At 71.5% G+C, this 57,460-nt stretch carries 51 protein-coding genes and 1 pseudogene (2 of these 52 only partly in view); 26 read left to right on the forward strand and 26 right to left on the reverse strand.

The features are described from left to right. From ACH35V_RS23885 to ACH35V_RS23900, 4 genes are all read right to left on the reverse strand, one after another. On the reverse strand, positions 1-1,425 hold the 5' portion of the coding sequence (locus tag ACH35V_RS23885) for a hypothetical protein (protein WP_395975189.1). The gene continues 114 nt to the left of window position 1, outside the view; the window shows 1,425 of its 1,539 coding nt (coding positions 1-1,425); the start codon lies at positions 1,423-1,425; its stop codon lies beyond the left edge, outside the window. Positions 1,426-1,604: 179 nt separating this feature from the next. Further along, on the reverse strand, positions 1,605-1,853 hold the full coding sequence (locus tag ACH35V_RS23890) for a hypothetical protein (protein ID WP_131964860.1): 249 nt from the start codon (positions 1,851-1,853) through the stop codon (positions 1,605-1,607). A 63-nt stretch (positions 1,854-1,916) separates the two neighbouring features. Next, complete coding sequence (locus tag ACH35V_RS23895) at positions 1,917-2,633, reverse strand: cytochrome b/b6 domain-containing protein (protein WP_395975190.1); 717 nt, start codon at positions 2,631-2,633, stop codon at positions 1,917-1,919. Then, entirely contained in the window at positions 2,620-3,324 is a 705-nt protein-coding gene (locus tag ACH35V_RS23900; RefSeq protein WP_395975191.1) for a molybdopterin-dependent oxidoreductase, read from the reverse strand. The genes ACH35V_RS23895 and ACH35V_RS23900 overlap by 14 nt, the downstream gene beginning before the upstream one ends. Before the next feature lie 94 nt (positions 3,325-3,418). Between ACH35V_RS23900 and ACH35V_RS23905 the strand changes: the two genes are divergently transcribed. The 3 genes from ACH35V_RS23905 (at position 3,419) to ACH35V_RS23915 (ending at position 8,450) form a co-directional block, all read left to right on the forward strand. Next, on the forward strand, positions 3,419-4,000 hold the full coding sequence (locus ACH35V_RS23905; protein ID WP_395975192.1) for an HhH-GPD-type base excision DNA repair protein: 582 nt from the start codon (positions 3,419-3,421) through the stop codon (positions 3,998-4,000). Between the two features lie 338 nt (positions 4,001-4,338). Then, the gene (locus ACH35V_RS23910) at positions 4,339-6,519 is read left to right on the forward strand and encodes a SpoIIE family protein phosphatase (protein WP_395975193.1); all 2,181 of its coding nucleotides are present in this window, start codon (positions 4,339-4,341) and stop codon (positions 6,517-6,519) included. A 254-nt stretch (positions 6,520-6,773) separates the two neighbouring features. After that, the gene (locus ACH35V_RS23915; protein ID WP_395975194.1) at positions 6,774-8,450 is read left to right on the forward strand and encodes an RNA polymerase sigma factor; all 1,677 of its coding nucleotides are present in this window, start codon (positions 6,774-6,776) and stop codon (positions 8,448-8,450) included. A gap of 96 nt (positions 8,451-8,546) precedes the next feature. On the opposite strand, the gene ACH35V_RS23920 is transcribed toward ACH35V_RS23915, so the two are convergent. Continuing rightward, positions 8,547-9,290: a YaaA family protein gene (locus tag ACH35V_RS23920; protein ID WP_395975195.1), complete on the reverse strand. Its 744-nt coding sequence runs from the start codon at positions 9,288-9,290 to the stop codon at positions 8,547-8,549. Positions 9,291-9,313: 23 nt separating this feature from the next. Between ACH35V_RS23920 and ACH35V_RS23925 the strand changes: the two genes are divergently transcribed. Next, complete coding sequence (locus tag ACH35V_RS23925) at positions 9,314-10,039, forward strand: GNAT family N-acetyltransferase (protein ID WP_395975196.1); 726 nt, start codon at positions 9,314-9,316, stop codon at positions 10,037-10,039. Positions 10,040-10,219: 180 nt separating this feature from the next. Here the strand turns inward: ACH35V_RS23925 and ACH35V_RS23930 are convergent, their stop codons facing one another. Continuing rightward, positions 10,220-10,450, reverse strand: coding sequence for a hypothetical protein (locus ACH35V_RS23930; protein WP_395975197.1), 231 nt, complete (start codon positions 10,448-10,450; stop codon positions 10,220-10,222). Between the two features lie 357 nt (positions 10,451-10,807). On the opposite strand from ACH35V_RS23930, the gene ACH35V_RS23935 reads away from it, so the two are divergent. The 4 genes from ACH35V_RS23935 to ACH35V_RS23950 all read left to right on the forward strand — a co-directional run bounded on the left by ACH35V_RS23935 (position 10,808) and on the right by ACH35V_RS23950 (position 15,373). Beyond that, on the forward strand, positions 10,808-12,898 hold the full coding sequence (locus tag ACH35V_RS23935) for a type IIA DNA topoisomerase subunit B (RefSeq protein WP_395975198.1): 2,091 nt from the start codon (positions 10,808-10,810) through the stop codon (positions 12,896-12,898). A 134-nt stretch (positions 12,899-13,032) separates the two neighbouring features. After that, positions 13,033-14,205 carry a histidine kinase gene (locus ACH35V_RS23940; RefSeq protein WP_395975199.1) on the forward strand — a complete coding sequence of 391 codons (1,173 nt, stop codon included), beginning with the start codon at positions 13,033-13,035 and terminating at the stop codon, positions 14,203-14,205. A gap of 52 nt (positions 14,206-14,257) precedes the next feature. After that, positions 14,258-14,917 (forward strand): response regulator, encoded by a 660-nt coding sequence (locus ACH35V_RS23945; RefSeq protein ID WP_395975200.1) that lies wholly within the window; start codon positions 14,258-14,260, stop codon positions 14,915-14,917. A gap of 66 nt (positions 14,918-14,983) precedes the next feature. After that, on the forward strand, positions 14,984-15,373 hold the full coding sequence (locus tag ACH35V_RS23950) for a hypothetical protein (protein ID WP_395975201.1): 390 nt from the start codon (positions 14,984-14,986) through the stop codon (positions 15,371-15,373). A gap of 28 nt (positions 15,374-15,401) precedes the next feature. Here ACH35V_RS23950 and ACH35V_RS23955 read toward each other — a convergent pair whose 3' ends face one another. Together ACH35V_RS23955 and ACH35V_RS23960 are read right to left on the reverse strand one after the other, a co-directional pair. After that, positions 15,402-15,968 carry a thioredoxin family protein gene (locus ACH35V_RS23955; RefSeq protein WP_395975202.1) on the reverse strand — a complete coding sequence of 189 codons (567 nt, stop codon included), beginning with the start codon at positions 15,966-15,968 and terminating at the stop codon, positions 15,402-15,404. A 56-nt stretch (positions 15,969-16,024) separates the two neighbouring features. Continuing rightward, complete coding sequence (locus ACH35V_RS23960; RefSeq protein ID WP_395975203.1) at positions 16,025-18,514, reverse strand: DNA topoisomerase (ATP-hydrolyzing) subunit A; 2,490 nt, start codon at positions 18,512-18,514, stop codon at positions 16,025-16,027. A 147-nt stretch (positions 18,515-18,661) separates the two neighbouring features. On the opposite strand from ACH35V_RS23960, the gene ACH35V_RS23965 reads away from it, so the two are divergent. Both ACH35V_RS23965 and ACH35V_RS23970 read left to right on the forward strand, forming a co-directional pair. Further along, the gene (locus ACH35V_RS23965; protein ID WP_395975204.1) at positions 18,662-19,825 is read left to right on the forward strand and encodes a lactate 2-monooxygenase; all 1,164 of its coding nucleotides are present in this window, start codon (positions 18,662-18,664) and stop codon (positions 19,823-19,825) included. 95 nt (positions 19,826-19,920) lie between these two features. Further along, complete coding sequence (locus ACH35V_RS23970) at positions 19,921-21,195, forward strand: alpha-amylase family protein (RefSeq protein ID WP_395975205.1); 1,275 nt, start codon at positions 19,921-19,923, stop codon at positions 21,193-21,195. A 21-nt stretch (positions 21,196-21,216) separates the two neighbouring features. On the opposite strand, the gene ACH35V_RS23975 is transcribed toward ACH35V_RS23970, so the two are convergent. The 4 genes from ACH35V_RS23975 to ACH35V_RS23990 form a co-directional block, all read right to left on the reverse strand. Continuing rightward, positions 21,217-21,909, reverse strand: coding sequence for a class I SAM-dependent methyltransferase (locus tag ACH35V_RS23975; protein ID WP_395975206.1), 693 nt, complete (start codon positions 21,907-21,909; stop codon positions 21,217-21,219). Between the two features lie 110 nt (positions 21,910-22,019). Further along, positions 22,020-22,766 (reverse strand): SDR family NAD(P)-dependent oxidoreductase, encoded by a 747-nt coding sequence (locus tag ACH35V_RS23980; RefSeq protein WP_395975207.1) that lies wholly within the window; start codon positions 22,764-22,766, stop codon positions 22,020-22,022. Between the two features lie 80 nt (positions 22,767-22,846). After that, positions 22,847-23,428 (reverse strand): TetR/AcrR family transcriptional regulator, encoded by a 582-nt coding sequence (locus ACH35V_RS23985; protein ID WP_395975208.1) that lies wholly within the window; start codon positions 23,426-23,428, stop codon positions 22,847-22,849. A gap of 40 nt (positions 23,429-23,468) precedes the next feature. Then, the gene (locus ACH35V_RS23990) at positions 23,469-24,038 is read right to left on the reverse strand and encodes a hypothetical protein (RefSeq protein WP_395975209.1); all 570 of its coding nucleotides are present in this window, start codon (positions 24,036-24,038) and stop codon (positions 23,469-23,471) included. Between the two features lie 659 nt (positions 24,039-24,697). Here ACH35V_RS23990 and ACH35V_RS23995 point away from each other — a divergent pair. The 9 genes and pseudogenes from ACH35V_RS23995 to ACH35V_RS24035 form a co-directional block, all read left to right on the forward strand. Further along, positions 24,698-25,672, forward strand: a pseudogene (locus ACH35V_RS23995) (methionine ABC transporter ATP-binding protein); the annotation flags it as partial. A 206-nt stretch (positions 25,673-25,878) separates the two neighbouring features. Next, positions 25,879-26,535: a methionine ABC transporter permease gene (locus ACH35V_RS24000; RefSeq protein ID WP_395975210.1), complete on the forward strand. Its 657-nt coding sequence runs from the start codon at positions 25,879-25,881 to the stop codon at positions 26,533-26,535. A 20-nt stretch (positions 26,536-26,555) separates the two neighbouring features. Further along, entirely contained in the window at positions 26,556-27,371 is an 816-nt protein-coding gene (locus ACH35V_RS24005; protein ID WP_395975211.1) for a MetQ/NlpA family ABC transporter substrate-binding protein, read from the forward strand. Between the two features lie 97 nt (positions 27,372-27,468). Then, the gene (locus ACH35V_RS24010; RefSeq protein ID WP_395975212.1) at positions 27,469-28,443 is read left to right on the forward strand and encodes an STM4015 family protein; all 975 of its coding nucleotides are present in this window, start codon (positions 27,469-27,471) and stop codon (positions 28,441-28,443) included. 43 nt (positions 28,444-28,486) lie between these two features. Further along, complete coding sequence (locus ACH35V_RS24015; RefSeq protein WP_395975213.1) at positions 28,487-29,587, forward strand: STM4014 family protein; 1,101 nt, start codon at positions 28,487-28,489, stop codon at positions 29,585-29,587. Further along, positions 29,575-30,375 carry an STM4013/SEN3800 family hydrolase gene (locus tag ACH35V_RS24020; protein WP_395975214.1) on the forward strand — a complete coding sequence of 267 codons (801 nt, stop codon included), beginning with the start codon at positions 29,575-29,577 and terminating at the stop codon, positions 30,373-30,375. Before ACH35V_RS24015 ends, ACH35V_RS24020 begins: the two co-directional genes overlap by 13 nt. Positions 30,376-30,392: 17 nt before the next feature. Then, a complete protein-coding gene (locus ACH35V_RS24025; RefSeq protein WP_395975215.1) occupies positions 30,393-31,655 on the forward strand; it encodes an STM4012 family radical SAM protein in 1,263 nt (420 codons plus the stop codon). Beyond that, entirely contained in the window at positions 31,655-32,509 is an 855-nt protein-coding gene (locus ACH35V_RS24030) for an STM4011 family radical SAM protein (RefSeq protein WP_395975216.1), read from the forward strand. Before ACH35V_RS24025 ends, ACH35V_RS24030 begins: the two co-directional genes overlap by 1 nt. A 175-nt stretch (positions 32,510-32,684) precedes the next feature. After that, positions 32,685-33,071, forward strand: coding sequence for an ATP-binding protein (locus ACH35V_RS24035; protein WP_395975217.1), 387 nt, complete (start codon positions 32,685-32,687; stop codon positions 33,069-33,071). 93 nt (positions 33,072-33,164) lie between these two features. On the opposite strand, the gene ACH35V_RS24040 is transcribed toward ACH35V_RS24035, so the two are convergent. The 3 genes from ACH35V_RS24040 to ACH35V_RS24050 form a co-directional block, all read right to left on the reverse strand. Further along, on the reverse strand, positions 33,165-34,295 hold the full coding sequence (locus ACH35V_RS24040; protein WP_395975218.1) for a DUF6745 domain-containing protein: 1,131 nt from the start codon (positions 34,293-34,295) through the stop codon (positions 33,165-33,167). Positions 34,296-34,306: 11 nt separating this feature from the next. Continuing rightward, positions 34,307-34,633 carry a hypothetical protein gene (locus tag ACH35V_RS24045; protein ID WP_395975219.1) on the reverse strand — a complete coding sequence of 109 codons (327 nt, stop codon included), beginning with the start codon at positions 34,631-34,633 and terminating at the stop codon, positions 34,307-34,309. A gap of 64 nt (positions 34,634-34,697) precedes the next feature. Continuing rightward, positions 34,698-36,026, reverse strand: a complete 1,329-nt coding sequence (locus ACH35V_RS24050) for a threonine/serine exporter ThrE family protein (protein WP_395975220.1) — start codon at positions 36,024-36,026, stop codon at positions 34,698-34,700. A gap of 186 nt (positions 36,027-36,212) precedes the next feature. On the opposite strand from ACH35V_RS24050, the gene ACH35V_RS24055 reads away from it, so the two are divergent. Next, positions 36,213-38,300 carry a RecQ family ATP-dependent DNA helicase gene (locus ACH35V_RS24055; protein WP_395975221.1) on the forward strand — a complete coding sequence of 696 codons (2,088 nt, stop codon included), beginning with the start codon at positions 36,213-36,215 and terminating at the stop codon, positions 38,298-38,300. 455 nt (positions 38,301-38,755) lie between these two features. Next, on the forward strand, positions 38,756-39,715 hold the full coding sequence (locus tag ACH35V_RS24060) for a LysR family transcriptional regulator (protein WP_395975222.1): 960 nt from the start codon (positions 38,756-38,758) through the stop codon (positions 39,713-39,715). A gap of 42 nt (positions 39,716-39,757) precedes the next feature. On the opposite strand, the gene ACH35V_RS24065 is transcribed toward ACH35V_RS24060, so the two are convergent. Next, positions 39,758-39,922 carry a hypothetical protein gene (locus ACH35V_RS24065; RefSeq protein ID WP_395975223.1) on the reverse strand — a complete coding sequence of 55 codons (165 nt, stop codon included), beginning with the start codon at positions 39,920-39,922 and terminating at the stop codon, positions 39,758-39,760. A 221-nt stretch (positions 39,923-40,143) separates the two neighbouring features. Beyond that, positions 40,144-41,067, reverse strand: a complete 924-nt coding sequence (locus ACH35V_RS24070) for a carbohydrate kinase family protein (protein ID WP_395975224.1) — start codon at positions 41,065-41,067, stop codon at positions 40,144-40,146. 167 nt (positions 41,068-41,234) lie between these two features. Between ACH35V_RS24070 and ACH35V_RS24075 the strand changes: the two genes are divergently transcribed. The 4 genes from ACH35V_RS24075 (at position 41,235) to ACH35V_RS24090 (ending at position 47,348) form a co-directional block, all read left to right on the forward strand. Beyond that, positions 41,235-43,793 carry a GNAT family N-acetyltransferase gene (locus ACH35V_RS24075; protein WP_395975225.1) on the forward strand — a complete coding sequence of 853 codons (2,559 nt, stop codon included), beginning with the start codon at positions 41,235-41,237 and terminating at the stop codon, positions 43,791-43,793. 853 nt (positions 43,794-44,646) lie between these two features. Further along, positions 44,647-45,228, forward strand: coding sequence for a DUF5998 family protein (locus ACH35V_RS24080; RefSeq protein ID WP_207934416.1), 582 nt, complete (start codon positions 44,647-44,649; stop codon positions 45,226-45,228). Further along, on the forward strand, positions 45,225-46,412 hold the full coding sequence (locus ACH35V_RS24085; RefSeq protein ID WP_395975226.1) for an alkaline phosphatase family protein: 1,188 nt from the start codon (positions 45,225-45,227) through the stop codon (positions 46,410-46,412). Before ACH35V_RS24080 ends, ACH35V_RS24085 begins: the two co-directional genes overlap by 4 nt. A gap of 105 nt (positions 46,413-46,517) precedes the next feature. Then, positions 46,518-47,348: a sulfurtransferase gene (locus ACH35V_RS24090; RefSeq protein ID WP_395975227.1), complete on the forward strand. Its 831-nt coding sequence runs from the start codon at positions 46,518-46,520 to the stop codon at positions 47,346-47,348. Positions 47,349-47,405: 57 nt separating this feature from the next. Here the strand turns inward: ACH35V_RS24090 and ACH35V_RS24095 are convergent, their stop codons facing one another. The 4 genes from ACH35V_RS24095 to ACH35V_RS24110 are packed head-to-tail and all read right to left on the reverse strand — an operon-like array spanning position 47,406 to position 52,218. Next, positions 47,406-49,970 carry a CHAT domain-containing protein gene (locus tag ACH35V_RS24095; RefSeq protein ID WP_395975228.1) on the reverse strand — a complete coding sequence of 855 codons (2,565 nt, stop codon included), beginning with the start codon at positions 49,968-49,970 and terminating at the stop codon, positions 47,406-47,408. Next, positions 49,967-50,419 (reverse strand): hypothetical protein, encoded by a 453-nt coding sequence (locus tag ACH35V_RS24100; RefSeq protein WP_395975229.1) that lies wholly within the window; start codon positions 50,417-50,419, stop codon positions 49,967-49,969. Before ACH35V_RS24100 ends, ACH35V_RS24095 begins: the two co-directional genes overlap by 4 nt. Further along, positions 50,416-50,943: an RNA polymerase sigma factor gene (locus ACH35V_RS24105; protein WP_395975230.1), complete on the reverse strand. Its 528-nt coding sequence runs from the start codon at positions 50,941-50,943 to the stop codon at positions 50,416-50,418. The genes ACH35V_RS24100 and ACH35V_RS24105 overlap by 4 nt, the downstream gene beginning before the upstream one ends. Before the next feature lie 33 nt (positions 50,944-50,976). Next, positions 50,977-52,218, reverse strand: coding sequence for a S8 family peptidase (locus ACH35V_RS24110; protein WP_395975231.1), 1,242 nt, complete (start codon positions 52,216-52,218; stop codon positions 50,977-50,979). Between the two features lie 324 nt (positions 52,219-52,542). On the opposite strand from ACH35V_RS24110, the gene ACH35V_RS24115 reads away from it, so the two are divergent. After that, positions 52,543-53,037, forward strand: a complete 495-nt coding sequence (locus ACH35V_RS24115; protein WP_131967322.1) for a DUF3145 domain-containing protein — start codon at positions 52,543-52,545, stop codon at positions 53,035-53,037. Between the two features lie 64 nt (positions 53,038-53,101). Here ACH35V_RS24115 and ACH35V_RS24120 read toward each other — a convergent pair whose 3' ends face one another. The 5 genes from ACH35V_RS24120 to ACH35V_RS24140 all read right to left on the reverse strand — a co-directional run. Continuing rightward, positions 53,102-54,409 carry a beta-ketoacyl-[acyl-carrier-protein] synthase family protein gene (locus ACH35V_RS24120; protein WP_395975232.1) on the reverse strand — a complete coding sequence of 436 codons (1,308 nt, stop codon included), beginning with the start codon at positions 54,407-54,409 and terminating at the stop codon, positions 53,102-53,104. Between the two features lie 87 nt (positions 54,410-54,496). Next, positions 54,497-54,763 carry an acyl carrier protein gene (locus tag ACH35V_RS24125; RefSeq protein WP_131967320.1) on the reverse strand — a complete coding sequence of 89 codons (267 nt, stop codon included), beginning with the start codon at positions 54,761-54,763 and terminating at the stop codon, positions 54,497-54,499. 56 nt (positions 54,764-54,819) lie between these two features. Then, positions 54,820-55,788: a beta-ketoacyl-ACP synthase III gene (locus tag ACH35V_RS24130; protein WP_395975233.1), complete on the reverse strand. Its 969-nt coding sequence runs from the start codon at positions 55,786-55,788 to the stop codon at positions 54,820-54,822. After that, positions 55,785-56,705 carry an ACP S-malonyltransferase gene (locus ACH35V_RS24135; RefSeq protein ID WP_395975234.1) on the reverse strand — a complete coding sequence of 307 codons (921 nt, stop codon included), beginning with the start codon at positions 56,703-56,705 and terminating at the stop codon, positions 55,785-55,787. The genes ACH35V_RS24130 and ACH35V_RS24135 overlap by 4 nt, the downstream gene beginning before the upstream one ends. A gap of 92 nt (positions 56,706-56,797) precedes the next feature. Then, on the reverse strand, positions 56,798-57,460 hold the 3' portion of the coding sequence (locus ACH35V_RS24140; RefSeq protein WP_395975235.1) for a PucR family transcriptional regulator. It continues 510 nt past the right edge of the window; 663 of the gene's 1,173 nt are visible here — the last part of the coding sequence; the start codon falls outside the window, past its right edge; the stop codon is at positions 56,798-56,800.

Consider the following 57,460-nt stretch of genomic DNA (forward strand, 5'->3'; position numbering starts at 1 on the left):
GTAACCGATGTCGAGCAGTGATTGTGCGGTATCCCACAACTGCGGGGGGTCGCCGTCCCACAGACGTTCGGCAAGGCGTTCGTGCGCGTTCAGGTGTTCTTCGTCCGCGCCTGGGTGCTCGAACTCCAGGATGATGCGGCGGTCGTCGTGGTCGGCCGGATCCAGGGTCGACAGGTTGATGAAACCGTGCCGCCCTGAGCGCCTGTGGGTGCCGGACAGGAACGGCAGCGCGAACGCCCGCCGCGGCAGTGCCTCGAGGTCGCCGTCGGGTAGCAGCCGGCCGACCAGCTCACGGTCGAGACCGAATGCGGACGGGTCGCGGTAAGCCTCGGCGAACTTCGCGGTGGCGTCCCATAGGGCGTCCAGCGTCGCCCTGATGCCCTCCTCGGGCAGCCCCGTGCGTTTGCCCGCCCACCGCACCCACGCCGCCAGCACGTGCGGGACGGCCTCCTGTTCGGTCGGGGACAGCAGAACCTTCCGCGGCAACCAGTCGAGCAGGAACATCTCGCACTTGATTGGGCTCACCCGCAACGGCCGCCCGAAGTCGTGGGTGCAGCCGTAGTCGATGATTCGGTCGACGCACCGGCTCGCAGCGGAGCGGTCGGACAGGTCCTCGGCCTCGTCCGACGCAAGGAATCGCGCCGCGATCGTTGCCCGCCTGTCGCGTCCGTACACCGGAGGCTGGGGGAGCCGCCCGCCGGGCGGCAGGATGTCCACGCGCGCGCGGACGAAGGCGTGGTAGGAGCCGAAGTTCTCGTTCACCGGCGGATCGTCTGTGTCGTCAGTGAGGTCCAGCGCGCTCTGCAGCAGTGCCCTTGCGTCCCGCGAGTCGACGGGCTCGAACCGCATCAGCGGGTTGTCGCGACCCTCACGGCGGCAGTGCTCCAAAAGCGTGTCGACCTTGGACGAGACCCAGGCGTCCCTGACCATCCCGGGCATCGGCGGCCGTCCAGCACGCGCGGCCCGGGCGAATGGGTCGCCGGCGGGCGGGACGGCCCCGGCCTTGTTGCGATCGACCAGGATGACCAGTGCGTGCCGTTCCGTGCCCCCGTAGGTGTAGGTGCAGACGATGGAGTCCTGGTCGCCGTAGACGTCCCTGGACACGAAGCACTCCTCGGGAGCCACCATCCCCACCCGGTCGGCCCATCCCGGCCTGGCGACGCCGTTGCCCATCAGCTCCAGCGCCGCGCGTTCGGCCTTGGCTGCCTGGCGGGGGGTGCCCATGTAGGCCATTCCGATGAGCAATGCAAGCGCGGCCGGGGTTCCCGCCGTTCCCGCGTAGTCGACCAGTGCTTCGCCGATGACCTCCTCGACGTCGCCGTCCGGCACCCGCTTTCCCCACCACGCGCCGAGGATCTCGCTGACGATGAGTTCGGCGTCCAAGGGGCTGCGCACGGCCAGCAACTCGCGGGCGTGCTGCAGCATGCCGTCGAAGATCGCGGTGACCTCGTCGGGGGGTGTCGATCCCGCTCGGCCCGGTTCCCCGGAGGAACGGTGGTGGCGACGGGGATTCACCCTCCTAGCCTCTCAGATCGGCCGCGGGCGCTGTCCAGGACACGTCCGAACACGGGACGGCGGCCACCTGCGACACGCGAAGGGGCCGCTCAGCCGTCGACCCCGTTGACCGGGGCGCGTCCAGAGGGCGGTTCCGATTTCAGAATGCCGGTGAGGTGTTCACGCGCCATTCGCTCGACGCTGGCGGGCGTGGCCTCCAGACCGAGGTGCGCCATGCATGCCTGGACGTCGGCCACGCAGCGCCGCACCCTGTCCGCGTGGAAGGACGCGAACTCCTCGCAGAGCCGTCGCGCGAGTGCGTCGCGAGTCTCGCTCCGGTGATCGGCCAGTGCAGGCATCAGCGCATACCTCCGCGCACGGGTATCCCTGAATGTCCCATTCCAGCGCTTCTGCGAAGAGAGTCAATAGATATCGGGACGACGTTGGGCAAATTCTGCGCCGTCCTCGCCGGAGGCCCCGTCTGCCGGGGTCGCGTCTGCCGGGGTCGCGTCCGCCGCCCAGCCCGCGTGGTGCCGTGCCGCCCAGTCGGGCTCCACGCGTCCGGTCACCATCGCGTTGAGCGCGCCACGATCCCGGAACGCCTCCCACAGGTGCCCGGCCGTCACCACGACGACGACGAGGAAGAGCCAGTCGTGGACGAACGTGGCGCCCGTCCGCCACCGGTCTCCCCAGGGGTCGGGGAACGTCATGATCTCGCCGGTGCCGAGCATCAGCAGGATCGCGCCCGCAGTGAACGCCGCGTTCAGTTTCTGCCCCGCGTTGAACTTGCCCACGGGAATTACTCCGCGCCCGTCCTGCACAGCCCTCCGGTCACGACGCTTCAGCCACTCCCAGTCGTGCGGGGCGAATCTGTTCAACCGTCTCAGGTCGGCCCTAAAGGCGCGGGAGACGAGACCGAGCACGATGGGCACGGGCAGTGCGAATCCGCACCACACATGGACGGTCTTGAGCGTCTCCCGCTGGCCCACCAACGTCGACAGCAGCGGCAGGTACAGGCACGCGGCGGTCACCAGGCAGACCAGCATCAGCAACGCGGTCACGTGGTGGATCGACCGCTCCGCCAGGGTGAACCGCACCAGCCACGTCCGTTCGGACGAGGTCGTGTCACGTCGGCGCATCGTCCCGCCCGTTCGACCGTCCCACCCAGGCGTCTACGTCGTAACCGAGCTTCTCCCAGTAACCGGGAATGACCTTGTCGGTCAGTTCGATGCCGCCGAGCCACTTCAGCGATTTGTAGCCGTACATGGGCGCCACGTAGAGGCGCGTCGGCCCACCGTGATCGTGCGTCACGGGCTTGCCTTCCATCCGCGTCGCCACAAGGACGTCCCGCCGGCGCGCCTGCTGCAGCGTCAGCGACTCCGTATAGACGCCGTCGAACGACGTGAATCGCACGGCACGGGCCTTACTCGACACTCCGACCGCGTCCAGCAGATCGGGGAGAGCCACGCCCACCCAACGCACGTCTGGCACACGCCAGCCCGTCACGCACTGGAAGTCCTTGTCGAGCACCGTCTGGGGGAACCGCGCCAAGTCGGCCATCCCGAACGACTGCGGCTTGTCGACAAGGCCGCCAACGGTCACACGATGGGTGGCCGCACTGTGCCGCTTCACGCTCCCCGTGACGGAGTAGTAGCGGAACCCGCCAGCCGCAGGCAGGACGTCCCCGATGGGCCCTACCGGTGCTAAGGCACGGCTCACGCCGTCCTGAATGGACGCTCCCACGGCGACCCCCGCCGCACCGAGACCGAGCATCCCGAGCACAACCCGCCGCCCGACGGGACTGCCTTCCGCCCGTTCGTCCTCGTTCACCTGTCCATTCGAACACCGCGGCACGCCCCGCACCAGGTTCCGGGCGTGGCCGTAAGACTTCTGACAGATCCGGGGCGGGCTCTAAGCTAGGCGCATGGCCACGAAGGTTCATCTTGCCCAGCGTCCGGAAGCCGACGAACTGCTCGGACGCAGCCCGCTGGCCGCGCTGGTCGGCATGCTCCTAGACCAGCAGGTCCCGATGGAATGGGCGTTCACCGGCCCCTACACCATCGCCCAGCGGCTCGGCACCGACGACCTGGACGCGCACGAGATCGCCGCCTACGACCCGGAGCGCTTCGCGGCGCTGCTGTCGGAGAAGCCCGCCGTCCACCGGTACCCCGGCTCCATGGCCAAGCGGGTGCAGCAGTTGTGCCAGTACCTCGTTGACAACCATGACGGTGACGCCGAAAAAGTCTGGAAGGGCGTCGACAGCGGCAAGGAACTGTTCAAACGACTCAACGGCCTCCCCGGGTACGGCAAGCAGAAAGCACAGATCTTCGTGGCGCTGCTCGGCAAGCAGTACGGGATCCAGCCGGACGGGTGGCGCGAGGCCGCCGGGGCCTACGGGGAAGAAGGTTCTCACCGGTCCGTCGCCGACATCACCGGTCCCGAGTCGCTCGCCAAGGTCCGCGCCTTCAAGCAGGAACAGAAATCCGCGGCCAAGGCCGCCAAATAAGAGCGTCCCGCTACGGGCGGGAGAAGCTGGCCGGAACTCGCCGAACAAGCCGAGTTGACGCCCTGTGACCCCCGAGCGCCGTAACATCTCCTACTCGCCGTCCTGGCGGGCCGCCTCCGCGTCCTCCGCGACGGTGTCCGAATCCGACGTGTTCGCCTGTGGCCGAAGGGGACAAGGATGTTCATCAGGGCTTCCGTACGCGGCGAACCATCGAGATGATGAATACCTGACTCCGACGGTGTTGTGATGGAGGCGGGAGCGCTAGCCTGCTCCCATTCACTCATAGTGATGAAAACTTGCCGCGCGGTACGGGATCCTCTGGGGCGGAGGTGTTGTCCATGAGCACCGAGACGTCCGTCCCGCATCCCCGCGTCTCAGGGGTGGAGGGGCAGCCCATGGATGCGTCGGACGCCGCGCTGTACGCGACGCTGCTGACCGAGGCCCCGGCCGGGCTCGCGTTCTTCGACCGCGATCTGCGCTGCCGCAGGGCCAACGACGCGCTCGCCGCGCTACTGGGCGTGCCCGTGGGCGATCTGCAGCAGCGACAGCCCGGTGAGGTCCTGCCCGAGGCGCTGGCCACGGCGTTCGAGTCGGCGCTCCGCAAGGTGATCGACGAGAATCGTCCGCTGAGCGATCTCGACCTGGTCGTCCCGGTCGGCGAGCCCGCCGCGGGCGAGCATGACGGCACGTCCGCGCAGGCGGGGTCGCCCATGACGCCCGGTGACGCGGCGGACCTGGCGACGGCGCTCGAAGAGCGCATCCTGGCCTGCTCGTGGCTGCCCGCCAAGGGCGCCGACGGCAAGCACCTGGGCGTCGTCCTGACCGCGCTGGACGTGACCGAGCGGCGCAGGGCCGAGGAGGTCATCCGCCGCAAGGAGCAGCGCTACCGCTCGCTCGTGGAGGCCAGCGCCCAGGTGGTCTGGGTCGCCGCCCCGGGCGGCGGCGTGATCGACGACGCGCCCGAATGGCGTGCGATCACCGGCCAGGCCCCGGACGACTACGCGGTCGGCGGCTGGCTGGCCGTGGTCCACCCCGAGGACCGTCCCCGCATCGAGGCCGCCTGGCGCGAGTGCGTCGAGGAGAACCGGGTCTTCGAGACCAACTACCGGATCCGCACCAAGAGCGGCACTTACCGCCACTTCGACGTACGCGCCGTGCCCATCTGGCAGGGCGACGCGGTCATCGAGTGGGTCGGCGCCAACACCGACGTCACCGGGCAGCGCGAGGCCGAGGAGATGCGCGGACGGCTGACCGAGCAGCTGTCGGCGGCGGCGCTGCGCACGGCGCGCCTCCAGCAGGCCACCTCGATGCTGGCCGAGGCGCTGACGGTGTCGCAGGTCGTCCAGGTCATCACCGAGGTCGGACGGTCGGCCATCGGCGCCGACTACTCCGCCGTCGCGCTCCTGGACGACGACAAGCTGCGCCTCAGCATCGTGGCCCCTTCGCAGCCGGGCGCCGAGGGCGACAGCAGTCCCGCCCACCGCGACGCGATCAAGGTCAGTGACCAGACCGTCATGTCGGTGGCGGTGCGCGAGAGCCGCCCGTTCCTGGCCGAGCATCCCGACAGCCTGCGCCTGCAACTCGGCCACGGAGAGAAGGACCTGTTCGCCCAGCACACCGAAGAACGCGCCTGGGTGGGTCTTCCGCTACTGGCCGCGGGCGCGCCCATAGGCGCCCTCCGTTTCTCGTTCACCCGTCCTAGGGAGATCACCGAGGAGGAGCGGGTCTTCCTGGAAGCCCTCGCGGGCCAGTGTGCCCTGGCCGTCGAGCGCGCCCTGCTGTTCGAGCGCGAGCACAAGACGGCCGAGGAGCTCCAGCGCAGCCTCCTGCCCAGCGATCTGCCGCAGCTGCCGGGCATGGTCCTGGCCGCCCGCTACAACCCCGCGACACGCCACGTCCAGGTCGGCGGCGACTGGTACGACGTGTTCCGGCTCCCGGACCGCCGCCTCGCCGTGGCCGTCGGCGACGTCATGGGCAAGGGCGTCCTGGCCGCGGCCGGTATGGGACGCGTCCGCAACGCCCTGCGCGCCCTCGCGCTGAACGACCCGCGTCCCGCCGCCGTCCTCGCCGGGCTGGACCGGCTGTTCAGCGCCACCGAGGACGAGGAGCAGTTCACCACCGTCGCCTACGTGGTGATCGACCCCGAGACCGGGCACGGCGAGTTCAGCAACGCCGGCCACCCGCCACCCCTCCTGATCTCGCCCGACACGCCCGCGCGCGTCAGCTCGCTGGAGCCGGGAACGCCCCTCGGCTGGCCGAGCCAGCGGCAGCAGACAAGTTTTTCCATCGAGACCGGCAACACTGTGGTGTTCTATTCCGATGGACTTGTGGAGAACCGTAGGCGTGGGGTGGACGCAGGGCTGGATGAGCTTGTCGCCGTAGCGGCGGACGCCCCACCTGAAGTGGTAGGAGATCCCGAAAGACTCGTCGACTTCCTGGTCGATCGGATGCTTGCCGGGTATGAGCAGGTAGACGATGTGACCGTGCTTGCCCTGCACGTCCCGCCCAAGCCCGCCTGAACCGCGCCGAAGACGACGCGGAGACGGCTCAGCACGTACGAAGGACCGCCCCGCGCCCTCTAAGGTGGAGAGTTACCGGGTAGGACTTCACAGGCGGAATGCGCAGCAGTGCCAGAATGCTTGACCCAAGGAGAGCGGGTACGCTGCGGTCCCGCACCGGGAGGTCCGCCCCGTGTGCGGTCCCACACAGTGTGAGGCCGGGCCCGTCAGGGCACTTGGGTCAGCCAAGCCACACGTTCGTTCGAGAGGTATTTGTGTCGCCTGCTAGCTCGACCTCGAAAGCGTCAGATCTGCACGATCACGTCATCGCGCAACTGATCGAGCGTGGACGGTCCCAGGGCAATCGCCTCGAAGCCGACGACGTACGACGTACGTTCGAGGAGGCCGACATCCCCGTGTCAGCGGCCTCCAGCATTCTGCGGAGCCTCAGCAAGGAGGGTGTGACCGTCATGGTGAGCGCTGCCGACTCCGCGGCGCCCAAGCGTTCGCGCAAGCGCGCGGCGCAGCCGGTGCGCAGGCCCAAGACCGCCGCGGCGGCCAAGGAGCAGCCCGACACGGTGACCGCGGTCGTCGGGGACGACGTCGTCGACGAGGTCGCCGAAGAGCTCGTGGCCGAGCCGCGTCCCGTGGCCGCCAAGCCCGCGCCGCCGAAGAAGGCCGCGCCCGCGAAGGGCCCCAAGTCCAAGAAGGCCGCGCAGGCGAAGAAGGGCGCGGCGCAGGCCGCCAAGCCCGCCCCGGCCAAGTCCGACAAGAAGGCGTCCGACGACCCCGAGGTCGACGACGACGTGGAAGTCGACCTCGACGCCGACCTCGCCGACCTCGATGTCGACCTCGAGGAAGTGGCGGCCCCCGAGGCCGTGGAGACGCCCGAGGAGGACGAGGTCGTCGCCGCGCCCGCTGCGAAGGCGGCGGCGCCCGCCCCGGGCAAGCCCGCCGATGGCGCGCCCGCCGAGGAGGAGGGCTTCACCCTCGGCGACGACGACGAGGACGCCCCCGCGCAGCAGATCGCGGCCGCCGGCGCCACCGCCGACCCGGTCAAGGACTACCTCAAGCAGATCGGCAAGGTCCCGCTGCTCAACGCCGAGCAGGAGGTGGAGCTCGCCAAGCGCATCGAGGCCGGGCTCTTCGCCGAGGAGCGCCTCGCCGTCGCCGCGGCCGCGATGAGCGAAGAGGATCTCGAAGACTTCGAGTGGATCGCCGAGGACGGCCGCCGCGCCAAGAACCACCTCCTGGAGGCCAACCTCCGGCTGGTGGTCTCGCTGGCCAAGCGCTACACCGGACGCGGCATGCTGTTCCTGGACCTGATCCAGGAGGGCAACCTCGGCCTGATCCGCGCGGTCGAGAAGTTCGACTACACCAAGGGCTACAAGTTCTCCACGTACGCCACCTGGTGGATCCGGCAGGCGATCACCCGCGCGATGGCCGACCAGGCCCGCACCATCCGCATCCCGGTGCACATGGTCGAGGTCATCAACAAGCTGGCCCGCGTCCAGCGGCAGATGCTCCAGGACCTGGGCCGCGAGCCCACCCCGGAGGAGCTCGCCAAGGAGCTCGACATGACCCCGGAGAAGGTCGTCGAGGTTCAGAAGTACGGTCGCGAGCCGATTTCGCTGCACACCCCTCTGGGCGAGGACGGCGACAGCGAGTTCGGCGACCTCATCGAGGACTCCGAGGCCATCGTCCCGGCGGACGCGGTCAGTTTCACGCTTCTGCAGGAGCAGCTGCACTCCGTCCTGGACACGCTCAGCGAGCGCGAGGCGGGCGTGGTGTCGATGCGGTTCGGCCTCACCGACGGCCAGCCGAAGACCCTGGACGAGATCGGCAAGGTGTACGGGGTGACCCGGGAGCGCATCCGGCAGATCGAGTCCAAGACCATGTCGAAGCTGCGCCACCCGTCCCGGTCCCAGGTGCTGCGCGACTACCTCGACTGACCTTCCCGCAAGACGGATTCAGGGCTCCCGGACGGGAGCCCTGTTTCGTGTGGTCAGTCGGGCGGGATCGTGTGGTAGTCGGCCAGGACCGCGTGGTCAGTCGGGCAGGACGATGTCGAGGTTCGCGCCGTTGAGCTCGGCGGTGTGGCCGAGGTCGGCGACGGCCTTCAGCAGCGCGTCCGGGGTGCGCGGCGCGGCGCCCGCCTTGAGCAGGTCGTGCGCGATCTGCCCGCGGGTCGCCTTGGCCATGTGGCTGACCACGGTCCGCTTCGGCACGCCGTCGACGAGCTGTTCACGGAACACCCGTACGGCGACGGCCGGCCCGGGCGACTTCCACACGAACGCGTACGGCCCGGACCGCATGTCGACGACCAGGTCGTCGTCCAGGCGCAGGGCCTTGCGCATTGGCGGGCGCCAGAGCGTTCCCAGACGTCCGGCAGGGGGCAGCGACACCGCCATGCTCAGCCGGTACGGCGGGACGCGGTCGGTGAGCCGCAGCGCGCCCCACAGCCCCGAGAAGACGATGATCTGCTCGGCGGCGGCCTCCGCGTCGAGGTCGGCGAGGTTCAGGTGGTCGTACAGCACGCCCGTGTAGAGCCGCGCCGCGGGCAGTGTCGGCGCCTCGCGCAGTGCGAGGTTGCGGGCCCGGGCCTCGTCCGCCTGGCCCGCCGGAAGGGCGAGCACCTCCGCCGCGTTCTTGCGCCTGCTCGCCCGCGTCAGGGCCTTCAGGACGCGTTCGCGCACCGGATTGAGCCCGGGGAAGCTCAGCGAGTCCAGGTCGAGGGGCGGACCGTCCCCGCCGGTAGCCTTCTTCTCCGACGGCGGCAGCAGGATGTGCACGATCCCCCCGAAAGCGGTGATGGATGACGCGGTTCCCGGAGGTCGGCCGGCTTGTCGCCGAGGCATGGCCCGCGCCGTCCACCCAGGATATGGGCGGCTGGCTGCTTCGGCACGCCGCGGGGGTGACCAAGCGGGCCAACTCCGTCCTGCCTCTGGGCGACCCAGGGGACGTGGGCCGCGCCGTCGATCAGGCGGAGCGCTTCTACACCGCAGTTGGTTTGCCGACTGTGTTCTCGATCGACGCCCAGGCGAAGCCTGCGGAACTCGACGGGTTCCTTGAGGGACGCGGTTACGAGCTAGTGGATCCGACGCTCGCCCTGGTGGCGGACGTAGCCGGCCCCTACGAGCGTGACGGGGTGGAGATCGCGTCGGCGCCGTCCAGGGAGTGGCTGGACCTTTGGTGGTCGGTGGACGGCCGCTTCGACCATCAGCTCCCGACGGCGGAGAAAATCCTCACCGGTGTACCGGCGGCCTACGCGTCACTGGACGGCGTCGCCGTCGGACGTGCCGTCCCCCAAGGAGAGTGGCTCGGCGTCTACGCGATGGCCGTCGCGCCAGAAGCGCGCAGGCGGGGCCTGGGACGGCGCGTCCTGCGCGCCCTGCTCGACTGGGGACGCGAGCAGGGATGCGAGCGCGCCTACCTGGTCGTCGTCGAGCGGAACGCGCCCGCGCGGGCGATGTACGAGTCGGAGGGATTCGCGCACGTCAGCGGCTATCACTATCGGGTGAAGAATGTCACCGGCGGCTGAGGACAGGACCGGATCGGTGATCCACATCACCCGGGCGGCCATTCGCTGAAACGCTACGCGATCAATTGATTACGCAGCGGAGTCGGGTCTCAATTCGCTCGGGGAGCGCCGAACGGGCGGAATGCGAACGGCGGCCACCGTCTCCGATGGCCGCCGTTCTAGGCTCCTGCTATATGGGGATCACCGCTCGTCGTCCGGGGCGACGGTCGGCGTTTCGATGAGCCGGTCGGTCTCGTCCTGAATGTCGGCCCCGTTGGCGCGGAGGGCCTCTGCGTACTTGCGTCCGTGATGGGCGCAGAACAGAAGGTCGCCGCCGCCTACAAGGACTGCACGGACGTAGGCCTGAGCGCCGCAGCGGTCGCATCGGTCGGCGACGGTCAACGGCTTGGTTGGGGCAAGGGCTCCAGTCACGGCACCTTCCTCATGCTCGGGGTCGGTACTTAGGACAACATCTAACCCGACGCTGACGTTCCCAACCTGGTTCTTCGTACGCCCACAGCAGAATGGCCCAATTAGTGACCGACGTCACAGCGGGCGGCGTCCCGCCGGAAGGGCGGCATGGTGATCAGTCCGCCGTCCGCCATGACGCTGAGCAGGGACTCCTAATTGCGGCAATGCGGACGCCCGCGTTCCGGGTAGCCTGGCGAACCGTCAGGAACCGCCGCTCAGGCGTGCCGGAACGTCCGCGGCGGCGAGCCTTTCGGAGGATTGTCGGCTGCCGGGGGTACTCTTCTGCCGACCGTCCCACCCCCGAGGAGCGCACGCACGTTGACCGCCGCGACCGCTGAAGCGACCACCGAAGACCCGCACGGCTACTCCGCCCGGCACCTCTCGGTGCTGGAGGGCCTGGAGGCCGTGCGGAAGCGACCCGGCATGTACGTCGGGTCGACCGACAGCCGGGGCCTCGCGCACTGCCTGTGGGAGATCGTCGACAACTGCGTCGACGAGGCCCTCGCCGGCTACTGCACGCACATCAGCGTGACGCTGCACGCGGACGGGTCCTTCGAGGTGGCCGACAACGGCCGCGGCATCCCGGTCGACCTGGAGCCGAAGACGGGCCTGCCGGGCATCGAGCTGGTCATGACCCGGCTGCACGCGGGCGGCAAGTTCGGCGGGGTGTCCTACACGGCGTCCGGCGGCCTGCACGGCGTCGGCGCGTCCGTGGTGAACGCGCTGTCGGCGCGGCTGGACGTGGAGGTCGACCGCGACGGCCACACCCACGCGATCAGCTTCCGGCGCGGCCTGCCCGGCGAGTTCGCCGACGACGGGCGCCCGAACGCCCGCTTCAAGAAGAAGTCCGGCCTGCGGAAGGTGCGCAAGGTCGCCAAGAAGGTCACCGGCACCCGCGTCCGCTTCTGGCCCGACCTGCAGATCTTCCTGAAGGACTCCACGGTCGAGCAGTCCCTCGTCCTCGACCGGATGCGGCAGACCGCGTTCCTCATCCCCGGCCTCACCATCGACGTCCGCGACGAGCGCGGCGAGGAGGTCCTCGACGAGACGTTCCGGTTCGACGGCGGCATCAGCGAGTTCTGCGCCTACCTGGCCAAGGACGCCCCGGTCGTCGACGTCCTGCGGCTCCAGGGCCGCGGCCACTTCACCGAGACCGTGCCCGTCCTGGACGACCAGGGCCACCTCACGCCCACCGACGTCGAACGCGACCTCGAAGTCGACATCGCGCTGCGCTGGGGCGCCGGCTACGACACGATCACCAAGTCGTTCGTCAACGTGATCGCCACCCCGAAGGGCGGCACGCACGTGCGCGGGTTCGACCGCGCTGTGCTGAAGGTGCTGAACGAGCAGCTCCGGGCCACCAAGCTGCTGAAGAACGGCGACGAGGACGTCCTGAAGGAGGACGTCCTCGAGGGACTCACCGCGGTCGTGACCGTCCGGCTCCCCGAGCCGCAGTTCGAGGGGCAGACCAAGGAGGTCCTCGGGACGTCCGCCGCCACCCGCATCGTGTCCCAGGTCGTCCTGCGGGAGCTGCGCGGGATCTTCGAGAACCCGCCGCGCGGGCAGAAGCAGCCGCTGCGGGCCGTCCTGGAGAAGGTCGCCGGCGCCGCCAAGACCCGCATCGCCGCTCGCACCCAGCGCGACAACCAGCGCCGCAAGAACGCGCTGGAGAACTCCGCGCTGCCCGCCAAGCTGGTCGACTGCCGCACCGCCGACGACCGCAGCGAGCTGTTCATCGTCGAGGGCGACTCGGCGCTCGGCACCGCCAAGCTCGCCCGCGACTCCGAGTTCCAGGCGCTGCTGCCGATCCGCGGCAAGATCCTCAACGTGCAGAAGGCGTCCGTCGCCGACATGCTCAAGAACACCGAGTGCGCCGCGATCATCCAGGTCATCGGCGCGGGGTCGGGCCGCACGTTCGACATCGACGCGTCCCGCTACGGCCGGATCATCCTGATGGCGGACGCGGACGTCGACGGCTCGCACATCCGCACGCTGCTGCTCACGCTGCTGTACCGCTACATGCGGCCGATGCTGGAGGAGGGACGCGTCTACACCGCCGTCCCGCCGCTGCACCGCATCGAGCTGGTCAAGCCCAAGAAGGGCCAGGACAAGTACGTCTACTGCTACAGCGACGGCGAGCTGACCCGCAAGCTCGTCGAGTTCGAGCGCAAGGGCCAGCGCTGGAAGGAGCCCGTCCAGCGCTACAAGGGCCTCGGCGAGATGGACGCCGACCAGCTCGCGGAGACCACCATGGACCCGCGCTACCGCATCCTGCGCCGGATCCGCGTCGAGGACGCCGACGAGGCGACCAAGATCTTCGAGCTGCTGATGGGCAGCGACGTCGCCCCGCGGCGCGCATTCATTACCGCCGGCGCGTCCGAACTCGACGCCGAACGCATCGACGTCTGACCCGCCGCCCGCCCGCCCTGACAGCGGATGGGCGCGCCGCCCGGCAGCGGATGGGCGCGTCCACCCGGCGGTGGAGAGCGGAGCTCCAGCCTGACGTTGATCCGCGCACGGCCGCCGTCCCATAGCTTCATACCGTGAAGTCCGCGAAGTCCGGTAAGTCCGTGAAGTCGGTGAAGTGCAGGACGGCGCGTGTCGAGCGGTTCGCACTGGCGGCCATCGTCGGCGTCCTGCTGGCGTGGGCGCTGTTCTCCTACGTGCGTGCCCTCTTCGACTCCGAGGACCCGCCGGCGCTGCACGGGGTCGGCCTGGTCATCACCGTCCTGAACGTCGTCATGATCGTCCTTCTGGTCGGCGGCGTGCGCGCCGGCCGGGACAAGGAGTCGCGGTGGCGGACGGCGTCGATCGTCCTGCTGGTGGGCGCCGTGACGGCCTCGGTCACCTTCTACGGGATCGAGCCCGAGTTCGGCGGCGGGTTCGTCGTCGCGATGATCGCCCTCTGGGCGCTGTTCTTCCGGCTGCCCCTGCTCCTGGGCATCGCCGCGAGCGGTGTGACGGTCCTCGCGGTGAGCGTCCTCGGCGCGCTTTTCCGGGACGACGGCGCCGATCTCGGGCTGCTCATCGCCTTCATGGGCGTCACGCTGGGCGCCGCCGCGAGCCGCCAGGGCATGGTCGCTCAGGAGGCGACCCGCCGCGCGGAGGCCGCCAACGCCGTGCTCGCCGAGCGGTCGCACATCGCGCGGGAGATCCACGACATCCTCGCCCATTCGCTGTCGGCGCAGATCGTCCACCTGGAGGGGGCGCGGCTGCTGCTGTCCCGCGACGGCGACCGTGTGCAGGCCCTGGACCGGGTGGAGCGCGCGCGGAACCTCGCCCGTTCGGGCCTGGACGAGACCAGGCGGGCCTTGGCCACGCTTCGCGGGGAGATCCCGGAGCCCAAGGAGGTCCTGGCGGAACTGGCCGAGGAGTTCCATGCGGGCACCGGCCGCCCCTGCGACGTGCAGGTGACCGGTGTACCGCGCGAACTGTCGCCGCAGGCGGGGCTCGCCGTCGTCCGTACTGCGCAGGAGGCGCTGACGAATGTCCGCAGACATGCTCCTGGCGCGCGCGTACGGGTCGTCCTGCGGTATCTGAACGACAGGGTCGAACTCGAAGTGACCGATAGCGGCGCCACCGAGCCCGTCGTGGAACTGGGCGGCGGCGGGTACGGGCTGGTCGGGATGCGGGAGCGCGCCGAACTGATCGATGGGACGCTGGTGACGGGCCCGGACGGCAAGGGATTCCGTGTGTCCCTCCAGGTGCCGGTGTGACGCGTGATGCCGGTTTGTCGCGTAGGGCCGGTGTGACGGGAGACGGGGCGCGGTGAGCGAGAAGACGAGAATCCTGGTCGTGGACGACCAGACCGTCGTGCGCGAGGGCCTGGTGCTGCTGCTCGAACTGCTGCCCGGCCTCGACGTCGCCGGGGCCTGCGGGGACGGCGAGCAGGCCGTGGCGATGGTCGCCGAACTGGAGCCGGACGTCGTCCTGATGGACCTGCGGATGCCGCGCATGGACGGCGTCGAGGCCACCCGCCGGATCAAGGAGGCCCATCCGGACGTGGAGATCGTCGTCCTCACCACCTACGCCGACGACGAGTCGATCTTCGCGGCGCTGCGCGCCGGGGCCCGCGGCTACCTCACCAAGGACGCCGGCGCGGACGAGATCGCGCGGGCCGTCGCCGCCGTCCGCGGGGGAGCGGCGCAGCTCGACCCGGCCGTCCAGCGCCGTCTCGTGGAGGCCGTCGCGACCGGCGACCGGCCCCGCGGTCCCGGCCGCGACGGGCTGCCGGACGGCCTCACGCGGCGCGAGGCCGAGGTGCTCGCCCTGATCGCGCAGGGGCGCTCCAACGCCGAGATCGCCGGCGACCTGTTCATCTCCGAGGCGACCGTCAAGACGCACATCAACAACCTGTTCGCCAAGGCGAACCTGCGTGACCGGGCGCAGGCCGTTACCTACGCGTTCAGGCACGGCCTCGCCGGTTGATCGTCGATCACCACGGTGCAAGATCTCGGTCAAAGGCCGGGCGGGCGCGTCCCGGCGGCCGGAAGCATGAAGACCGTGCTCAGAACCTGCATGATCGCGGACTATCTGCGCCCGTACGCGCAATGGCGGATCAACCGTCCCGACCCATGCGACGACGGCCGCAACGCACGCGCCGCGATCGGTCTCATCGACGCGGCCGCCTACGTGATGCAACTGGACGAAAGTGCCCGCGTCATCGTCCGCATGGCCGTCGCCGGCTGTTTCACCACGGGCCGTTTCAATCCGGGCGCCGAAGGCGAGAAACTGGTCCGCTTCTGGCATTACGACGACGCCGACGGCGGGCCGTCCGACCTGCTCGAAGCCCTGGCGGCGGCCGCCGAACGCGGCCTGCGGTCGAAGAACGTCAGAGCCGTCGTGCTACCGCGTCCGCGCGAGGGCGAAGCCACTCCCGCGTAACTCGGCCTGTGTGATTACAAGCGCTGTATTACACCGGCTCGTTTCCGGGCTTCCATTTGATTCCGCAGCCGAGGCTGGGCGTGTGCGGCTCCGGCACGTCCTTGCCCGCCAGCACCAGGTCGAGCGCGGCCCTGAGCGAGGCGCCGTCCGCTGGGACGTCGTTGCGCGGGCGGGCGCCGTCGAACTCGCCCCGGTACGCGAGCCGCCGCTCCCCGTCGTACAGGAAGAGGTCGGGCGTGCAGGCGGCGCGGAACGCCCGGGCCGTCTCCTGCGACTCGTCCACCAGGTAGGAGAACGCGAACCCGGCGCGTTCGGCCTGCTCACGCAGGTGCTCGACGCCGTCGTCGGGATAGTTGACGACGTCGTTGCTGCCCACGGCGACGGTCGCGAGGCCCTTGCCCGCGTACTCGGACGTGACCGCGCCGAGAGCGTCCTCGATGCGGCGCACGTACGGGCAGTGGTTGGACAGGAACGCCACCAGCAGGGCGGACGCCTCCGGGAAGTCGTCGTCCGACACCGTCCTGCCGTCGATGGACGGAAGGCTGAACGCCGGAACCGGGGACCCGAGCGGAACCATGAACGATGCGATCGGCATACCGCCCATTCTGGCCCACCCCACGCGCCGCGCACCCCGCCCGCAGCGCGCCGTGGTCACTCCTCGGGGTCGTCCTCCTCGGGGGGTGGCGGGCCCAGGGGGCCGCTGATGGCGGTCAGGGGCTTGTCGAGTTTCTCGCCGGAGCCGTCCCTGCGGCCCAGGGTCACGTTCAGCATGGCCGGTTTGCCGTTGGCGGCCGCGGCGCGGAGCGGGGTCGGCGCCGCCCACGCCTGGAGCAGGACGTCCTCGCCCTTGAGGAAGCGGTGCGCGCGGACGCCTCCGGTCGCGCGCCCCTTGGCCGGGAAGTCGGCGAAGTCGGCGAGCTTGATCGCGCCGGTCTCGGTGCCGGGCAGCGCGGACGACGAGCCGGAGACCGTGATGACGCGGGCCTCGCGGGACGGGTCGATCGCGCCGAACCACATGACGCGGGCGTCCGCGCCCAGCTTGATGCCCGCCATGCCGCCCGCCGCACGCCCCTGGGGCCGGACGATCGAGGCGGGGAAGTGCAGGAGCTGCGCGTCGGTCGTGATGAACACCAGGTGCTGGTCGTCGGAGAGGAGCTGCACGGCCCCGATGACGCGGTCGCCGTCCTTCAGGCCGATGACCTCGAACTCGTCGCGGTTGGCCGGGAACTCGGGGACCACCCGTTTCACCACGCCCTGCGCGGTACCGAGGGCCAGCCCGCCGCCCTCGTCGGTGACGGAGGCGATGCCCACGACCGTCTCGTCCGGTTCCAGGTCGACGTACTCGGTGACCGCCGCCCCGCCCGCCAGGGACGGCGGCGTCGCCGACGACGGGAGCGTCGGCAGGTCGAGGACGTCCACGCGGATCATGCGGCCGTGTGACGTCACCGCGCCGATCTGGCCGCGGGCCGTGGCGGGGACGACGGACGTCAGCACGTCGTGCGCGGTGCGGGGGCCGCTGTCGGGCAGCGGGCCGGGCTCGTGCGTGCGGGCCATCAGGCCGGTGGACGACAGCAGCACCGTGCACGGGTCGTCGGCCACCTCCAGCGGGACGGCCGTCGCCGCGGCCTGCCCGGAGGATTCGAGGAGGATCGTCCGGCGCGGGGTGGCGAACTCCTTCGCGACCTCGCCGAGTTCCTTGGAGACGACGCCGCGGAGCTTCTTCTCGGATTCGAGGATCGCGGTCAGTTGCGCGATCTCCTTGGCGAGCTGCTCCTTCTCCTTCTCCAGCTCGAGCCGGTCGTAGCGGGTGAGGCGGCGGAGCGGCGTGTCGAGGATGTACTGGGCCTGGATGTCGGACAGCTCGAAGATCTGGATCAGGCGCTGCTTGGCCTGCGCGGCGTCGTCGCTCTGCCGGATGACCTGGATGACCTCGTCGATGTTGAGGAGGGCGATGAGCAGGCCGTCCACGAGGTGCAGGCGGTCCTCGCGCTTCTTGCGGCGGAACATCGAGCGGCGGCGGACGACGTCGATGCGGTGGTCGACGTACACCTGCAGCATGTCGCGGAGCCCGAGCGTGCGGGGCTGCCCGTCGACGAGCGCGACGTTGTTGATGCCGAACGTCTCCTCCATCGGCGTCAGCCGGTAGAGGTCCTGCAGGACGGCCTCCGGGTTGAACCCGTTCTTGATCTCGATGACGAGGCGGAGGCCGACGTTGCGGTCGGTGAGGTCCTTCAGGTCGGCGATGCCCTGCAGCTTCTTCGCGTTGACCAGTTCCTTGATCTTGGCCTTGACGCGCTCCGGGCCGACCGCGTACGGCAGCTCGCTGACGACGATGCCCTTGCGGCGCGGCGTCACGTTCTCGATGGTCGTCGTGGCGCGGGTGCGGAACGTCCCGCGGCCGTTCGCGTAGGCGTCGCGGATGCCGTCCAGGCCGACGATCTTGCCTCCGGTGGGCAGGTCGGGGCCGGGGACGTGGCGCATCAGGTCGTCGAGGGTGGCGTCGGGGTGGTCGATCAGGTGCCGGGCCGCGGCGATGACCTCGCCGAGGTTGTGCGGCGCCATGTTCGTCGCCATCCCGACCGCGATGCCGGCCGCGCCGTTCACCAGCAGGTTCGGGAACGCCGCCGGGAGGACCTCGGGCTCGCGCTCCTGCCCGTCGTAGTTCGGGCGGAAGTCGACCGTGTCCTCGTCGATGGAGGCGACCATGAGCATCGCCTCGCGGGACAGGCGCGCCTCGGTGTACCGCATCGCGGCGGGCATGTCGTCGCCGCCGAGCGACCCGAAGTTGCCGTGCCCGTCGACCAGCGGCATCCGCATCGCCCAGGACTGCGCCATCCGCACCATCGCGTCGTAGATCGCGCTGTCGCCGTGCGGATGCAGCTTGCCCATCACCTCGCCGACGACGCGGGCGCACTTGACGTGCCCGCGGTCGGGGCGCAGCCCCATCTCGTTCATCGAGTACAGAATCCGGCGCTGGACGGGCTTCAGCCCGTCGCGCACGTCCGGGAGCGCCCGCTGGTAGATCACCGAGAGGGCGTACTCGAGGTAACTGCCGCGCATCTCGTCGGAGACGTCGACGTCGACGATGTTCTCTTCGAAGTCCGGCGGCGGGGGAGGTGCCTGGGATCCGCGTCGTGCCATGCCCACATTGTTGCCGGTCCCAGGGACAACTTTCGCCCGCCCCACCGGGTGTGGCGTCCGGTTCGCCTGATCGGTGCCGTTCCGTCACCTCCCCGGAACTGGCAGATTGGTCCCGGACGGTTCCGATCTCCGCAGGTGGAGGCATCCTTGAGCGCGCTGGCCGACTTCCAGAACTCGATCTATCTGCAGGGGCTCGGCGACGTCGTCCCGGCGCTGCCGACGGACCTGACGAAGCTGGAGGCCCTCGCCGAGCGGTCGCTGTCCGCGCGGGCGTTCGGGTACGTGGCGGGCGCGGCGGGCAGCGAGGCGACCGCGCGGGCCAACCGCGCGGCCTTCGACCGGTGGCGGATCGTGCCGAGGATGCTCAGGGACGTGGCCCACCGCGACCTGTCCGTGCAGGTGCTGGGCACCGAAATGCCGTCCCCGGTGGTGCTCGGGCCCATCGGCGTTCTGTCGATCGTCCATCCCGATGGTGAATTGGCCGTCGCGCGGGCGGCGGCGGCAGAAGGCGTACCGATGGTGCTGAGCACGGCGTCCTCGCACAACATCGAGGACGTGGCGGACGCGAACGGCGACGGGCCGCGCTGGTACCAGCTGTACTGGCCGAAGAACCGGGATCTCGCCGTCAGTTTCCTGGAGCGGGCCAAGGCGGCTGGGTACACGGCGCTCGTCGTCACTCTCGACACGTTCACGCTGGCGTGGCGTCCACGCGACCTGGACCAGGCGTACCTGCCGTTCCTGCGCGGAATCGGCGTCGCCAACTATCTCAGCGACCCCGTCTTCCAGGGCATGGTCGGCGGCCCGATCACCGACGCCAACCGGGACCAGGCGATCCTGCACTGGGTCGCCAACTTCGGGAACCCCAGCCTGACCTGGGACGACCTGATCTTCCTGCGGGAGCACTGGGACGGCCCGATCGCGCTCAAGGGCATCCAGCACCCGGACGACGCCCGCCAGGCCGTCGACGCGGGCATGGACGGCGTGATCGTCTCCAACCACGGCGGACGGCAGGTGGACGGCGCCGTCGCCTCCCTCGACGCACTGCCGGGAGTGGTCGACGCGGTCCGCGACCAGGCGACGGTGCTGTTCGACAGCGGAATCCGCACGGGATCGGACATCGCCAAGGCGCTCGCACTCGGCGCTGAGGCGGTGCTGGTCGCGCGTCCGTACGCCTATGGGCTGGCGCTCGCGGGGGAGGCGGGGGTACAGCACGTCCTGCGTTGCCTCCAGGCGGAACTGGAGTTGACGTTGGCGCTCTCTGGCTTCACCCGTCCAGACGAACTGACCCCGGAGGTCCTCGTACGCGCGTGACTGGCGACTCATGCGCGCGTGACTGGACGCTCGTGCGCGGGTGACGGAGCTCGTGCGTGCGTGACCGGGCGTGTCTCTGGGGTAGGGAGAGGCGCATGCGCTGGCCTGATCACGCCATCTGGTGGCACGTCTACCCGCTCGGCTTCGTCGGGGCCGAGCGCGAGGTCACGTCCGCCCCCAGGGAGGCGCGGCTAGGGCGGGTCACCGATTGGCTCGACCACCTTTTGGGGCTTGGCTGCAACGGGCTTGCGCTCGGCCCCGTGTTCGCGTCCGAGACGCACGGCTACGACACCGTCGACCACTACCGCGTCGATCCACGGCTCGGCGGTGAGGACGATCTGCAGAGGCTCATCGACGAGGCGTCCCAGAAAGGCGTCCGTATTCTGTTCGACGGTGTCTTCAACCATGTCGGACGGAGTTTCCCGCCGTTCGCGGACGTCGCCGCCAGAGGCGACGCGTCCCCGTACCGGACGTGGTTCCATCCCGACCTGCGCACGTTCGAGGGGCACGACCGCCTCGTCACGCTGAACCACGCCGAGCCCGCAGTCGCCGACTACGTCACCGACGTCATGGCCCACTGGCTGGAGCGCGGCATAGACGGCTGGCGCCTGGACGCCGCTTACGCCGTCCCGTCCGAGTTCTGGCGGACGGTCACGGACCGTCTCCGCGCGCGCTTCCCCGAGGCATGGCTCGTTGGCGAAGTCATCCACGGCGACTATGCGCGCCTGGTCGAACGCACCGGATTCGACTCCGTCACCCAGTACGAGCTGTGGAAGGCCATCTGGAGCGCCCTGAACGACCGCAATTTCTATGAACTGGCCCACGCACTCGACCGGCACGACGGGATGCTCGACACGTTCGTGCCGCAGACGTTCCTCGGCAACCACGATGTGACCCGCCTGGCCAGCCGCCTAGACGACGAACGCTTTCTCGCCCACGCGCTGGTGATTCTGCTGACCGTTGGCGGCGTCCCGTCCATTTACGCCGGTGACGAGTTCGCGTTCCAAGGCGTCAAGGAGGAACGGGAGGGTGGGGACGACGCGATACGGCCGGAGTTCCCGGAACGTCCCGACGAGACGGCCGGACATGGTGAGCCCTACCACCGGCTGCATCAGGAACTGATCGGGCTTAGACGTCGCCATGCTTGGCTGGTCCGCGCCCACAGCACGACGGAGACCCTGACCAACACGGCCTTCTCCTACACGGTCGGGTATGGCGAAGAGCGGCTCGCGGTCGTTCTGAACCTGGATGACGAGCCCGCCCAGGTGTATCTGCCCGCCGCGCACTGGACGCCCGTCGCCGGCCAGGCGGTTTTCACCGGCGACAGTGCCACCGTTCCGCCGTCTGGCTGGGCCATCGCCCGGCCATGACGCCCATGACGCCCATGACGCTCACGAGCGGCGGGCCAGCACCAGGCTTCCCCGTTTCGTCACCGGAAGGGGCGTCCTGAGCCGCCGGGCGGCCTCGGCCGCCTGCGACCGGGGCATGTGACGAGCGATCAGGTAGTCGCGGACGGCGTCGTGGTCGGGAAGCGTGATCAGCGGCGCGTCCCATCGCTCCACCTCGACCTCGCCGAACACCTCGCAGACGCGCGCCGGGGCCTCCTCGGCGTCGAACGTCGTCGGCTCGGGACGCCAGACGGGCGACAGTTCGGGGCTGTCGGTCCGGCAGATCGCGGTGACGAGCAGGACGCCGCCGGGCGCGAGGACGCGGCGGGCCTCGCGCAGCGCGAGACCGGGATCGTCCAGGTGGTAGAGCATGTTCACGGCGACGGCGGCGTCGAACGTCCCGTCCCGGAACGGCAGGCGCAGCGCGTCGGCCCGGACGCGCGGCCTCGGATGGGCGCGCAGGAGGGCGGCGGACGCGTCCAGCCCCACCAGCCGGAACGGCGGCGGGGCGGGGAGGGCGTCGCTGAGCGCGCCCTCCCCGCAGCCGATGTCCAGGACGATGGACGGCCCGCCGTGCAGCAGCTTCGAGGCGATGTGGTCGTGCAGGCTCCGCGCCCCGATCAGGTACTTCCTGGTGACCCTGGAGGCGAGGCGGAAACGCTCCGGGTCCGAGTCGTAGTCGGGTGTGAGGGCCATGGACTGAGTCTTCCCGGTGAACCGCCCTGAAAAGCGATCGGACGTCAGGCGGTGGCGGGGAGGTCGTCAGGCAGTGGCGCGGGGGGGTGTCAGGCAGTCTCGCGGGGGTGTCAGGCAGTGGCGCCGCCGTCCACGACCAGGTCGTGCCCGACGACGTGGCTGGACGCGTCCGACGCCAGCCACAGGACCGTCTCGGCCACCTCGGACGTGTCCGCCACGCGTCCGGACGGGGCGGCCGTGCGCATCCGCTCAGCGCGCTGGGCGCGGGTCTCGCCCGGCAGCAGCGACATCGGCGTGTCGGTGGCGCCGGGGCTGACCGCGTTGATGCGGATTCCCTCGGCGACGTGGTCGAGGGCCGCGGCGCGGGTGAGAACGCTGACCGCCGCCTTGGACGCCGCGTAGGCCGCCAGTCCGGGACGGCGGCCGTGCGCGCCGATGTTGGACGAGATGTTCACGATCGCCCCGCCGCCGTGGCCGCGCATGTGGGCGATCTCGTGCTTCATCGACAGGAACACGCCGGTCAGGTTCACCGCGAGGACGTCGTCCCAGGCGGCCTCGTCGACGTCGGCGAGCGGCCCGGCGGCGCCGAAGATCCCGGCGTTGTTGACGGCGACGTGGAGGCCGCCGTGGCGCGCGGCGACGGTCTCGACCATCCGGGCGACGGCGGACGGGTCCGTCACGTCGGCGATGACGTGGTCCGCGCACGGGCCGATCTCTTTGGCCGCCTCGGCGAGCGCGGTCGCGTCGCGTCCGGCGAGGACGACCGTGGCGCCCCCGCGGGCGAAGGCGTGCGCGATGCTGCGGCCGATACCGCCCGCGCCGCCGGTGATGAGCACGATGCTGCCGTCGAACGTCATGAACCTGGCTCCTAGATACTAGATCGATCGTTCTTGAATTGGACCGCAGAAGACCCGCCCTACTGAAGGACGGGAAGGAATCAGTCGAAGACGGCCAGTGCCTCGCGTGTCGCGTCATGGAGGCGGTTGTCGTCGGCGGGTGCGCGGCCCAGCACGCGAAGGCCCTGGAAGAAGACGACCAGGAACCGGGCCAGCGCGCGCGGGTCCCGATCGGGCGGCAGTTCGCCCTGCGCGCGAGCCCGGGTGAGTGCCGAGGTGAGCGACGCCTCCAGGAAGTTCCAGCTCGCCTCGACCAGGCGGGCGGCCTCGGGATCGCGGGCGGCGAGCTCCACCGCGGTGTTGACGACGAAGCAGCCGTGCCTCGGCCGGTCGCGGGACGACTCCCGGGCATAGCGCTCGATCAGCGCCTTGACCTGCGGCAGGACGGGCCCCGGCTGCGACAGCGCCTCCGCGATCGCCGGGTCCGTCGTCCGCAGGTAGTGCTCGAACGCCTTCAGGTACAGCTCGTGCTTGCCGCCGAACGTCGCGTAGATGCTGGCGCGGGCGACGCCCAGATGCGCCACGAGATCGGCCATCGACGTCGCCTCGTACCCGCGCTCCCAGAACAGGTCCAGGGCGCGCCGGAGGGCGGCGTCCGGGTCGAACTCCTTCGTCCGTGCCATGGCCTGGACGATAGCCCTATCGAGAACGAACGGTCAAGAATCAGTGCTGCGGCCGGGCCGGTGCGGCCGGGCGGTCCAGGTCCAGGGCGTCCAGCACCGACCCGTCCGCCGCGAGGGCCTCGACGACCGGGCCGCGGCGCGCGCCCCACACGACGGCGACGTGGCCGTGCGCGGGAACGTCCAGCAGCCGCTTGCCGACCCGGATCCGCGCGACCTCCGCCGCCGCGCGCAGCCGCGCCTCGTTCACCCACTTCGCGCCCCACGGCAGCAGCCGGTTGGCGTTGCGGACCGTCCGGCCCGACCCGTACTTCAGCAGGTGGCGACCCATCTCACCGGACGAGCGGCGCGCCAGGGGCTCGTCTGGGGCCGACCCGCCGGCGCCGCCGAGCTCCATCCACTCGCCGTCGCGGCGGTGGAACGTCCAGCCCTCGATGAAGCCGGGCGCCGCGTCGCCCCGCTCGTGCAGGAACGTGACAACGGCGACGTCGCCGTCCATGTCGAGCCCGAGCGGAAGGAAGTCCCGTCCGTCGTCGCGGGCGGCGGGAGCCGGGTCGGGGAGGCCGTCCCGGAGGAGCCGCATGCACTCCTCGCGGACCTCGTGGTCGTTCATGGTGCGGGGTGGTCGTTCATGGTGCGGGACCTCTGGATCGTGCAGGCGAGACAACGTGCAGGCAGGACAAAGGGCCCTCCCGCGAGAGGGCCCTCACGTCGGACACACTCTAGAGGTCCGGCTCGTCTGGTTTCACCCGTCTGGCGTACTCCCGTCCATGCGCCGCTACACGTCCTTCATCTCCCCTTCAGCCCACTCGATTCCGGATTGCGCCGCATCTTCGTCCGCCGTCGCCTGCCTTGACTTCCGCGACGAAGAGTGACGGTGACCACACCGCCTGGATTTGCGTCATTTGTGTGGAGCGGGTTAACTGCTGACATGACCTCCGTACGCCTGTGCCTTGAGCACCGCCCGCAGACCGCGCGGGCCATGCGGCGTATGTGCTGTCGTCGAATGTGTGACCGCTGAGGGCCCCTGCCTGAGCCTCGCGCCCCGAAGCGAGCCGGATCCCGACACGCGAGACACGCATGAATTTCGAACGTCATCTGCTGAGCCACGCCCCGTACCCGCCCGGCCTCTCCTGAGCACGCACGTGCCCGGCTGAGCTTCGCGCGCTGCCGCCGTGCGCCGCGCTGCCGCCGTGCGCCCTTCTGTGGCGTGTCCCGACCTGTTCACCGCCGCCTGACCGGTGGCCTTCCGTCCGCATGGATTGATTCCCTGTGATTCAGATCGAAAAGCTTCGAAAGGTGTACCGCGGCCGCGGCCGCGAGGTGACCGCCGTGGACGGCGTCGACCTGACCGTCGCCGAGGGCGAGGTCTTCGGTGTCCTCGGACGCAGCGGCGCCGGCAAGAGCACGCTGCTGCGCTGCGTCAACCTGCTGGAACGTCCGGACGAGGGCCGTGTCGTGATCGACGGCCGGGACCTGCTCGCCCTGCGCGGCGGCGAGCTGCGCCGGGCGCGCCAGGGCATCGGCATGATCCACCAGCATTTCGGCCTGCTCGGCAGCCGGACCGTCGCCGGCAACGTCGCGTTCCCGCTGGAGGTCATGGGCGTCCCGCGCGCCGAACGGGCCCGCCGCGTCGCCGAGCTCCTCGACCTCGTCGGGCTCACCGAGCACGCGAAGGCGTACCCGGCGCGGATCTCCGGCGGGCAGAAGCAGCGCGTCGGCATCGCCCGCGCCCTCGCCGGACGGCCGAAGGTGCTGCTGTCGGACGAGGCCACGTCCGCGCTCGACCCGGAGACCACCGCGTCGATCCTGGAGCTGCTGCGCGACCTCAACCGGCGGCTCGGCCTCACGATCCTGCTGATCACCCACGAGATGGACGTGGTCAAGCGCATCTGCGACTCGGCCGCCGTCATGCGGGACGGCCGCCTCACCGAGCAGGGCCCGGTGACCGGGCTGCTCGCCCGTCCGGACTCCGAACTGGCCCGCGGCCTGTTCCCGCTGCCGCCCGCCGAGCCCCGTGCGGGCCACACCCTCGTCGAGGTCACCTTCGTCGGCGGGGCCGCCGATGAGCCGTTCGTGTCGGCGCTGGCCCGCAAGTACTCCCTGGACGTCAACATCCTCGGCGGCGCCGTCGAGACGGTGGGCGGCGAACGCGTCGGGCGCCTCCAACTCGAACTCCCCGGCGACCCGTCCCTCAACGCCGCCCAGCTCGCCTTCCTACGCGAGGCAGGCCTAGCCGTGACCGTCAAGCCCCCCACCGCCGAAACCTCTCCCGCCGAGACCCCCGCCGCTGGGACGTCGACCGCTGGGCCGTCGACCACCGGAACACCCGCTGCCGGTACGCCCGCTGCCGGGACGTCCGCCGCCGAGACGCTGGCTGGTGGGACGTCCGCCGCCGGGACGTCCGGCGCTGGCGAGGCAGTCGGTGGTCGCGATGTCGAGGAGGACGTTCGATGAGCTGGGACGAGGTCACCCCGCTGCTGTGGCCCGCCACGGTCGACACCCTCTACATGACCGGTGTGGCGACGCTGTTCACCGCCGTCCTCGGGCTGCTGCTCGGGGTGCTGCTGGTGGTCACCGAGCGCGGCGGGCTGCTGCCCGCGCCGCCGGTCAACAAGGTGCTCGGCGTGGTCGTCAACATCGGGCGCTCGCTGCCGTTCCTCATCCTGATGGTGGCGATCATCCCGTTCACCCGGACGGTCGTCGGCACCAGCATCGGGAACGCGGCCGCGATCGTCCCGCTGACGGTCGGCGCCATCCCGTTCTACGCGCGGCTCGTCGAGATCGCGCTGCGCGAGGTGGACCCGGGCGTGATCGCCGCGGCGGACGCGATGGGCGCGACCCGCCGGGAGATCGTCGGCAAGGTCCTGCTGCGCGAGGCGCGGCCCGGCCTGGTGTCCGGGCTGACCGTCACCGTGATCGCGCTGATCGGCTACACGGCCATGGCTGGGACGGTCGGCGGCGGCGGGCTCGGCAACCTCGCCGTCGTCTACGGCTACGAGCGCTTCGAGACCAAGGTCATGGTCGCGACCGTGGCGCTGCTGATCGTCCTCGTCCTGATCATCCAGGCGGCGGGGGACCTCGTGGCCCGCCGCCTGACCCACAGATAACGCAGAGAAAGGCACCTGTCGTGCTACGCAAGATCACTGTCGCGCTGGCCTCCGTCGGTCTCCTCGCGGGCCTGACCGCCTGCGGCTCGTCGGCGGCGTCGGACGATCCGGACGCCCCGCTGAAGGTCGCGGTCAACCCCGTCCCGCACGGCGACATCCTGACGTACGTCAAGGACAATCTGGCGGCCGAGGCCGGGCTGAAGCTCGACGTCGTGACGTTCAGCGACTACCAGCAGCCGAACACCGCGCTGAAGGAGAAGCAGGTCACGGCCAACTACTTCCAGCACGTGCCGTTCATGGAGGAGTTCGAGAAGAAGTCCGGGGCGACGCTGTCGTTCGTCGCGCCCGTCCACCTCGAACCGCTCGGCGTGTACTCGAAGAAGGCGAAGAGCCTGCAGGCCGTGCCGCGCGGCGCGACCGTCGCCGTCCCCAACGACCCGGCCAACGAGGGGCGCGCGCTGAAGCTGCTGGCCGGGAACGGCCTCATCACCCTGAAGCCGGACGCGCCCGCCACCGCGACGGAACGCGACATCGCGAGCAACCCGAAGGGCCTGAAGATCAAGCCCCTGAAGGCCGCGCAACTGCCCCGCTCGCTGGACGACGTCGACCTCTCGGTCATCAACGGGAACTACGCGATCGAGGCGGGTCTCGCGCCGAACAGGGACGCGCTCGCCGCCGAGAAGCCCGAGGGAAACCCGTACGCGAACGGCGTCGTCACCCTTCCGGAGAACAAGGACGACCCGCGCGTGAAGAAGCTCGTCCAACTGCTGCAGGGCCCCGAGGTCAAGAAGTTCGTCGAGGACAAGTACAAGGGCTCGGTGCTCGTTTCCTCCTGACCGCGGGTCCTGATCGCGACAAACGCGGGAAAGTGCGGCGTACTGTCCGTCGCTCCTGATAGGACAGGGCCGAAGATCTCGCTCGCGAAGGGGACCCATGGGCGTTTACGAGCACCTTGAGGAGTACGCCGGCCTGCCGGTGGCCACGTTCAACGAGGAGACGGGGGTGGACGACGACACCGAGGAGGAGGACGACGGCCGCGGGGCGGCGCCCGCCGCTGATTTCCCGCCCGCGGCCGAGGCGGCCTGGTACGTCGGGACGTCCTTCGGCGAGGAGCCGTTCGCCGACATCTTCGCGCGGTTCCTCCGGACGATCGACACCACCGAGGTCACGGCGCTGATCATCGGCTACTGGGGCGCCTCCTATGACGACGACGTCGCCGACCCGGTCGAGCTGCTGTGCGGGGCGGCCGCGTCCTTCCCCAAGCTGAAGGCGTTGTTCCTCGGCGACATCACCGGAGAGGAGTCGGAGATCTCCTGGATCGAGCTCTCCGACATCTCGCCGCTGTTCACCGCGTTTCCGGGGCTGGAGCGGTTCGAGGTCCGCGGCTCGCAGGGGCTGACGCTCGCACCGCTCAAGAACGAGCGGCTGAAGGTGCTGCGGTTCGAGTCGGGCGGGCTGCCGGGGCGGGTCGTCCAAGCCGTGGGGGCGAGTGAGCTGCCGAGCCTGGAGCACCTCGACCTGTGGCTCGGCGAGGAGAACTACGGCGGCGACTCGACCGTCGCCGACCTGGCCCCGTTCCTCGGCGGCGAGCGGTTCCCGGCCCTGCGCCACCTCGGCCTGGAGGACAGCGAGATCCAGGACGAGATCGCGGCGGCGGTCGCGGGAGCGCCGATCGTGGCGCGGCTGGAGTCGCTCAGCCTCGCGATGGGCATCCTCACCGACCAGGGCGCGGAGGCGCTGCTCTCCGGCCAGCCGCTCACGCACCTGCGCAAACTCGACCTGCACCACCATTTCCTGTCGGACGCCATGGTGGGGCGGGTGAGGGCGGCGCTGCCCGGCGTCGAGGTCGATCTGGACGACCAGGAGAAGCCGGACGGCGACTGGCACTACATCGCGGTGGCCGAATGACCCGGATCCTGGGGGTTTCTGGGCATCGCGCCTCGGTGGCGGGATGACGTTCGCCGTCGTCGGCACGCCCGGCGACCGGCGTCCCGCGCTGTTCGCGGCCGCGTGCCGGTCGTCCGGGCTGCCCGAACCCAGGCTCATCGCCTGGACGGACGTGCTGCGCGGCGCCGAGATCGTCCTCCGGCCCGGCGACCTGCTGCGCGTCGACTCGCCCGGCGAGGACCCGGAGGCCGACGCGCTGCTGCGCGGCCCCGGCGAACCGGCCCGGGTGGGCGGCGGGGCGCGCTGGCACCGGACGTTCACGGCGGCGCTGGGCCGGCTGCCGGCGGCGGCGTCGGCGGCCGGGGCGCGGCTCCTCGGCGACGTCGGGGAGATCGCGGTCATGTTCGACAAGCGGCTCGCGCATGCCCGCCTCCAGGCCGCCGGAGTGCCCGTCCCGCCCGCCCTGCCGCAGGTCGACGGGTACGCGGCGCTCCGTTCGCGGATGGACGAGGCGGGGGAGCGGCGGGTGTTCGTCAAGCCGGCGCACTGCTCGTCCGCGTCCGGGGTGGTGGCGCTGCAGACCGCGTCCGGCCCAGGTGGGCGCCGGGTGAAGGCCGTGACCTCGGCGTTCATGGCGGGGGACGGGGTCTTCAATTCGCTGCGCGTCCGCACCTACGAGACCGAGGACGAGGTGGCCGCCCTCATCGACGCGCTCGCGCCGGACGGCCTCCACGTGGAGCGCTGGCTGCCTAAGGCCACGGTCGGCGGCCGCGTCTTCGATCTGCGCGTCGTCGTCATCGGCGGTGAACCCACGCACGCGGTCGTCCGGACGAGCCGTCACCCGATGACCAACCTGCATCTGGGCGGCGCAAGGGGCGACCTAGCGGCAGTGCAACGCGCCCTTGGCGAGAACGGTTGGCAACGGGCATTGGACGTGTGCGCGCGGGCCGCCACGTGTTTCCCGGGCAGTCTCATGGTCGGCGTCGACCTGCTCCTCGGCCAGGGGATGAGACGCCTCGCCGTCTGCGAGGTCAACGCGTTCGGTGACCTGCTGCCCGGCCTGACCGGCTTTCCCGGCGGCCCCGCCGAGGGCCTGGACACGTACACCGCCCAGATCAGAGCAGCCCTCCGTACTAGAGCTGCATTGCCCGTATGTACGACATGAACCGGGTCATCGGCAGCCATGACGTGCTGCTGGTGACCCTCGACACGCTGCGCTACGACGTGGCCGCCGAACTGGCCGCGTCCGGTGGGACGCCCACGCTGACCGGTCTCCTCCCAGAGGGCCGCTGGGAACGCCGCCACACGCCGGGCAGTTTCACCTACGCCGCGCACACCGCGATGCTCGCCGGTTTCCTGCCGACGCCTGTGACCCCTGGGCCGCACCCTCGTCTCTTCGCCGGAACGTTCCCAGGCAGCGAGACGACCACCGACGGCACGTGGACGTTCGACGCCGCCGACCTGCCGTCCGGGCTCGCGGCGGTCGGCTACCACACGGTCTGCGTGGGCGGCGTCGGGTTCTTCAACAAGCAGACACCGCTCGGATCAGCGATTCCGTCGCTGTTCGCCGAGAGCCACTGGGAGCGCGGGTTCGGAGTCACCGACCCCGAGTCGCTGCCCAACCAGATCGACCGCGTCGCCGAAATCATGACGCGTCTGCCTGCCGAACGCCGCCTGTTCCTGCTGTTGAACGTCGCGTCCCTGCACCAGCCCAACTGGTTCTACCTGGACGGTGCCGCACCCTCCCACGGGGACACGCGCGCCAGCCACGCCGCCGCGCTGCGGCATGTCGACGCCCACATCGGACGGCTGTTCTCCCTGATGCGCCGCCCCTGCTTCGTCATCGTCTGCTCCGACCACGGGACGGCGTACGGCGAGGACGGCCACGTTGGGCACCGCATCGGTCACGAGGTCGTCTGGACCGTCCCATACGGGGAGTTCGTTCTGTCGTGAATCAATACCAGGCGTACGTGTACGCATACCCGCACAAGACCGCCTACCGTCCGCTGCCTACACCGCCTGCACTATCTGATGTATGGGCTGACGAGCCGCTCGATTCGCTCTTTCTCTACATGCACGTGCCCTTCTGCGAAATGCGATGCGGCTTCTGCAATCTGTTCACCCGCACGGGCGCCCCCGAAGAGCTGACCGGCGCCTACCTGGACGCGCTCGACCGGCAGGCCACCGCCGTCCTGGACGCCCTGGACGGCGAGGGCTCGTTCACCACCGCGGCGTTCGGCGGCGGCACGCCGACCTACCTCACCGCGCCCGAACTGGAGCGTCTCTGCGAAATCGCCGGACGGTTCCCGGGATTCGGCACGGTTCCGCTGGGCGTGGAGACGTCCCCGGCAACCGCGACCACCGACCGGCTGACAGTGCTCGCCGAACGAGGGACGACCCGGATCTCCATCGGCGTCCAGAGCTTCATTGACGAAGAGGCGCGTGCGGCCGTCCGTCCCCAGAAGCGCGCCGAAGTCGAGGCGGCGCTCGACCGCATCCGTGCGGTGGGCTTTCCGACCCTCAACATCGACCTCATCTACGGCATCGACGGCCAGACACCCGCGACCTGGACGCACTCCCTGAACGCGGCCCTGGCCTGGCGTCCAGAGGAGATCTACCTCTATCCGCTCTACGTCCGTCCGAAGACCGGGCTCGAACATCGCGCCCAAGACTGGGACGACCAGCGCGCCACGCTCTACCAAATCGGCCGAGACCATCTCTTGGGCGAAGGCTACGAGCAGGTGTCGATGCGGATGTTCCGCCTACCCTCAGCCACCGCCAACGGCACCGAATACTGCTGCCAGACGGACGGCATGGTCGGCCTAGGTTGCGGAGCCCGTTCCTACACGTCCCGATTGCACTACTCGTTTGAATATGCCGTCGAGACAAGGCACGTGCGCTCCATCATCGATGATTACGTGCGCGAGGACGATTTCACCACCGCCCGAGTCGGTTTCGACTTGGACGACGACGAACTCCGCCGCCGACACCTCGTCCAATCCCTATTGCAAGCGACCGGCCTTGACCGAACGCTCTACCACTCGCGCTTCAACACAGACCCACTGGACGACTTCCCCGCTGACCTCAAGTCGTTTCACGACCGCGGTTGGCTGGAAACGTCCGAGGACACCATTCGGCTGACTCCGGAAGGGCTCGCCTACTCCGACGCAATCGGCCCGGCGCTGTTCTCCTCGCGCGTCCAAGCGCTGATGGCCTCCTACGAGGCCCGCTGATGGAACACCTGACCATCCTCTACCGGGGACCACTGGCCAGCTGCGACTACGACTGCCCGTACTGCCCCTTCGCCAAGCGCCGCGACACCCCGGAACAACTCCGTGCCGACCGTGCCGCACTCGAACGCTTCACCGCCTGGGTCTCCGCACAAGACCACGGCATCTCCGTGCTGTTCACCCCTTGGGGCGAGGGACTCGTCCGATCCTGGTACCGGCGCGCCCTCGTCGACCTGAGCCATCTCCCGCACGTGGAGCGGGTCGCGATCCAGACGAACCTGAGCCACCGCTTGTCGTGGACGTCCGACGCCGACCTCACCCGCCTCGCGCTCTGGGCGACGTACCACCCGGGCCAAGTGCCGTACGACCGCTTCCTCGGCAAATGCCGCGATCTGGCGGCGCGCGGCGTGCGGTTCAGCGTCGGCATCGTCGGCCTGCCCGAACACCTCGACGCCGCCCGGAGACTCCGCGCCGACCTGCCCGCCGAGACGTACCTGTGGGTCAACGCCGCCGAAGGACACGTCTACGACGACGCCGAGGCCGACGCCTGGACCGCCGTCGACCCCCTGTTCCCGGTGAGCCGCCGCCCGCACGCCAGCCGCGGTCTCACCTGCCGGACGGGCCACACCATCGTCTCCGTGGACGGCGACGGCACCGTCCGCCGCTGCCATTTCGTCCCCGCCGTCCTGGGCAACCTCTACGACGGCTCGTTCCGCGACGCCCTCGCTCCCCGCCCCTGCCCCTTGGACACGTGCGACTGCCACATCGGCTACGTCCACCTCGAACCACTCGGCCTCTACGACACCTTCGCGGGAGGCATCCTCGAACGCATCCCCGCCCTCCTCTCCCACCCCTGACCCGCCCGCACACCCCCACCCCCGACACGGACGCCCAATGCGCAGCCCGGGTCGCCTAAGGCGCGGGCCGGGAGCGCCCGAGGCGTGGGCCGGTCACGGTCAATGGGATGGTTCTCGTGCGCGGTCGGGGGAGAGGGCGCATGCTTGCGTTAGCCGGTGAAACTTAGGCGGATCCGTGGACCATTTACCTCGTCCTCACCTCGTCCTCGCGCTCAGGCCGGTCGAGGCGGCCGTGCGCGCGGCGCGCGACACGGTGCGCGCCGCCATGGAGGACTGGAACCGCCAGGACGTCAACGGCGACCTCGAACTCATCACCAGCGAACTCGTCACGAACGCGATCAGGCACGCGACCGCCGTCACGCTCGTCGTCTCGCTACCCGACGACACGACCGCCATGGTCGAGGTGTGGGACGACAACCCGGAGGGGCCGTCCGCGCCGAGGGCCGACCTTCACGCCGAGGGCGGCCGCGGCCTCCTGCTCGTCGGCGCGCTGGCACGGTCGTGGGGCTGGCGCTCCACCGTCGGCGGCAAGGTCACCTGGGCGCAGACCGTGACGCCATGAGCGGCGGGAACTGGGCGGGCGTCCGTTGGTGACTGGGGAAGTGCGACCAACGGACACCCGCCGGAGGCCGAGACGTCCCGGCCGTCCATAGGCTCAGGTCTGCTTCTCGGGGTGGTAGTCGGCCTCGTCCACACCGAACGTCCAGGCGACGCCTGCGCGCGCTGTGCGCGTGCTGGGCGGGACGCGCAGGTAGTAAGTCCGGTGGGTTCCGTCTGGTTCCGGTGTCGAATTCACCACCTCCACCATGACCACGGGTTCGTCGCCGGGCAGGTCGATCGACCACAGGACGCCCGTCTCGTCCCGGTGGACGGGACGCGCGCCCGTCTCGGCCAGATAGCGGTCGTAGCCGAAGATCTCCAGCATCACCCGGCGCAGCTCGGCGTTCTCCTCGGACGAGATGCGGGACGCCGTGAGACCGGTCAGCGTGTCGACGAAATCGGGCGGGATCGGCATGCCGCGCCAGGCGTGCAGGGCGAAACCGTCCGGGTAGGCGAGGGCCGGGCCGTCGCCGCGGTGCAGCCGTCCGGGCTCGTCACGGTGCAGTTCGCTAGGCCGCTCCGACAGAATCACCAGCCGCTCGTAGGGCCACCACCAGCCGGTGGCGCGGGCGGCCTCCGCGAGGCCCGCGAGGGGGCCGTCCAGCCGTCCGAGCGTCTCGAAGAGTGCCAGCCAGGGCGCGTCGTGCTGGCCGAGGACGGCGTCGAGCGTGGCGCCCCGCAGCAGGGACGCCGTCGCCTCCACCTGGGCGTCGGTCATGTCGCCCTCTACGAGGTCGCCGATGGCGCCCCGCACACGCGTGACCAACGCCTGGACTTGGTTCCACAGCATGCCGCCCGTCTCGGCCCACACCTGCGGCCACTGCTCCGGCCCCTGTTCGGAGCAGGCCGCGGTGCGTTCGGCCTCCCACGGACGCGTCCTCACCTCGGCGAGCACGCTCGTCGCCGCTGTGACGTCTCCGAGGTCGGCCCTGGCCTGATCGACCAGTTCGCCGAGCCCTGCCGCCGCCAGAGCGTCGCCGTGCCCGGCCAGGACGGCCGCCGCCACGGCCCCGCGCGCGGGGGAGGGCACCCAGACGTACCGTTCTGGCGCGTCCAGACCGGCGGCCTCGTACGCGGCGGCGACGCCTGCCTCCGCCCGGTCACGGTCAGCGGGACCGGTGCCGAAGGCCGCCGACTGCCAGTCGCCGACGACGTAATGGGCTTCGCGTGCTGTAGCAGTGAGCATCCCAACGCCCCTCAGTCGGCCACGACGCGGACGGTGCCCGGCACGTACTCGCGCTGGCGGATCACCCGGTACCAGCCCCTCGGCAGGGTGATCGGCGCGTGCTCCTCGTGGACCAGCCGTCCGCCGGACGGCAAATGCAGATGGTCCGGAGTGAGCGGGTCGGGTGCGCGCAGTAGCGACCCGGGCGCGGACAGCGCGTGCGCGTGCCCGGTGGCCTCGCCGAGTGCCAGAACCATGCGTCCTCGTCCGTCCCGCAGCGCGGGCCGCAGATCGCGTACGGACTGCGGGACCGCCTCCTCGGGCACGGGCAGGATCAGGATGTCTCCCTGTCGGTACATGCGGCGAACGTAACGTCCGCCACCGACAAAACGAGCGCCTGGAAGCTGCGGACGGAGACGGCCGCTAGAAGCCGCGGGTGCGTCGCGCCGCGGGACGGGCCCAGCGCCCGGACGCGCTCAACCCGACGTGCTGGAACGCCCGCACGAGTTCCCCACCGAGGTTGACGCCGGCGCCCAGCGCGAGGGCAACCGACACGGCGCCGATGAGGCTCAGCACACCCGACTCTGGGGAACCGGTGTTGAGCTCGACCATTCCCCTATAGAGCGCGGTGCCGGGCAGTAGGGGGCCGATGGCGGGGACGACGAACGGCATGACGGGCTGCCCGTGTCTGCGCGCCAGCCAGTTCGCCAGGATGCCGACGACGGTGGCCGCCATGGCCGCGGCCAGGACGGGTGGAACGTGCCATCCACGCGCCAGGACGTACAGCACCCAGATCAGCGCGCCGCCCAGCGCCGCGGCGGTCAGCACGTCCCGGGGGACGGCGAGCGACACCGCGAACGTCAGCGAGATGGCGCCCGCCGCCATGACCGCGACCGGTTCCAGCTCCGCCGCCGGGGTGGGCAGGTGCCGGACGTCGATCGTCACGCCCAGCTTGACCGCGAGGTAGACGACCGCGCCCAGCCCGGAGACGATCGCCGCGATCATGAAGAAGACCTCCAGCACCCGTGCCCCGGCGCTGACCAGGTCGCCGGTGATGCCGTCCTGGATGCTGGCGACCAGCGGGCGTCCCGGCAGCAGCGCCAGGATCGCGCCCGTGACGACCGTCGCCGCCTGGCCCGGACTGCCCAGCGCCACCACGATCGCCGCCGCTCCGGCGCCGATCGCGGCCGCCACCGTCAGCTGGAAGAACTCCGCGATGCCCCGGCGCGCGAGCGCGGCGGCGGCGCGGTCGCCGAGCAGGGTGGCGATGAACGCCGTGGCCGCCACGAGCGGTCCGCCGCCGGTCAGCACACTGCCCGAGGCAGAGATGAGCCCCAGCGACACGACCAGGAGCCAGGCCGGGTATGGAGGACGTCCCCTCTTTATCTCCGCGAGCCGCGCGTGCGCGTCCTCAAGTTCCAGCATCCCGATGGACGCGTCCTGTACCAGCTGGTGCAGCGCCGTGAGTCGCCAGTACGCCGGTGTGCGGCGGCGGATGGCCCGCGTCCCCGTCACCGGCGGTTCGCCCTTCCCCGGGTGAGCCGACACCAGGATGCTCGTCAGCGTGACCTGGACTTCACAGCGCGGAAGCTCATAGGCGACCGCCAGGCCGAGCATGGCCTCGTTAACACGCTCGGTAGTCTCACCGCTGGCCAGGAGGAGTTCGCCCACGCGCAGGACGAGGTCGACCGCCCGTGGGTCAACGACCTCGGTGGGCTCCTCTTCGAGCGGTTCGGGGGGTGTGTGCTCCATCAGGACCTGCAAGGTCCGTCGCAAGCGTTCCGCCGCGCCCATTCCCCGCCCAGGTTCCTTCCGCGCTGGAAACCGATCTTGACTCGCAGGCTACCCGCGCCTCACCCGCCCCAAATCAGCGGCCCTGTTTATCCACAGAACGCGGTTCTGGTGCGGGGGGCTCCGCGGCGCTGGTACCAAGGACGCATGAGCGAATCAGACCTGCTCCGGGACGATGCCGAGCGCTGCCTGCGAGCCCTCGCGGGCGACCACGCGCGGCTCCGCGACGACCAGTGGACGGCGATCAGCGCCCTCGTCGTCGAACGGCGGCGGGCACTGGTCGTCCAGCGCACCGGCTGGGGCAAGTCCGCCGTCTACTTCGTCGCCACCCGGCTGCTCCGCGACCGCGGCGCCGGCCCCACCGTGATCGTGTCGCCGCTGCTGGCGCTGATGCGCAACCAGATCGAGGCCGCCGGCCGCGCGGGCATCCACGCCCGCACCATCAACTCGTCCAACACCGGCGACTGGGATCAGATCTTCGCCGAGGTCGAGGACGGCGCGGTCGACGTCCTGCTGGTCAGCCCCGAGCGGCTCAACAACCCCGAGTTCCGCGACCTCGTCCTGCCGAAGCTCGCCGCCGGGGCCGGGCTGGTCGTCGTGGACGAGGCGCACTGCATCTCCGACTGGGGGCACGACTTCCGTCCCGACTACCGGCGGCTCCGCACCCTGCTGGCCGAGCTGCCGCCCGGCGTCCCGGTGCTCGCCACCACCGCGACCGCCAACGCCCGCGTCACCCAGGACGTCGCCGAGCAGCTCGCCGGCGACGAGGCCCTCGTCCTGCGCGGCCCGCTCGAACGCGATTCGCTCCACCTCGCCGTCGTCGCGTTGCCCACCGCCGAGCAGCGCATCGCCTGGCTGGGCGAGCACATCGGCGAACTCACCGGCTCCGGCATCATCTACACCCTCACCGTCGCCGCCGCCCACGAGATCGCCGGCTACCTCCGCGACCGCGGCCACGATGTCGCCGCCTACTCGGGCCAGACCGAGCAGGCCGAACGGCTCCAGGCCGAGCAGGACCTCCTCGACAACAAGCTCAAGGCGCTCGTCGCCACCAGCGCCCTGGGCATGGGCTTCGACAAACCCGACCTCGGCTTCATCGTCCATGTGGGCGCCCCGCAGTCCCCGGTGGCCTACTACCAGCAGATCGGACGCGCGGGCCGCGGCGTCGACCGCGCCGAGGTGATCCTCCTTCCCGGCCGGGAAGACCGCGACATCTGGGCCTACTTCGCCAGCCTCGCGTTCCCGCCGGAGCACGTCGTCCGCCAGACGCTCGACGTCCTGGAGACCGCCGACCGCCCGCTCTCCACCGGCGCCCTCGAACCCCAGGTCGACCTCAGCCGCTCCCGCCTCGAGATGATGCTGAAGGTCCTCGACGTCGACGGAGCGGCCCGCCGAGTCAAGGGCGGCTGGACGGCGACCGGCCGGCCCTGGTCCTACGACCGCGAACGCTATGAACGCGTCACCGCCGAACGCCGCCGCGAACAGCAGGCGATGCTCGACTACATCTCGACTCCCAACTGCCGAGAGGAGTACCTGCGCCGCCAACTGGACGACCCCGCCGCCGCCCCCTGCGGCCGCTGCGACAACTGCACCGGCCGCCACTGGTCCGCCGACGTCACACAAAAGAGCACCACGCAGGCGAGGGATCGTCTGCACCGTCCCGGCGTCGACATCGCGCCCCGCCGCATGTGGCCCGCCGGCGTCAAGGACGACCTGGGCGTCTCCGGCCGCATCGAACTGCAGGCCGAGACGGGCCGCGCCCTGGGCCGCCTCACCGACATCGGCTGGGGCAACCGCCTCCGCGAGCTGTTCGCCGCCGACGACATCGATGTTCCCGCCGACCTGCTGGACGCCGTGGTCAAGGTCCTCGCCGCCTGGAATTGGCCCGCCCGCCCCACCGGCGTCGTGACCATCGGCTCCCGATCCCGCCCTCGCCTGGTCACCACCTTCGGCCGCAGCATCGCCGAAATCGGCCGCCTCCCGTACCTGGGCGAGCTCACCCCCACCGGCGACCCCGTCCCGCGCCGCCACAACAGCGCCCAGCGCCTCCGCTCCGTTTGGCAAACCCTCGCCGTCCCGACCGCCCTCGCCGAAACCCTCCCCAACACCCCAGGCCCCGTCCTCCTGGTAGACGACCGAGTGGAAACCGGCTGGACGATGACCGTCGCAACCCGCCTCCTAAGGCAGTCCGGCGCCCAAGCCACCCTCCCCTTGGCCCTGGCCACCCCCAACTGAACTGGTGGGGGCGCGCCGCCCGCGCGCCCCCGTGGGGCGCGGGCGACGAGTTGGGCCGGCCCGTGCGCGCGGCCCCGCACACGGGCCGGCGTCCGGCCCCGGCGCCGCGGCGGAGAAGGGCCGCGGCGAACGGGAGTCGGGACCCCGGGCGGCGGCCCCGGCGGCCGGCACCGCCGGGGCACGCCCGGGAGCGCCGCCGCCCTTGATGGGACGGATGACGGCGGCAGGGAGTGGCCCGAAGGAAGTGTTCTAGAGGTTAGAAAACTCTGTCCAGTTGTTTGGGAGAACATCTTGAGATAAGTTCAGCGGGAAATGTCATCATTTCCCGTCAGAGTGACCGTCCGGCCATTTCGACGGGGGTTGCGGAACAGGTAGTAATGTCCCTCACCGTGTCACCGGCCCTTGACGCACTCCTGGACTGTCCGTCCGGTCTGCTCGATATGACGTTCGACCAAATGCGGACATTGCTGGTCGTGCATGAGACGGGGTCCGCGCTCAGGGCCGCCCGCGTTCTGGGACGCGAGCAGTCCAGCGTCCAGAAGCAGCTCGACACCCTCAACCGGAACAGCCAGTCGCTGTGCGGTGAGGTGCTGACCGTCCGCCAGGGGCGCGGCAAGGACTTCCTCTTCACGCCGACGGGGGAGGCCACGGTCGAACTGGCGGGCCTGACGATCGAGAAATGGCAGGAGTCCATCCACTGGAGCCGGCGCCGCCTCGGCCGGATGCTGACCGTCGGCACCACCGAGTTCACGCTGCCGATCGTGTCGCGGGCGTGGAACCTGGTGTCGGAGGAGTTCCGGCAGCGCGAGGTGGAGTTCAAGGTCGCCCACGTCCGGACGAAGGAGCTGTGGTCACGGCTGGAGACCCGGCAGGTCGACCTGATCTGCGGCAGCATCGTCAGCACCCCCGAGGGCGACTTGCGCCTGGAGGAGTACGAGGTCATCGAGTACGCCCGGGGCCAGGCGCTGCTGCTGACCAACCTCCCGGAGGCCGAGCTGCCGGACACGCCGGTCGAGACCAGCCGGCTCGCCGGCGTGCCCCTGGTGGTGCCGCCCGCCGGGCTGGTCGCCGATCTGCTCGCCACCTGGTACGGGACGGGCTTCCGCGACCGCCTCACGGTGGTCGCCGACATCGACGACGTGCACTACGGGCTGTCGCTGCTGCGCTCCGGGTTCGTCCGCGGCTGCATGATCGTCACCGGCTCGATCGGCCGCGGGATGGCCGCCCAGGACGACCCGGACGCCGTCCCGCTGCGCACGATCGCGCTGCACGACGACCTGGAGCCCAAGGCGGAACTGATGACCGGCGCTTTCGTCCGCCGCGCCGATCTCGAGCGCTACGACGCCGGCCACCCCCTCAACCGCCTGTGGGCCGCAGTGAGAGAGGACGTCCGCACCTACACCCCGCTCGCCTGATCCCCGGTTCCCGCCTGGCGAACGCCGCGGCGCTCAGGAGGGCTAACCTGCGGCTTCGTCGCCCTTAACCTCCCTCGCTCCGCCGGCCGCGTCGCCCACGAGCGGCGGCCGGTCTCCATCACCAGCGTGTCCCGCCGCCGCGTCCATGACCGCCGCGTCCATGACCGCCGCGTCCATGACCGGCGCGTCCATCACCGAGGCGTCCATAACCGACGCGGTGCATCACTGACGCGTTCATCACCGACGTGTCCGGAGCTGACGTGTCCGGAGCTGGCGTGTCCATCACCGAAATGTCCGGTGCCGACGTGTACGGCCCGCTCCTTGTCCAGCGGGGCCTTCGCGTGCTGCTCGGCGTTGCGCTCATCGCCGGCGGCGCGCTGGTGGGCGTGGCTCCTGGAGCGTCCCGCGTGAAAATGTCCGGGCGAGGGTTACTTGATCTGGTTGTCGACCACGTCGAGGGTGGGGCGGGCGCCCAGGTGCTGCATGGCGCGGGCGGCTAGGCGGCAGCCGGCGGTCAGGGCGTCGGCGGGCTGCTTGCCGTCCAGCCACGGCGGGACGAAGCCCGCGACGAACGCGTCGCCCGCGCCGGTGCCGTCCGCGACCTTCTCGACGGGTTCGGCGGCGACGGTGACCGGCTCGGGACGGCCGTTGGTGTACCAGAGCGCGCCGTCCCCGCCGGCCTTGATCACGACCTGCGGGTACCAGGCGGTGAGGACCTTGGCGGCCTGCTCGGGAGTGTCGCGGCCGGTGAGGATCTCGGCCTCCTTGGCGTTGACGACCAGGAGGCGGGCGCCCTGCGTCCACTCAAGGAAGGGCTCGGCGCCCATCCGCTTGAGCGGGGAGGACGAGCCGCCGTCCACCGACACCGACATCTGCGCCTTGCGGGCGAGGTCGAGGGTGTGGATGGCGGCCTTGCGGGAGCCCTCGTTGATCAGCGAGTAGCCGGACAGGTGCAGGTGGGTGCCCTGGGTGAAAAGGTCCTTGCACCGTTCGATGTCCTCGGGGAGGAGCGCGGCGTTGGCGCCGGGGTCGGAGAGCAGCGTCCGGTCGCCCTTGTGGGTGACCATCACCACGCACGTCCCGGTGGGACGCTCCCCGTCCATGACGAGGCGGGCGTCGACGCCGTACCCCATCAGTTCCATGTCCCGGTTGCGGCCCGCGATGTCGGAGCCGCGGCGGCCGACGAAGGCGACGTCGATGCCCTCCACGGCAAGCCAGGCGGCCACGTTGGCACCTGAGCCGCCACCGTGGATGGTCACGGCGGCAGGTGTGTCGCTCCCCTTGGCCAGGGGAAACGCGGCACGTGCCACGGTATCTGTCATGAGATCGCCGACCACGACCACGCGCGTCATGGAGTCATCACCTCGATCAACACGGCCCGCGCGAGCGGCAATTCTGAGCGTGTGCTCGACCGTAACAGCTCTTGCGCCCCGATTAGGTCTCGAACGCGCAGCGAAACCGAGGAAGCCAGTTTTTCGTGTCGCGGGCGGGCGGGAGCCGGTGCCCTACCCTCGGGTACGTGACCGAGCGTTACCCGGATCAATGGGAGGCCGACGTCGTCCTCAGCGACGGCGGGACGGCGCATCTGCGCCCCATCCGGACCGGCGACGCGGAGCTTCTGCGCGATTTCTATGCGCGGTTGTCCCCCGAGTCGATCTACTACCGGTTCTTTTCGCCGCGCCCGCACCTGTCGGACCGTGATGTCGAACACTTCACGGGCGTGGACCACGACCGGCGGGTCGCGCTGATCGCCACGATCGGTGAGGAGATGGTGGCGGTCGTCCGGTACGACCGCGTCGGTGATCAGCCGGAGACGGCGGACGGCGGCCGGACGGAGGCGGCGGACGGCGGCCGGGCGGGGGAGGGCGATCGGCCGGGGGAGGGCGATCGGCCGGAGACGGCGGAGGTCGCGTTCCTGGTGGAGGACGCGCATCAGGGCCGCGGGCTCGGGCCGGTGCTGCTGGAGCACATCGCGGCGGCGGCGCGGGAGAGGGGCGTGCGCCGGTTCGTGGCGAGCGTCCTGCCCGACAACCGCAGGATGACGCGGGTGTTCCGGGAGGCGGGGTACCGGGCGGAGCAGCGGTTCGAGGAGGGCGTGATCGAGCTCGTCCTGGACCTGGAGCCGACGGACACGTCGCTGGAGGTCATGACGGCCCGCGAGCACCGGGCGGAGTCGCGGTCGATCCAGCGGCTGCTGTTCCCGGGGTCGGTGGCGGTGATCGGGGCGAGCCGGGCGGAGCACAGCGTCGGGCAGACGGTGCTGCGGAATCTGCTGGCGGGCGACTTCAGCGGGCCCGTTTATCCGGTGCATCCGACGGCGGTGGCGGTGGCAGGCGTCCGTGCGTATCCGTCGGTCCTGGAGATCCCGGACGATGTGGATCTCGCGGTCGTCGCCGTCCGGGCGGACGCCGTCCATGAGGTCGTGGAGGAGTGCGCGAGCAAGGGCGTGCGGGGCCTGATCGTCGTGTCGTCCGGGTTCGGGGAGATCGGCGACGACGGGCGCGGCCGGCAGGAGGAGCTGGTGCGGCTAGCGCGGGCCTACGGGATGCGTGTCGTCGGGCCCAACTGCCTGGGAATCGCCAATACGGACGCGGACGTGCGCCTGAACGCGACACTGGCCCCCACGATGCCGGGACGAGGGCCGGTCGGTTTCTTCTCACAGTCGGGCGCGCTCGGAATTGCGATTCTGCAGCGGACGGCTGAGCGCGGTCTGGGGCTTTCCACATTCGTCTCCGCGGGCAACCGGGCGGACGTGTCGGGCAACGACTTGATGCAGTACTGGGAGGAAGACCCGGCGACGAAGGCCGTCCTCCTGTATCTGGAATCGCTGGGGAATCCCCGCAAATTCGCGCGGCTCGCCCGGAGGCTCGGCCGCCGCAAGCCGATCGTGGCCGTCAAGAGCGGCCGCAGCACGCAGGGCGTCCCGATCGGGCACGCGGCGCGGGCGCTGACGCTGCCCGACCATGCGGTCAGCGCGCTGTTCGAGCAGGCCGGCGTGATCCGCGTGGAGGACCTGTCGGAGCTGTTCGACGTGGCGCAGGTCCTGGCCTACCAGCCGCTCCCGGCGGGCGACCGCATCGCGATCATCGACAACTCGAACTCGCTGGGGCTGCTGGCGCAGGACGAGGCCGTCGCCCTCGGCCTGGACGTCCGGCCTCGCATCGACCTCGGCCCGCGGGCGGGCGCAGACGACTACGAGGCGGCGCTCGCCTCGGCGCTGGCGGACGAGACGGTCGACGCCGTGGTGGCGCTGTTCACGCCCCCGACGATCGGCGGCTACGACGTGCGCGTCCCCGAGAAGATCATGCGGCTGGCGGCCCGCGCTTCGAAGCCGATCGTGGCGACATACCTGGGCAAGGAGGGAATGCCCGCCGATCTGCGGGTGACCGGGCCGGACGGGATGCCGGCGGAGGGTTCGGTGCCTTCCTACCCGTCGCCGGAGGACGCCGTCCGGGCGCTGGCGTACGTGATTCGGTACGCGCAGTGGCGGCAGCGTCCGGCGGGGCGGATGCCGGAGCTCGACGGAGTGGACCGTGATCGCGCTCGGGCACTGGTCGCCGACTGGCTGCCCGCCGGCGGTCCGGCGGGCGAGGGCGGCGTGGGCGGACCGGTGGAGGCTTCGTCCGATCAGGCGGTCGAGCTTCTGGCCTGCTACGGCATCGGCGTCGCTGGGGGCGAGGGCGGCGGCGGGGTGCCGACCCGGATCGTGATCAGGGAGGACCATTCGTTCGGCGCGGTGATCTCGTTCGGCATCGCCGGCGAGACCGCGGCCCTGCTGGACGACCGCGCCTACCGGCTCTCGCCGCTCGCCGACGTCGACGCGGCCGAGATGATCCGCGCCATCCGCACCGCGCCGCTGCTGCTCGGCCATCGCGGCGCGGAGCCCGTGAACCTGGCCGCCCTGGAGGAACTGCTGCTGCGCGCGTCCCGCCTCGGCTACGACCTGCCGGAGGTGGCGCGGCTGGAGCTGAGCCCGGTGATGGCGGACGCGTCGGGCGTCACCGTCAGGGACGTGACGCTGAGCCTGGCCCGTCCGCTGGGGCCGCGGCCCGAACTCGGGCCCCGCCGCCTGTCCTGACCCCGTCCGTCCCGCACCCCGACGCCCGGCCAGCGCGCCGGGCCGACCCTTGCGGCGGCCGGTCAGTGCAATTTGCGCGACTTCCGGTCAGCGCGGTGGGTCGGTCAGCGGGGTGGGCCGGTCAGTGCGGCGGCCAGCCGGTGCGCCGGGCCGATCCGTGCGGCGGCATGATCTGTGCGGCGGGGTGGTCAGCGTGGCGGGCGGTCAACGCGGCTTCCGGTCAACGCGGTTGGCCGGTCAGCGCGGTTGGCCGGTCAGCGCGGTTGGCCGGTCAGCGCGGTTGGCCGGTCAGCGCGGCGGCCGGTCAGCGCGACCTCCGTGCGCGGGTCGGTCAGTGTGGTGGGTCGGGCAGTGCGGTGGGCAGCCAGTGCGGCGGGGGCGGTCAGCGTGGGGGGCCAGGGGGGCCGGGTGGGCCTGGTTCTGGGGTTGGGGGGATGGGGTCCGGCTCCGGGCCCGGTGGGACCGGGTCGGGGTCGGGGGTCGGCGGTGTGGGTTCCGGTGCTGGTCCGGGTGGTGTGGGCTCTGGCGGCGGGCCTGGTGGGACGGGTTCGGGGGACGGTCCGGGCGGGACGGGGCCGGGAGGCTGCGGCGCGGGTCCCGGAGGCGGGCCGGGAGGGGGCTCGGTGGGCGGCACCAGCGGGTCCGGTGCCGGCGCTGGATCCGGGGTGGGCGGCGGCACCGGCGGCGGCTTGGGAAGTGGCTTCTCGTCCATGCGGACCCCGTACCCCGCGATCGCGGCGATGACCGTGCCGCCGGGCGTCGAGCGGGGCTCGTCCGTTGGATGGCGGTGGGCGGGGGCCGGCGGACGGGCCGTCATGTGCACGTCCGCCCCCGGACAGGGCAGGATGGGGCCATGAGGGAAACCCGAGCGACCGCCGGCGGTCTGCGCACGGCGATCGAGCGCAGCGGTTACTACCCGGACCTGGTCGCGGACGCGGTCGAGTCGGCCATCGGGGACGAGCCCGTCGTCGCCTACGTGGTCCACCACGAGGCGACGTTCGACCCCGCGATGGAGGTGCGGCGGCACGTGACGGTGCTGGTCCTGTCGGCCAGCCGGCTGCTGGTGTGCCACACCGACGAGCACCCGCCAGGCGAGGGCATGGCGCAGCCGCACGCGTCCACCACGACCGAGGCCGTCAAGCTGGAGCGCGTCCAGTCGGTCGCGGTGACCCGGGTCGTCCCGGACCCGGCGTCCTACGTGCCGGGGGTGCCGCCGACGGAGGTCGTGCTGACCATCGGCTGGGGCGCGATCGCCCACATCGACCTTGAGCCCGCGACCTGCGGGGACGAGAACTGCGAGGCCGATCACGGGTATACGGGCAGCGTCACGTCCGACGACCTGTCCCTGCGGGTCAGCGAGGCCGCGGACGGCGCGGACGCCGTCGGTCATGTGCTGGCGTTCGCCGAGGAACTGTCCGCCGCGACCGCACGGTGACCGCGCCCGGCACCGAGCCGCCCGTCCCAGGCCGGCCTGTCCCGGAGCCGCCCGCCGCGGGCTCACTCGTCCCGGAGCCGCCTGTTCCGCGGTACGGGGCGGGCGCGCTTGCCGATCTTCCGCCTTCGGTGCTGGCGTCGCTGGGCGTCGCGGACGCGGTGAACGTCCTGGGGCTGCCGCCGGCGCCGCGCGTCTGCGTCCTGCTGATCGACGGGCTCGGCTGGCAGCAGCTCAAGGCCCACCCGGACGAGGCCCCGTACCTGAACGCGATGGACGGCGGCGCGATCACGTCCGGGTTCCCGGCGACGACGGTGAGCAGCCTCGGGTCGCTGGGCACCGGTGCCCCGCCCGGCGCGCACGGGCTGCTCGGCGTGCAGGTGGCGATCCCGGGCACGGGACGGCTGCTGAACTGCCTGCGCTGGCAGGACGACTCCGTCGTCCCGGAGGAGTTCCAGCCCGTCCCGACCGTGTACGAGCGGGCGGCGGCGGACGGCGTCGAGGTCGGCTACGTCGCGCTCCGCTACTACCGGGGCACCCCGCTCAGCCGCGCCACCACCCGCGGCGCCCGCTACCACGCCGCCGACGGGTTCGGGCAGCTCGTCGGACGCACCGAACTGGCCCTGCGCCAGGGCGACCGCTCGTTCGTCACCGTGTACCACGCCGACCTGGACTCGACCGGCCACCGCTACGGGACGGCCTCCGCCGACTGGCGGCACCAGCTCCGGTTCATGGACATGCTCGTCCAGCGGATCGCGGAGATCCTGCCGCCCGGCGCGGCCCTGTACGTGACCGCCGACCACGGCATGGTCGACCCGACCGAGCGGGTGGACGCCGACACCGTCCCCGAGCTGCGGGACGGCGTCGCGCTCCTCGGCGGCGACGCCCGCGCCCGGTACGTCTACACCGAGCCCGGCGCGCACGCCGACGTCCTCGCCGCCTGGACGGCCCTGCTCGGCGACCGGGCGTGGGTCGTCCCGCGCGACGAGGCCGTCGCGGACGGCTGGTTCGGGCCGCTCGGCCCGGGGATGCTGGAACGCGTCGGGGACGTGATCGCCGTCCCGCACGCCGATCTCGCGATCGTCGCGTCGGAGCGGGAGCCGTGGCTGAACCGGATGGTCGGCATGCACGGCTCCCTCGTCCCGGCGGAGCAGCTCGTCCCGCTCCTGACCACATCCCGGCATTGACCACGTCCTGGAGCTGAAGGCATCCAGGCGCCGAACCCGCGGGTAGGTGAGATGAACAAGGAATCGCCCCTCCCTAATCGGGGCGTCGGCGGTCAAACTGGCGGTGTGCACCCTCTCATCGAAGTGCCCGCGCTGGACCGGCTGCTCCGGCGGCAGACGCCCGTGGTCCTGCTGGACGTCCGATGGCATCTGGCGGGCCCCCCGGGGATCGAGTCCTACCGCAAGGGGCACCTGCCCGGCGCCGTGTTCGTCGACCTCGACCAGGACGTGGCCGGGCCGCCGGGTCCCGGCGGCCGCCATCCCCTTCCCGAGCCCGTCGCCTTCGAGTCGGCCATGCGCCGCGCCGGGGTGTCGCAGGGCGGTCTCGTCGTGGTCTACGACGACGCCGACTCCACCTCGGCCGCCCGCGTGTGGTGGTCGCTGCGGTACTTCGGCCACGACCGGGTCCGCGTCCTGGACGGCGGGTACCGGGCGTGGACGGAGGCGGACCGTCCGGTGAGCACCGACGACCCCGAGGTCAAGCCGGGCGACTTCATCGCCAACCCGGGCCGGCTGCCCGTGCTGGACGCGGAGGGGGCCGCCGAGCTGGCCACGGCGGGCGTCCTCCTCGACGCCCGCGCCGCCGAGCGGTACCGGGGCGAGCAGGAGCCCGTCGATCCCGTCGCCGGGCACATCCCGGGCGCCCGCAACGCGCCCACGTCCGGGAACGTCGGCGTGGACGGCCGGTTCCTGCCGCCCGAACTGCTGCGCGAACGTTTCGCCCAGCTCGGCGCGACCGACGCGCTCGACGTCGGCGCGTACTGCGGGTCCGGCGTGACGGCCGCGCACGAGATCCTCGCCCTCAGCCTCGCCGGGATCCCCGCCGCGCTGTATGTGGGCTCCTGGTCGAACTGGGTGACGGACCCGTCCAACCCGATCGCCACCGGCGACCACTGAAACCCGCAGGCGCGACCACCCCGCAGGCCAGGCCGCTGAACCCGCGGGCCGGCGGCGTCAGCCGGCGCCCATGCAGAGCAGGCCCGCCACCCCCAACGGTCGGGCGACGGCGGCCAGGGCCCGCGACGGGCTCTGACCGGCGGCGAGGCGGGTGTGGAACGCGGACATGAACTCCGGCGTGGCCGCGTCCCGGACGGGCGCGACGCTGGCGATCACCGTCGCGGCGCCGAGGGCGAGCAGGACGCCCGCCATGCCGAGGACGGCGTCGCCCTCGTCGGCGCGGCCGATGTCGCACGCGGACAGGACGATCACGCGCGGCGGGACGGCCAGCTCGTCCAGGTCGTGGACCATCAGCGGCCCGTCGGCGAGGCGCAGGCGCGAGAACAGGGCGTTGCCCTGCCGGAACTCGCCGTGGGCGGCGATGTGGGCGAGGGAAGCGCCGTCCAGGGCGTCACGGACGGTTTCCGCGCGTGCGTCCCCGCCGTCCAGGACGACGGCGTCCGGGTGGAGGCGTCGCAGGGCGTCGATCTCGCGTCCGGCGTGGCGCAGACCAGGCCCCGCGACGAGGACGGTGTGCCCGTCGGCAGGGCCGGAGTGGTCGCGGGCGTGCAGCCAGGCACTGGCGGACGGCACGACCGTGAACGGCCGCCCGGCCAGGGACGGCAGCACCGCCCAGGGCAGGCCGTGCAGCGCGCCGGTCGGGGCGATGACGAGTTCGCGGCCGTCGAGGTCGGCGCGCAGCGGATCGAGCAGGTGGCCGTCGAGGCGCTCGGCCGCGTCGGCTAGGGCGGTGAGCGCCTGTCCGTCGCCGTCGTGCCCGGCGAGGCGGCGCACGGCGTAGCGGAGCAGGCGCGTCTCGCGGGCGGCCGCGTCGCGCGCGCCCAGGCGGTGCCGCCGGAGCAGGCCGTCGGCGAGGGTGACGGCGTGCAGGTCCGGCCCGATCGCGATCATCTCGACCAGGGCGCGGTCGCCGAGCGCGGCGGCGATCTCGGCGAGGCCCGCGGAGCGGGGCGGGGAAGCGCCGGCCGGGCGGCGCCGCGTCCGCGCCCGCACCTTCGCCTCCAGGTCCGCCATCTCCCGCGAGAGCACCGGCGGGACGGCGCCGCCCCGCGCCGTGTCGGCCGTGCGCTCGACGCTGAGGGCGCGCAACGCCGCCAGCGCCGCCGCCCGCTCCGGGTCCTCCGGCGGACGGACGCGGGCCGGACGCGCGATCGCCCTCCTCCGTTCCTCGACGGCCAGCAGCTCCCGTGGCGAGCAGGCCAGGCCGAGACCGAACTCGGCCAGTTCGGTGGCGAGTCCGGACGCTCGGGCCCGCAAATCCAGCGCATCGAGCACTTCAGCGTGGTCTTCGGACACCTGGAGCCCGAGCCTGACCGCGGCCACGGCGCCCTTGCGGTCGGCCCGTGCGGAACGTTCGAGGGCGACGGCGTGCCAGGCGGCGATCTGCGCGGACGCAGGGCCGCTTGCCCGTCCGACCGACGAAAGCAGGTGTCCCGCCGGTCTACCCAGGGACAGCGCCACGCGCGCGGCGACGATACGGGCCTCGTCGGCCGCGTCGACCCAGCCGCCGCTCTCCAGCCGTTCGGCCGTGGCCACGGCCGAACGCAGCAGGACGGCCGACCGTTCACCGGACGCCCACCGCGCGCGCAGCAGGACGTGCTCGGCTAGGAGCATCCATCCAGTGCGTTCCTGCTCAGCGAACGTGGCCCGTGCCCGTTCGGCAGCCTCCGTGCACTGCTCCGGGTGCCCGGCGGCCAGTTCGGCATGGGCGAGAAGCAGGAACCCGTCCGCGACGTCACACCCATAGCCATTCGCCGTGGTCTCTTCTAAGGCCGCGAGCAGGACGGGACGGGCCTCGTCAGGCAGACCCGCCAAGATGAGCGTTTCCGCTTGGTCGAACCGGCATTGCGCCAGGCGTTCACCTGTCAGATGCGGCTCGGCCTCGGCGTAGAGACGAAGCGCGCGCGGGACGTCCCCACGCCGCGCCATCGCGAAGCCGAGATTGCCCTTGGACATCGCAGTCTGGTGACGCAGCCCAGCCTCCTCGCCCACAGCGATCGCCTCCGCGAGCGCCGACTCGGCCCCGGCGAAATCGCCGCGCAACGCCCGCGCCAGTCCCAGATTGGTGAGCAGGCCATTGAGAGCGGCCGGATCGTGCCCGCGCCTTAACCGGGGCAAGGCTTGCGCGGCCACATCGTGTGCTTCGTCCAGCCGTCCGGATCTCGCCAGGGCGCATGCCTTGTTCGCGGCCAGTCGGTCTGCGTCCGGACCGTCCAGGACGGTCTCCGCCTCCTTCGCGTGGGCCAGCGCCCCAGCGACGTCACCGCGCGCCGTAAGCAGCCCGACGAGATTCATCCGCACCTGCGCCGCCGTATAGACGTCGTCGGCCAGGTCCAAGGCTCGGTGAAGGAAAGCGAGCCCTTCGTCTAGCCGTCCTAGTTCCTTGGCGGCGAGCCCGGCCACGCGCAGCGCGAGCACTCCGCCGCCTCCGTCCAGGAGCGCGAGCGCCCGCGCGTACGCGGTGGCCGGGTCGGCGGCGGCCAGCCGGAGGAGCGAGCCCTCGCCACCGCCGGTCTCATGTGGGGGGACGACCCCCCACGCCCCCCGGAACGGCCCGATCACAAGCGGATCCAGCTCGTGACGATCGACGTGCCGTCGTCCAGGCGGAAGACCAGGCTCACCAGGCCCGCCGGCACGCGGGGCACGCAGAACAGACCGGCGGGCTCCGCGCGGGCCGTGATCCCGCCGGGCGGCAGGTCCGGGTGCCGGACCTGGACGAGCGCGGCCGCGGACGGCACGATCCGCCCGGTGAGCTCCCGGTCCGGCCCGTGCTCCGCCACCTCGATCTCCACCTCGCCGCCGGGGCAGGTGAACGTCAGCACCCGCCCCGTCGTGCCGCGGAGCCCGGCCGCGGCCGTGCGGCCGCCCCGGTCGCGCGAGAGCTCCGCCAGCGTCGCGCCCGGCGCCCGCCACGCGATCGACGCGCGCGCCGCCGCCAGAACGTCGTCCGGCACCGGGTCCAGCGCGTCGAACGCGTCGCGGACGCCCGCCAGCAGTTCGTCGTCGTTCACGGCACGAGCCTCCGCAGCGCATCGAGGCAGCGCGCCCGGGTCGGGCCGACGCTGCCGACCGGGATGCCGAGCGCCGCGGCGAGTTCGGCCTGGCTCGGCGCGAGCGCGAACAGCCGCAGCAGCGTCCGGCAGCGCCGCGGCAGCGCGTCGAGCGCCGCGCCGACCCGCCCGACCCGCTCGCGGTCGAGCACCACCCGCTCGGGCTCCGGCTCCGGCGCGCGCGGCGCGGGCACGAGCGGCAGGTCGCGGGCGCGCCGGCGGACCAGCCGCAGGCTCTCGTTCCGCGCGGTCGTCGCCAGCCAGCACGCCGTCGCGCCCGGATCGCGCAACCCGTCGATGCGCTCCACCAGCCGCAGCCACGTGGTCTGCACCACGTCGCCGGAATCTGCGTCGTCCAACCCGTGCGAGCGGGCGATCGACCACAGCAGCCCGCTGTGCCGATCCACCAGCCGAGCCCATGCGTCGCCGTCGCCGCCGCGCGCCCGGACCACCAACTCGTCCGTACCTTCGTCCCAATGGGCCACCGAAGTCTCCTCCCGAGGCCCCCCGCTAAGCGCTCACCCTATGGCATCGACAGGTGACTCCGCGTGGACGGTCGCCGCTTCGCGGCCGGGCCGCTCTCCGGAACCGACCACGACGCCGAGGTCCGGGAGGACGCGGTGCGCCGCCGGATCGAGCACGCGGTCCGCCGCCGTGACCGTGTCGATGCCCTGCGCCGCCGCGAGCCCGGCGATCCGCCCGGCCACCGCGGGCGCCGCGAACGACGTCCCGCTCCATGTCGCGTAGCCGTCGAACAGGTCGGGGTCGATGCCGCCGGCGGGCGGGCGCGTCCCGTCGAACCGGACGAACGTGCTGGCCACGTCCACGCCCTGCGCGCACGCGTCCACCCACCAGCCGTGGTTGGAGAACGCGGCCCGGACGCCGCCGTCCAGCGCCGCGACGCCGACGACGGGCTTCATCGCCGCCGGCCAGAACGGACGGTCGGTCGCCGTGTTCCCCGCGCACGCCACCACGACCGTCCGGCGGCCGAGCGCCGCGATCGCCCGCGCCAGCACCGGGGACGGACGGTCGTCGTAGGTGTGGCAGCCGAGCGAGATGTTGACCACATCGGCGCCGCCGCGCTCCGCGAGCCATTCCAGCGCCCGGATCACGTCCAGCTCGTCGCCGACGCCGTCGCCGCCGATCACGCTGCGCGCCAGGAGCCGCGCGGACGGCGCGTGCCGCAGCACCACGCCCGCGATGAACGTGCCGTGCCCGGCCTGCGCGTCCAGCTCGTAGTCCAGGTCGGCGTCGAGGACCTCCTCGACCTCGGCGCGCTGCTCCCGGTACCACTCCGCGTCCGCGTACCAGGGATGCGGCGACAGGCCGGTGTCGAGGATCGCCACCGTCACGTCCCTTCGGGTCGCGGCGGCCTCGGGCGCGGGCAGGGGCGCGGCCGGACGGGGCAGGTCCGCGGGCCCGCTCCACCACATCGGCTGCCCGTGGACGAGATGGTTCGGCGACACGCTCAGCCGGCGGCGCCGCCCCTCCGCGGCCTGCGCGCTGGCGCCGAGCCCGGACGCGAGCTCGCACACGTCCACCTTCGCCGCGGCGCGCAGCCTGAGCCGCGTGACGCCGCGCTCGTCGTGCCGCGAGTCGTACCAGCGCCGCACGAGGCCCTCGGCCGCGCCGGCGTCCTGCCCGGCGACCAGGATCTCGTCCCGGCGGATCAGCGCCGGACGCCCCGGCGCCGGCTCCACCACGACCGCGTCGCGGTGCCGCGCCAGCACCCGTTCCAGCCGCGCCTGTTGATCGAACATTCGTCCTCGCTCTCGCATCGGCCCCGGCCCCTGCCACTCATCGTGCCCGCGAGGCGACGGTTCGTGACCGATAACGGACAGCGGAACGCGGCCGGAGGCGGCCGCGATCGTCTTGAACTTTCGCCGCGCGGCGGCGTCGCAGGCCCTACCCTGGTCGGTCAGCGCCCGTGAACGATGTGCATCCTGTGGTCAAGCGTTCGATAATCCGTGAACTCACGGTGGTGCGACACGTGCCGATGATGCACAATGAGGGACGCGGACGCCGACTTGGGACGTACGAGGCCGTAGGGGAAGACGAGCCTCGGTACAGATCCAGGAGGTCCGGTGACCGCACGTGGCGTTTTCTACGTCCACTCCGCGCCGCCTGCGCTGAGCCCGCACATCGAGTGGGCCGCCGCAGGTGTTCTCGGTGTGCCCGTTTCCCTTGAGTGGACAGATCAGGCGGCCGCACCGGGGACGCTGCGCGCCGAGCTGCATTGGGAGGGGAGGCCGGGCACCGCCGCCGGCATCACCTCCGCGCTGCGGACGTGGAAGCTGGTGCGCTTCGAGGCCACCGAGGATCCCACGCCGGGCACCGACGGCGTCCGGTTCAGCTTCACCCCGTCCCTTGGGGTGTTCACGGGCGTGATCGGGGCCAGCGGCGACATCATGGTCCCCGAGGACCGGCTGCGCTCCGTCATGGCGAACGCCGCGCACGGCAAGGTCGCCCTGGAGAACGAGCTGGACCGCCTCCTCGGCACCCCGTGGGACAACGAGCTGGAGCCCTTCCGGCGGGCCGGGGACGGCGCTCCCGTCCGCTGGCTGCATGCGGCCGTGTGACGTCCCGGGACAGAACGCGGAATCGGCCCGGCGGGTGGAAACCCGCCGGGCCGTTCGAGAGCCGTCAGAGGACGCGTTCGAACGCGACCGACACGTTGTGGCCGCCGAAGCCGAACGAGTTGCTCAGCGCCGCGGCGGGGCCGTCGGGGAGCTTGCGGGGCTCGTCGCGCGCGATGTCCAGGTCGGCCTCGTCGTCGAGGTCCTCCAGGTTGGCGACGAACGGGACGAGGCCCTCCCGCAGCGCCAGGATCGTGAAGATCGACTCCAGCGCGCCGGCGCCGCCGAGCAGGTGCCCGGTCATCGACTTGGTCGCGGTGACGACGACCTTGGACGCGACCTCCTCGCCGAGGCCCGCCTTGATCGAGGCGAGCTCGGCGACGTCGCCGGCCGGCGTCGAGGTGGCGTGCGCGTTGATGTGGATGATGTCGTCGGCCTCCAGGCCGGCGTCCGCGAGGGCCCGCTGCATCGCCTTGGCCTGCCCGGAGCCGGTCGGCTCGGGCAGCACGATGTCGTACGCGTCGTTGGAGTAACCGGCGCCGGACGCGATCCCGTAGATCCGCGCGCCGCGGGCGCGGGCGTGCTCCTCCGTCTCCAGGATCATCACCGCCGCGCCCTCGCCGAGGACGAACCCGTCGCGGTTCTTGTCGTAGGGGCGCGACGCGCGCTCCGGCTCGTCGTTGCGGGTCGACAGGGCGCGCATGGAGCCGAACGACGCCATCTGCAGCGGATGGATGCACGCCTCGGTGCCGCCGCAGATGATCACGTCGGCGCGGCCCGCGCGGATCATGTCGATGGCGTAGCCGATGGCCTCGCCGCTGGACGCGCACGCGCTGACCAGGGCATGCGAGCCCGCGGTCGCGCCGAACTCGATGCCGACGTGCCCGGACGCGCCGTTCGGCATCAGCATCGGGACGGTGAACGGCGAGACCCGCGCCCAGCCCTTCTCCCGGTAGACGTCGTAACTGTTGAGGGCGGTGTGCAGGCCGCCGATGCCGCTGGACACCACGACGCCGAGCCGGTCGAGGTCCACGTCGAAGCCGCCGTCCACACCGGCCTTGTCCATGCCCTTCTGCGGCTTGCCGCCGCGCGACTGGGCGAACCCGGCGTCCGCCCACGCCTCCCGCGCGGCGATCAGCGCGATCGCCTGGTTGCGGTCGAGGCGGCGCAGCGACTGCCGCGGCAGCGTGTCGGCCGGGTCGGCCTTCAGCGTCGCCGCGAACCGGACCGGCAGGTCCTCGACGCCCTCGAAGGTCAGGGGGCGGACCCCGGACTCTCCGGCGAGCAGGGCGGACCAGGTCGACGGCAGGTCCCCGCCGAGTGGGGTCGTTGCACCGAGACCCGTCACGACGACTCTGGTCTGGCTCTTGCTCATGGCAGGTGCTCCTTGCGGACTGAAAAGGGGGTGGGTGCGGGCACGCCGCCGTCCCGGGTCACCGGAACGGCGGCACGCCCGCCCGCGTCAGCTCTTGGCCGGGGCTTCGTTGCTCTGGACGAAGTTGACGACGTCCTTCACCGTCTTCAGGTTGCGCAGCTCGTCGTCGGGGATCTCGACGCCGAACTGGTCCTGCGCGGCCACGGCGATCTCCACCATCGACAGCGAGTCGATGTCGAGGTCGTCGATGAAGTTCTTCTCCGGGGTCACCTCGGACTTGTCGATGCCGACGATGTCGTCGATGATCTCCGCGAGGCCGTCCAGGATCTGCTGTTCGGTGGCGACTTCTGCCATGATCTGCGTTTCTCCTTCGGTGGGTTGGTCCAGAGCCTGCGAGCAGGCGTGACGGCCTACGGGATCTGGATGACTTGGGCGGCGTAGGACAGCCCGGCGCCGAACCCGACCAGGAGGGCCGGGGCGCCGGACGGCACGTCGCCGCGTTCGATCATGCGGGAGAGGGCCAGCGGGATGGAGGCCCCCGAGGTGTTGCCGGACTGGACGATGTCGTCGGCGACGACGGCGTCCTTGGCCTTCACCTTGCGGGCGATCGCCTCGATGATCCGCAGGTTGGCCTGGTGCGGGACGATGGCGGCGAGGTCCTCCGGGCGGATCCCGGCGCGCTCGCACGCCTCGACCGCGACCGGCGCGATGGCGGTGGTCGCCCACCGGAACACCGCCTGCCCCTCCTGTGTGATGAAGGAGTGCCGGGTCGGGATGATGATCTTGTCGTACTTGTCGCCGGCGCTGCCCCACACGACCGGGCCGATGCCGGGCGAGTCGCTGGCCGCGACGACCGCCGCCCCGGCGCCGTCGGCGAAGATGATGCAGGTGGAGCGGTCGGTCCAGTCGAGCCACTGGGACATCTTCTCCGAGCCGACGACCAGCACGTTGCGGGCGTTGCCGGCCCGGACGGCGGCGCTCGCCGTCGCGAGCGCATAGCAGAATCCGGCGCAGGCGGCGTTGATGTCGAACGCGCCGGGCGCGTCGATGCCGAGCCGGTGCGCGACCTGCGGGGCGTAGCCCGGCATCGGCGACTCCGCCGAGCAGGTGGCGAGGATCACCAGGTCGATGTCGGACGGGGCGAGCCCGCTGCCCGCGAGCGCCTTCCCGCCCGCGTGCGCGCCGAGCTCGACGATGCCCTCGTCGTCCCCGGCGATGCGGCGCTCGGCGATGCCGACGCGGCTGCGGATCCACTCGTCGCTGGTGTCGACGGTCTCCGCGAGTTCTTCGTTGGTGACGATCCGGGCCGGGCGATAGTCGCCGAACGCCAGGATGCGGGCGCCGGCCGCCGCCTCGGGGATGCGGAGCCCGCCGGTCATGACGCGTCCGCCTTGATCAGCTCGCGGGCCTTGTCGAGGTCCGCGGGGGTCTTGAGGGCGACCCGCTCGACGTCCGGCAGCTCGCGGCGGGCGAGGCCGGTCAGCGTCCCGGCGGGCGGCAGCTCGATGATCGCGGTGACGCCGAGGTCGCGCATGGTCGCCATGCACGCGTCCCAGCGGACCGGGGCGCTGACCTGCTCGACGAGCCGCTCGACGAACTCGCGTCCGGCCTTGACGACGGCGCCGTCGCGGTTCTGCAGCAGCCGCGTGGACGGGTCGGCGGTGCGCACGCCGGGCGCGATGCGGCGCAGCACGTCGACGGCGGGCGCCATGTGCTCGGTGTGGAACGCCCCGGCGACCGACAGCGAACGGAGCCGCGCCTTCGCGGGCGGGTCGTCGGCGAACCCGGCGAGGGCCCGGACCGTCCCGGCGGCGACGACCTGGCCCGCGCCGTTGACGTTCGCTGCGGTGAGCCCGTGCTTGTCGATGGAGGCGAGGACCTCGTCGGGGTCGCCGCCGAGCACGGCGGTCATCCCGGTCTCGGTGACGGCGGCGGCCTCGGCCATCGCCCGGCCCCGCTCCCGGACGAGGACCAGCGCCGCCTCGGGGGACAGGACCCCGGCGATCACGCCCGCGGCCAGCTCGCCGACGCTGTGCCCGGCGACCACGGCGGGCGGGCCGTCCTCGGCGTCGTACAGGGCCTCGTAGGCGGCGAGCGCGGCGGCGACCAGCAGCGGCTGCGCCACCGCGGTGTCGCGGATCTCCTCGGCGTCCGCGCTCGTCCCGTAGCGGACCAGGTCGAGCCCGGTCACGGCGGACCACCAGGCCAGGCGGTCGGCGACTCCGGGGATCTCTAGCCAAGGCTGCAGGAAGCCGGGGGTCTGGGCGCCCTGGCCGGGCGATGCGAGGAGAATCACCAGACCAGCCTGACGGCAACGCCCCCCGCTTACGATGCGGATCAGCACGAACTTTGGTCGGACCCCTTTGTACAACCCCTACAAGCCCGTGATTACCAGCGCTTTTGGAAGCGTCCAAGGACGAGCGCGATGCGGAGGGTGAACGCGTTGCGCCCGTCGGTCGGCGCGAGGCCGGTGAGTTCGGACACGCGGCGGAGCCGGTACCGGACGGTGTTGGGGTGGACGAACAGCAGCCGCGCGGTCGCCTCCAGCGACGAGCCCTGTTCGAGGTAGGTCGTCAGGGTGTCCAGGAGCGGGGCGCCCGCGGCGAGCATCGGGTTGTAGACGTTCTCCACCAGGTGGCGGCGCGCGTCGTCGTCGCCGTCCAGGGCCCGCTCGGGCAGCAGCTCGTTCGCCGGGACGGGACGGGGCGCGTCCGGCCATCCGGCGGCGGCGCGCAGCCCCGCGACGGCGGCCTGCGCGGACCGGGTCGAGTCGTACAGGTCGGGGACCTGCGGGCCGACGACGACGGGGCCGGGCCCGCACTTGGCGGCGATCGGGCGGGCCGCGTCCATCGGGTCGGTGTCGCCGCCGACGATGACGATGACGCGGCGCCCCTGCACGCCCGCGAGCACGTCGGCGCGGGCGCGGCGCGCGGCCAGCTGCATCTGGTCGATGGTGACCTCGGGCTCCTCGTCCTCCGGCGTGAACCCGGCGATGACGGTGACGGGCTTGGACGTCCAGCCGAGCGCGGCGGCCCACGAGTGCATGCCGTC

The organism is Actinomadura sp. 1N219 (genome assembly GCF_044326405.1).
Taxonomy (GTDB): Bacteria; Actinomycetota; Actinomycetes; order Streptosporangiales; family Streptosporangiaceae; genus Spirillospora.

Coding starts and splice junctions, on each gene's coding strand:
- ACH35V_RS24010 (WP_395975212.1), top strand. CDS start 27,469: ATGGGCGTTTACGAGCACCTTGAGGAGTACGCCGGCCTGCCGGTGGCC.
- ACH35V_RS24125 (WP_131967320.1), bottom strand. CDS start 54,763: ATGGCAGAAGTCGCCACCGAACAGCAGATCCTGGACGGCCTCGCGGAG.
- ACH35V_RS24110 (WP_395975231.1), bottom strand. CDS start 52,218: ATGTTCGATCAACAGGCGCGGCTGGAACGGGTGCTGGCGCGGCACCGC.
- ACH35V_RS23970 (WP_395975205.1), top strand. CDS start 19,921: ATGCGCTGGCCTGATCACGCCATCTGGTGGCACGTCTACCCGCTCGGC.
- ACH35V_RS23910 (WP_395975193.1), top strand. CDS start 4,339: ATGAGCACCGAGACGTCCGTCCCGCATCCCCGCGTCTCAGGGGTGGAG.
- ACH35V_RS23905 (WP_395975192.1), top strand. CDS start 3,419: ATGGCCACGAAGGTTCATCTTGCCCAGCGTCCGGAAGCCGACGAACTG.
- ACH35V_RS24120 (WP_395975232.1), bottom strand. CDS start 54,409: ATGAGCAAGAGCCAGACCAGAGTCGTCGTGACGGGTCTCGGTGCAACG.
- ACH35V_RS24015 (WP_395975213.1), top strand. CDS start 28,487: ATGACGTTCGCCGTCGTCGGCACGCCCGGCGACCGGCGTCCCGCGCTG.
- ACH35V_RS24030 (WP_395975216.1), top strand. CDS start 31,655: ATGGAACACCTGACCATCCTCTACCGGGGACCACTGGCCAGCTGCGAC.
- ACH35V_RS24065 (WP_395975223.1), bottom strand. CDS start 39,922: ATGGACGCCTCGGTGATGGACGCGCCGGTCATGGACGCGGCGGTCATG.
- ACH35V_RS23955 (WP_395975202.1), bottom strand. CDS start 15,968: ATGCCGATCGCATCGTTCATGGTTCCGCTCGGGTCCCCGGTTCCGGCG.
- ACH35V_RS24020 (WP_395975214.1), top strand. CDS start 29,575: ATGTACGACATGAACCGGGTCATCGGCAGCCATGACGTGCTGCTGGTG.
- ACH35V_RS24055 (WP_395975221.1), top strand. CDS start 36,213: ATGAGCGAATCAGACCTGCTCCGGGACGATGCCGAGCGCTGCCTGCGA.
- ACH35V_RS23890 (WP_131964860.1), bottom strand. CDS start 1,853: ATGCCTGCACTGGCCGATCACCGGAGCGAGACTCGCGACGCACTCGCG.
- ACH35V_RS24045 (WP_395975219.1), bottom strand. CDS start 34,633: ATGTACCGACAGGGAGACATCCTGATCCTGCCCGTGCCCGAGGAGGCG.
- ACH35V_RS24080 (WP_207934416.1), top strand. CDS start 44,647: ATGAGGGAAACCCGAGCGACCGCCGGCGGTCTGCGCACGGCGATCGAG.
- ACH35V_RS23960 (WP_395975203.1), bottom strand. CDS start 18,514: ATGGCACGACGCGGATCCCAGGCACCTCCCCCGCCGCCGGACTTCGAA.
- ACH35V_RS23895 (WP_395975190.1), bottom strand. CDS start 2,633: ATGCGCCGACGTGACACGACCTCGTCCGAACGGACGTGGCTGGTGCGG.
- ACH35V_RS24130 (WP_395975233.1), bottom strand. CDS start 55,788: ATGACCGGCGGGCTCCGCATCCCCGAGGCGGCGGCCGGCGCCCGCATC.
- ACH35V_RS24000 (WP_395975210.1), top strand. CDS start 25,879: ATGAGCTGGGACGAGGTCACCCCGCTGCTGTGGCCCGCCACGGTCGAC.
- ACH35V_RS23985 (WP_395975208.1), bottom strand. CDS start 23,428: ATGGCACGGACGAAGGAGTTCGACCCGGACGCCGCCCTCCGGCGCGCC.
- ACH35V_RS24040 (WP_395975218.1), bottom strand. CDS start 34,295: ATGCTCACTGCTACAGCACGCGAAGCCCATTACGTCGTCGGCGACTGG.
- ACH35V_RS23980 (WP_395975207.1), bottom strand. CDS start 22,766: ATGACGTTCGACGGCAGCATCGTGCTCATCACCGGCGGCGCGGGCGGT.
- ACH35V_RS24060 (WP_395975222.1), top strand. CDS start 38,756: ATGCGGACATTGCTGGTCGTGCATGAGACGGGGTCCGCGCTCAGGGCC.
- ACH35V_RS23925 (WP_395975196.1), top strand. CDS start 9,314: ATGACGCGGTTCCCGGAGGTCGGCCGGCTTGTCGCCGAGGCATGGCCC.
- ACH35V_RS23950 (WP_395975201.1), top strand. CDS start 14,984: ATGAAGACCGTGCTCAGAACCTGCATGATCGCGGACTATCTGCGCCCG.
- ACH35V_RS23990 (WP_395975209.1), bottom strand. CDS start 24,038: ATGAACGACCACGAGGTCCGCGAGGAGTGCATGCGGCTCCTCCGGGAC.
- ACH35V_RS23975 (WP_395975206.1), bottom strand. CDS start 21,909: ATGGCCCTCACACCCGACTACGACTCGGACCCGGAGCGTTTCCGCCTC.
- ACH35V_RS24070 (WP_395975224.1), bottom strand. CDS start 41,067: ATGACGCGCGTGGTCGTGGTCGGCGATCTCATGACAGATACCGTGGCA.
- ACH35V_RS24050 (WP_395975220.1), bottom strand. CDS start 36,026: ATGGAGCACACACCCCCCGAACCGCTCGAAGAGGAGCCCACCGAGGTC.